This is a genomic window from Spirosoma profusum (assembly GCF_014699005.1).
Lineage (GTDB): Bacteria > Bacteroidota > Bacteroidia > Cytophagales > Spirosomataceae > Spirosoma > Spirosoma profusum.
In genome coordinates, this window is record NZ_JACWZY010000031.1 from 1 (window position 1) to 57,671 (window position 57,671).

At 47.9% G+C, this 57,671-nt stretch carries 42 protein-coding genes (1 of these 42 running past the window's edge); 25 read left to right on the forward strand and 17 right to left on the reverse strand.

Annotated features, from left to right (window positions below; genetic code table 11):
• Positions 1-128 precede the first annotated feature (128 nt).
• The 5 genes from IC229_RS27200 to IC229_RS27220 form a co-directional block, all read right to left on the reverse strand.
• On the reverse strand, positions 129-995 hold the full coding sequence (locus tag IC229_RS27200) for a nitrilase-related carbon-nitrogen hydrolase (protein WP_190890869.1): 867 nt from the start codon (positions 993-995) through the stop codon (positions 129-131).
• Between the two features lie 79 nt (positions 996-1,074).
• Positions 1,075-2,457: a dihydropyrimidinase gene (gene hydA, locus IC229_RS27205; RefSeq protein WP_190890871.1), complete on the reverse strand. Its 1,383-nt coding sequence runs from the start codon at positions 2,455-2,457 to the stop codon at positions 1,075-1,077.
• Between the two features lie 61 nt (positions 2,458-2,518).
• A complete protein-coding gene (locus IC229_RS27210; protein WP_190890872.1) occupies positions 2,519-4,009 on the reverse strand; it encodes an NCS1 family nucleobase:cation symporter-1 in 1,491 nt (496 codons plus the stop codon).
• Positions 4,010-4,122: 113 nt separating this feature from the next.
• Positions 4,123-5,469 (reverse strand): aminotransferase class III-fold pyridoxal phosphate-dependent enzyme, encoded by a 1,347-nt coding sequence (locus tag IC229_RS27215; RefSeq protein ID WP_190890874.1) that lies wholly within the window; start codon positions 5,467-5,469, stop codon positions 4,123-4,125.
• A gap of 141 nt (positions 5,470-5,610) precedes the next feature.
• Positions 5,611-7,068, reverse strand: a complete 1,458-nt coding sequence (locus IC229_RS27220) for a CoA-acylating methylmalonate-semialdehyde dehydrogenase (RefSeq protein ID WP_190890876.1) — start codon at positions 7,066-7,068, stop codon at positions 5,611-5,613.
• A 109-nt stretch (positions 7,069-7,177) separates the two neighbouring features.
• Here IC229_RS27220 and IC229_RS27225 point away from each other — a divergent pair, with 109 nt between their 5' ends.
• From IC229_RS27225 to IC229_RS36310, 5 genes are all read left to right on the forward strand, one after another.
• Complete coding sequence (locus IC229_RS27225; protein WP_190890878.1) at positions 7,178-7,648, forward strand: Lrp/AsnC family transcriptional regulator; 471 nt, start codon at positions 7,178-7,180, stop codon at positions 7,646-7,648.
• 179 nt (positions 7,649-7,827) lie between these two features.
• The gene (locus IC229_RS27230) at positions 7,828-8,220 is read left to right on the forward strand and encodes a DoxX-like family protein (protein ID WP_190890880.1); all 393 of its coding nucleotides are present in this window, start codon (positions 7,828-7,830) and stop codon (positions 8,218-8,220) included.
• The gene (locus tag IC229_RS27235; RefSeq protein ID WP_190890882.1) at positions 8,220-8,954 is read left to right on the forward strand and encodes a DUF2071 domain-containing protein; all 735 of its coding nucleotides are present in this window, start codon (positions 8,220-8,222) and stop codon (positions 8,952-8,954) included. The genes IC229_RS27230 and IC229_RS27235 overlap by 1 nt, the downstream gene beginning before the upstream one ends.
• The gene (locus IC229_RS27240; RefSeq protein WP_190890884.1) at positions 8,945-9,700 is read left to right on the forward strand and encodes a methyltransferase domain-containing protein; all 756 of its coding nucleotides are present in this window, start codon (positions 8,945-8,947) and stop codon (positions 9,698-9,700) included. Before IC229_RS27235 ends, IC229_RS27240 begins: the two co-directional genes overlap by 10 nt.
• A 674-nt stretch (positions 9,701-10,374) precedes the next feature.
• On the forward strand, positions 10,375-10,548 hold the full coding sequence (locus IC229_RS36310) for a helix-turn-helix transcriptional regulator (RefSeq protein WP_449451364.1): 174 nt from the start codon (positions 10,375-10,377) through the stop codon (positions 10,546-10,548).
• A 3-nt stretch (positions 10,549-10,551) separates the two neighbouring features.
• On the opposite strand, the gene IC229_RS27250 is transcribed toward IC229_RS36310, so the two are convergent.
• On the reverse strand, positions 10,552-11,415 hold the full coding sequence (locus IC229_RS27250) for a DUF4349 domain-containing protein (RefSeq protein WP_190890886.1): 864 nt from the start codon (positions 11,413-11,415) through the stop codon (positions 10,552-10,554).
• Positions 11,416-11,762: 347 nt separating this feature from the next.
• On the opposite strand from IC229_RS27250, the gene topA reads away from it, so the two are divergent.
• The 3 genes from topA (at position 11,763) to IC229_RS27265 (ending at position 17,712) form a co-directional block, all read left to right on the forward strand.
• On the forward strand, positions 11,763-14,417 hold the full coding sequence (gene topA / locus IC229_RS27255; protein WP_190890888.1) for a type I DNA topoisomerase: 2,655 nt from the start codon (positions 11,763-11,765) through the stop codon (positions 14,415-14,417).
• A gap of 196 nt (positions 14,418-14,613) precedes the next feature.
• Positions 14,614-16,920 (forward strand): glycoside hydrolase family 20 protein, encoded by a 2,307-nt coding sequence (locus tag IC229_RS27260; RefSeq protein ID WP_190890890.1) that lies wholly within the window; start codon positions 14,614-14,616, stop codon positions 16,918-16,920.
• Between the two features lie 87 nt (positions 16,921-17,007).
• The gene (locus tag IC229_RS27265) at positions 17,008-17,712 is read left to right on the forward strand and encodes an SIR2 family NAD-dependent protein deacylase (RefSeq protein WP_190890892.1); all 705 of its coding nucleotides are present in this window, start codon (positions 17,008-17,010) and stop codon (positions 17,710-17,712) included.
• Between the two features lie 45 nt (positions 17,713-17,757).
• On the opposite strand, the gene IC229_RS27270 is transcribed toward IC229_RS27265, so the two are convergent.
• The 3 genes from IC229_RS27270 to IC229_RS27280 form a co-directional block, all read right to left on the reverse strand.
• The gene (locus tag IC229_RS27270; RefSeq protein ID WP_190890894.1) at positions 17,758-18,489 is read right to left on the reverse strand and encodes a hypothetical protein; all 732 of its coding nucleotides are present in this window, start codon (positions 18,487-18,489) and stop codon (positions 17,758-17,760) included.
• Between the two features lie 47 nt (positions 18,490-18,536).
• Positions 18,537-19,025 (reverse strand): hypothetical protein, encoded by a 489-nt coding sequence (locus tag IC229_RS27275; RefSeq protein ID WP_190890896.1) that lies wholly within the window; start codon positions 19,023-19,025, stop codon positions 18,537-18,539.
• 125 nt (positions 19,026-19,150) lie between these two features.
• On the reverse strand, positions 19,151-20,158 hold the full coding sequence (locus IC229_RS27280; RefSeq protein WP_190890898.1) for an OmpA family protein: 1,008 nt from the start codon (positions 20,156-20,158) through the stop codon (positions 19,151-19,153).
• A 304-nt stretch (positions 20,159-20,462) separates the two neighbouring features.
• Here IC229_RS27280 and IC229_RS27285 point away from each other — a divergent pair, with 304 nt between their 5' ends.
• Positions 20,463-21,482, forward strand: a complete 1,020-nt coding sequence (locus tag IC229_RS27285; protein WP_190890900.1) for a threonine aldolase family protein — start codon at positions 20,463-20,465, stop codon at positions 21,480-21,482.
• 103 nt (positions 21,483-21,585) lie between these two features.
• Complete coding sequence (locus IC229_RS27290; RefSeq protein ID WP_190890902.1) at positions 21,586-23,184, forward strand: bifunctional GNAT family N-acetyltransferase/carbon-nitrogen hydrolase family protein; 1,599 nt, start codon at positions 21,586-21,588, stop codon at positions 23,182-23,184.
• 98 nt (positions 23,185-23,282) lie between these two features.
• On the opposite strand, the gene IC229_RS27295 is transcribed toward IC229_RS27290, so the two are convergent.
• Positions 23,283-24,173: a glycerophosphodiester phosphodiesterase family protein gene (locus tag IC229_RS27295; RefSeq protein WP_190890904.1), complete on the reverse strand. Its 891-nt coding sequence runs from the start codon at positions 24,171-24,173 to the stop codon at positions 23,283-23,285.
• Positions 24,174-24,304: 131 nt separating this feature from the next.
• On the opposite strand from IC229_RS27295, the gene IC229_RS27300 reads away from it, so the two are divergent.
• On the forward strand, positions 24,305-25,321 hold the full coding sequence (locus IC229_RS27300; protein ID WP_190890906.1) for an LLM class flavin-dependent oxidoreductase: 1,017 nt from the start codon (positions 24,305-24,307) through the stop codon (positions 25,319-25,321).
• 267 nt (positions 25,322-25,588) lie between these two features.
• Here IC229_RS27300 and IC229_RS27305 read toward each other — a convergent pair whose 3' ends face one another.
• Together IC229_RS27305 and leuS are read right to left on the reverse strand one after the other, a co-directional pair.
• Positions 25,589-27,898: a fused MFS/spermidine synthase gene (locus IC229_RS27305; RefSeq protein WP_190890908.1), complete on the reverse strand. Its 2,310-nt coding sequence runs from the start codon at positions 27,896-27,898 to the stop codon at positions 25,589-25,591.
• A gap of 155 nt (positions 27,899-28,053) precedes the next feature.
• Complete coding sequence (leuS, locus tag IC229_RS27310; protein WP_190890910.1) at positions 28,054-30,858, reverse strand: leucine--tRNA ligase; 2,805 nt, start codon at positions 30,856-30,858, stop codon at positions 28,054-28,056.
• Between the two features lie 130 nt (positions 30,859-30,988).
• On the opposite strand from leuS, the gene IC229_RS27315 reads away from it, so the two are divergent.
• From IC229_RS27315 to IC229_RS27365, 11 genes are all read left to right on the forward strand, one after another.
• A complete protein-coding gene (locus IC229_RS27315) occupies positions 30,989-32,827 on the forward strand; it encodes a hypothetical protein (RefSeq protein WP_223834220.1) in 1,839 nt (612 codons plus the stop codon).
• 189 nt (positions 32,828-33,016) lie between these two features.
• Positions 33,017-34,210, forward strand: coding sequence for a S8 family peptidase (locus IC229_RS27320; RefSeq protein ID WP_190890912.1), 1,194 nt, complete (start codon positions 33,017-33,019; stop codon positions 34,208-34,210).
• 155 nt (positions 34,211-34,365) lie between these two features.
• Complete coding sequence (locus IC229_RS27325; RefSeq protein WP_190890914.1) at positions 34,366-34,938, forward strand: Crp/Fnr family transcriptional regulator; 573 nt, start codon at positions 34,366-34,368, stop codon at positions 34,936-34,938.
• A gap of 75 nt (positions 34,939-35,013) precedes the next feature.
• Positions 35,014-35,463: a DoxX family protein gene (locus IC229_RS27330; protein ID WP_190890916.1), complete on the forward strand. Its 450-nt coding sequence runs from the start codon at positions 35,014-35,016 to the stop codon at positions 35,461-35,463.
• A gap of 152 nt (positions 35,464-35,615) precedes the next feature.
• Positions 35,616-36,608 (forward strand): sterol desaturase family protein, encoded by a 993-nt coding sequence (locus tag IC229_RS27335; protein WP_190890918.1) that lies wholly within the window; start codon positions 35,616-35,618, stop codon positions 36,606-36,608.
• A 155-nt stretch (positions 36,609-36,763) separates the two neighbouring features.
• A complete protein-coding gene (locus IC229_RS27340; RefSeq protein ID WP_190890920.1) occupies positions 36,764-37,831 on the forward strand; it encodes a sulfite exporter TauE/SafE family protein in 1,068 nt (355 codons plus the stop codon).
• Positions 37,832-37,947: 116 nt separating this feature from the next.
• Positions 37,948-39,171 carry a trans-sulfuration enzyme family protein gene (locus IC229_RS27345; protein WP_190890922.1) on the forward strand — a complete coding sequence of 408 codons (1,224 nt, stop codon included), beginning with the start codon at positions 37,948-37,950 and terminating at the stop codon, positions 39,169-39,171.
• Between the two features lie 205 nt (positions 39,172-39,376).
• The gene (locus IC229_RS27350) at positions 39,377-40,486 is read left to right on the forward strand and encodes a Gfo/Idh/MocA family protein (protein ID WP_190890923.1); all 1,110 of its coding nucleotides are present in this window, start codon (positions 39,377-39,379) and stop codon (positions 40,484-40,486) included.
• A gap of 5 nt (positions 40,487-40,491) precedes the next feature.
• Positions 40,492-41,226, forward strand: coding sequence for a phosphoadenylyl-sulfate reductase (locus IC229_RS27355; protein ID WP_190890925.1), 735 nt, complete (start codon positions 40,492-40,494; stop codon positions 41,224-41,226).
• A 79-nt stretch (positions 41,227-41,305) separates the two neighbouring features.
• Positions 41,306-42,208: a sulfate adenylyltransferase subunit CysD gene (gene cysD / locus IC229_RS27360; RefSeq protein ID WP_190890927.1), complete on the forward strand. Its 903-nt coding sequence runs from the start codon at positions 41,306-41,308 to the stop codon at positions 42,206-42,208.
• A 92-nt stretch (positions 42,209-42,300) separates the two neighbouring features.
• Entirely contained in the window at positions 42,301-43,569 is a 1,269-nt protein-coding gene (locus IC229_RS27365; protein ID WP_190890928.1) for a sulfate adenylyltransferase subunit 1, read from the forward strand.
• 93 nt (positions 43,570-43,662) lie between these two features.
• Here IC229_RS27365 and IC229_RS27370 read toward each other — a convergent pair whose 3' ends face one another.
• Positions 43,663-45,534, reverse strand: coding sequence for a M61 family metallopeptidase (locus IC229_RS27370; RefSeq protein WP_190890930.1), 1,872 nt, complete (start codon positions 45,532-45,534; stop codon positions 43,663-43,665).
• A gap of 189 nt (positions 45,535-45,723) precedes the next feature.
• Between IC229_RS27370 and IC229_RS27375 the strand changes: the two genes are divergently transcribed.
• From IC229_RS27375 to IC229_RS27385, 3 genes are all read left to right on the forward strand, one after another.
• Positions 45,724-48,798, forward strand: a complete 3,075-nt coding sequence (locus IC229_RS27375) for a tetratricopeptide repeat protein (RefSeq protein WP_190890931.1) — start codon at positions 45,724-45,726, stop codon at positions 48,796-48,798.
• Between the two features lie 88 nt (positions 48,799-48,886).
• Positions 48,887-50,560, forward strand: coding sequence for a TonB-dependent receptor (locus IC229_RS27380; protein ID WP_190890933.1), 1,674 nt, complete (start codon positions 48,887-48,889; stop codon positions 50,558-50,560).
• An 18-nt stretch (positions 50,561-50,578) separates the two neighbouring features.
• Positions 50,579-52,087 carry an HU domain-containing protein gene (locus IC229_RS27385; RefSeq protein WP_190890935.1) on the forward strand — a complete coding sequence of 503 codons (1,509 nt, stop codon included), beginning with the start codon at positions 50,579-50,581 and terminating at the stop codon, positions 52,085-52,087.
• Between the two features lie 62 nt (positions 52,088-52,149).
• Here the strand turns inward: IC229_RS27385 and IC229_RS27390 are convergent, their stop codons facing one another.
• The 4 genes from IC229_RS27390 to preA all read right to left on the reverse strand — a co-directional run.
• Complete coding sequence (locus IC229_RS27390; RefSeq protein WP_190890936.1) at positions 52,150-53,121, reverse strand: XdhC family protein; 972 nt, start codon at positions 53,119-53,121, stop codon at positions 52,150-52,152.
• Complete coding sequence (locus tag IC229_RS27395) at positions 53,084-55,387, reverse strand: molybdopterin cofactor-binding domain-containing protein (RefSeq protein WP_190890938.1); 2,304 nt, start codon at positions 55,385-55,387, stop codon at positions 53,084-53,086. The genes IC229_RS27390 and IC229_RS27395 overlap by 38 nt, the downstream gene beginning before the upstream one ends.
• Positions 55,384-56,835, reverse strand: a complete 1,452-nt coding sequence (locus tag IC229_RS27400; protein WP_223834221.1) for an FAD binding domain-containing protein — start codon at positions 56,833-56,835, stop codon at positions 55,384-55,386. The genes IC229_RS27395 and IC229_RS27400 overlap by 4 nt, the downstream gene beginning before the upstream one ends.
• Before the next feature lie 98 nt (positions 56,836-56,933).
• Positions 56,934-57,671 carry the 3' portion of an NAD-dependent dihydropyrimidine dehydrogenase subunit PreA gene (gene preA, locus IC229_RS27405; protein WP_190890940.1) on the reverse strand. 531 nt of this gene lie beyond the right edge of the window, so 738 of the gene's 1,269 nt are visible here — the last part of the coding sequence; the start codon falls outside the window, past its right edge; its stop codon occupies positions 56,934-56,936.

A 57,671-nucleotide genomic window follows, 5' to 3' on the forward strand; every position in this document is an offset into this window, starting at 1 on the left:
ATTCCCTACCAAGCCGACCGGGTCGCCGGAGCGGGAAGGACGCATATTAACGTATTATAACAAACTAGTTCGGACGTTTTAATATGCTTCCTTCCCGCTCCGGCGACCCGGTCAGCTTGACAAAATCGCTATAATTCTACCAATTTATCATACGTCTCTGGCCGCCGGTCGCGGAAAAACTGCCAGACGCTACGTACCTCGTCAATCATATCGAGGTCAAAATCGGCGATCAAAAGTTCGTCCTTATCTTCTGAAGCGCTGGCAAAAATCTGACCGCGCGGGTCGACAAAATACGACGTACCGTAGAAACGACCGAGATTCCAGGGGTTTTCTTCACCTACCCGGTTAATGCAACCCATGAAATAACCATTGGCAGCGGCATGTGCGGGTTGTTCCAGTTTCCAGAGGTACTGCGACAGCCCCGCCACCGTTGCCGACGGATTGTACACAATCTCGGCACCATTTAGGCCCAAACAACGCGCTCCATCAGGAAAATGGCGGTCGTAGCAGATGTAAACACCTACTTTCGCGTAGCGCGTCTGGAAAACGGGATAGCCTAGATTACCCGGTTTAAAGAAGAATTTCTCCCAGAATCCCGATGTATGCGGAATGTGATTCTTGCGGTATTTGCCCAGATACGTACCGTCGGCATCAATCACAGCAGCCGTGTTGTAAAGTACGCCCGCCTGCTCTTTTTCGTAAATCGGCACAATCATGACCATGCTGTATTTTTTCGCATACTCGGCCATTTGCTCGATGGTCGGTCCCGGAACTGTTTCCGCTGATTTATACCATTCGGCATTCTGCCCCGGACAGAAATATGGCGTATTGAAAATCTCCTGCAAACAAAGAATCTGCACGCCTTTCTGACCGGCTTCCTCAATAAGCGGCAAGTGCTTCTGCACCATCGCTTCTTTAATTTCATCAATTGTGCCCTCGCCTTCGGTTTTCGGCAGGCTCATCTGTATCAATCCTGATTTTATGATTCTTGGCATGTTTTTTTGGTTTGGGGGCAGAAGGGTAAGGGCATAGGGACAAGCTAACCCCAGGCCCTTACCCTTCTGCCCTAGGCTATTAAATCTTCCCGCTTACTTTGTTTCGTTTGATAAATTGACCGTATCCTCTATCGACCAGACATTTGTCGTCGTCTATGGCGACTGTGCCACGTAGTAGTACGGTCTTTACTTTGCCAGTCAACTCCCAACCTTCATAAGCCGAATAATCAACGTTCATGTGGTGCGTTTTGGCCGAAAGTGTATGCGTTTGGTTGGGGTCGAAGATGACAATATCGGCGTCGCTGCCTACGGCGATGGTTCCTTTTCGGGGGAACATACCAAAAATTTTGGCAGGGTTTGTACAAGCGACCTCTACGTATTTGTTCAGGGTAATTTTCCCTTTGTGAACTCCCTCGCCATATAACAGTTCCATCCGGTTTTCGATGGCAGGGTGCCCGTTCGGGATTTTGGAGAAATCATCTTTCCCCATTAATTTCTGCTCCCACTTAAACGGGCAATGGTCGGTCGCAACGATCTGCACAAGCCCCTGATTGATACCGGCCCACAAAGTTTGCTGGTCTTTTTTCTCGCGCAACGGCGGACTCATCACCCATTTAGCGCCTTCAAAATCATCACCATAGAGAGACGCATCCAGAGTCAGATATTGAATGCAGGTTTCAACAAATACTTTCTGATTGCGCCGGGTCGCACTCCGAACAGCATTCAGTGCTCCTTCGCAGGTCATGTGAACAATGTAGCCGGGGCAACCTGTGTAGTCGGCCATATCGGCAAAACGGCCACTGGCTTCGGCTTCTGTAACCTCAGGCTGAGAAAGATAATGGTAACGAGGGGACAGTTTTCCTTCAGAACGGTGTTTGGCAGTGAGATAGTCAATTACGTCGCCGTTTGTCGCGTGAACCGTTACCATTCCGCCCTGTTTTTTGACTTCCTGCATCAAGCCAATCATCTGCCGGTCGTCAATCATGAGGGCACCTTTATAAGCCATAAAGGTTTTAAACGACGTAATACCCTCGTTCTCAACCATCCCTTTGATTTCAGCCTTCGAGTCTTCGTTGAAATCTGTTACAGCCATATGGAAACTATAGTCGCCCACCGCCGTTCCCTTGGCGCGGGAATTCCATTCGGCAAGAGCTTCCTTCAACGAATGCCCTTGTTTTTGAAGAACAAAATCAATGACCGTGGTCGTACCTCCGAATAAGGCTGCCCGAGTACCCGTCTCGTGCGTATCGCTTGAGAACGTACCCATGAACGGCATTTCGAGGTGAACATGCGGGTCAATTCCTCCGGGAAACACCAGTTTTCCAGATGCATCAATTACTGTATCTGCATTCATTGTCAGGTTTTTGCCAATCATCGAAATGGTCTCCCCTTGAATGAAAATATCAGCTTCGTAATCATCAGTGGCCGTAACAATCCGACCGTTTTTTATCAGTACAGACATAATAATTATCAGCTTTTCTCATTAGGCACAAAGCTGCAAGAAAACGTTCATAACACTTGAATCAGGCTGTGGTAAGTTGTGGCTTTTGAATAACGTAGCGCCCTCGCATCAACCCCAGATACACTCCTCCACTCACCAGAAAACCAACAAACCAGGCGTAGTTATACAATTGTGTAATCCAGCCGGGTACACTTTCGGCAGACACTGCGCCTATTGTAACCAGAAAACCAGGGATATTAGGCAGAATTCCCGCTAGCAATGCCCAGACAGCAACCGAATTAAACCCATTTTTAAAACTATAAATACCCGTTTGGCTGTACAAATCAGTGACTGATAACTGCTTCTTTCTGAGGAAATAATAATCAGCAATCATGATACCACCCACCGGCCCCAATAGACTTGAATAGCCTACCAGCCAGGTAAATATGAAGCCTGTCGGATCGGCGATGAGTTTCCAGGGGAAAATGAGCATTCCAATAACACCCGTAATATACCCACCTTTCCGAAAATCGATTTTCGAAGGAGCCAGATTGGCAAAATCGTTGGCTGGACTCACAATGTTAGCCGCAATGTTGGTTGCTAGCGTCGAAATGGCGACGGCAATCATAGCAATACTAACCAGAAGTTTACTGTCGAATTTACCGGCCAGCACAATTGGGTCCCAAATCGTAGTGCCGTAGATAATCGTTGTGGCCGACGTAACAACCACGCCAATAAACGAAAACAAAGTCATGGCGGGCGGAAGACCAATTATTTGACCATTTACCTGCGCTTTCTGACTAGTCGCGTAGCGAGTGAAGTCAGGGATGTTCAGCGACAACGTAGCCCAAAAGCCCACCATACCTGTCAGCGCCGGAAAGAAAAACGCAAAAAATGCGGCTGAGTCGGCAAACTTGGCGGGTTGCTGCAAGATAGGCCCCAGTCCATTTCCAACCGAAATAGCCCAGAACAATAACGCCAAAGCAGCCGCTGGCAGAAAGAAGGCTTTGAAAACCAGCAACTTCCGAATGCTATCCACGCCGAGATACACTACGTACATATTCAGTAACCAGAACAGCAGGAAGCAAATGGCCGGCCCCGTTTCCAGCCCGAACGAAGCCGGGAAAATTCTCGGCAACGTTTCAAGCGACGGAATCCAGAGACGTAGCATCTGGTAAATCGAGAACCCGCCAATCCAGGTCTGAATGCCAAACCAGCCGCAGGCCACAATGGCACGTAGCAACGCCGGAATATTGGCCCCACTTGTTCCGAAACTGGAACGTACCATCACCGGAAACGGAATACCATACTTAGCGCCCGCGTGTCCGTTCAATACCATGGGAATCAAGACAATAGTATTACCCAGAAAGATGGTAAAAATAGCCTGCCACCAGTTCATCCCACCCTGAATGAGCGAACTGGCCATCATATACGTTGGAATACACAAGCTCATACTAATCCACAGAGCGGCATAGTTCCAGGTAGTCCAGGTACGTTTCGAGACGGGCACAGGGGCCAGGTCCTCACTGTAGAGCGAAGATGATTCGTCTACAGGGGTCGTTGGTTCTTCCATTTTGCTGTTACGGTATTCCATTTACGGTTAACAAGAGGTTAAACGAGGTTTTAGTGAGTATTGGACAATGTAAAATGAATAATGTTAAGTTACCAGTAACCCTAAATTATTCATTACTCTACATATGCATCGGCAATAGTTAACGCTTCGCTAATAATGGCCAGCCCTTCATCAATTTGCTCCTTTGTAACGATAAGGGGCGGGGCCACAAATACGTAGCTCCAGCGTACGAATGTGTACATGCCTAGCTCCTTAATTTTTGCCCCTACTTTGCTCATTACGGCCATTTCTTCGGGTTTGGCATTAAACGGAGCCATCGGCTCTTTGGTGTTCCGGTTTTTCACGATTTCGAAGCAACCCAGCAGACCCGTCGTTCGGAAATCACCAATGCAGGAGTGTTTCGTCTTCATCAGTTCGGCTTGTTCTGCTACGTATCGCCCCATTTCGGCTGCATTCTCAATGAGGTTATCGTCTTCGTAAATTTTTAGTGTTTCGAGGGCAGCCGCGCAGCCTACCGGGTGAGCGTTATACGTCATACCCGTTGCCAATACCGTATCATTGTAACGAGCAGCAATTTTGTCGGTAACCATCAGACAGCCGAACGGCAGATAACCGCTGGTAATACCTTTCGCCATCGTAACCATATCAGGCACAATACCATGATTTTCAAAACCGAACCATTTGCCAGTACGTCCGAAGCCGCTCATCACTTCGTCGATGATAAGAAGAATGCCGTACTTATCGCAGATTTCCCGAACAGCTTTCAGATAACCCACCGGATATTGCAGGCAACCCGACGTACCAGATTCACCCTCAAGCAGAAAAGCCGCAATGTTACCCGGCCCTTCATAGGAAATGATACGTTCCAGTTGTTCCACCGAGTCCGTCAGCATACTGGCTTCGTCGTGGTTCCAGCGATACCGATATGGGATGTCGATATGAACGAAATTTGGAGATTGCTGCGAATCATCAGGCAGTTTACGAGGATCACCGCCCACAGAAAGTGCACCATACGTAGCACCGTGGTACGACTGATAACGACTCAAAATTTTATGGCGTCCGGTATACGACCGCGCCATTTTCAGAGCAGCTTCTATAGACGTAGCACCGCAGAGCGTGAAGTAAGCTTTGTTTAAATCACCAGGGCAGATTTCAGCCATTTTCTTACCGAGTTCACCCCGAACTTTAGTTACACAGTAAGGCGTTACGTAGCTCACCTCCTGCATCTGCCGGACCACCGCTTCCGTAATACGTTGATTTCCATGACCGATGTTCACGTTCATCAGCCCCGATGAAAAATCGATATAGCGTTTTCCGTCGTAATCATAGAGATAAACACCCTGCGCATATTTTACGGCGATAGGCGAAATCCCTTTCTGTTTACTCCAGACAAATACGGTCGAGTCAAAATTGTCCTGAAGGACTTCCTGCGATTCGGAAAGTGTTTGTGTGTCAAGCATGTTTTTTTGATAGTTGTAGGGTTGTAGCGTTATAAGGTTGTACTGTTGTCGTAGCGTGCGTCAGTCCCAGCGGGGCAGTCCAGCGCAACTTTATTATTCTACAACATTACAACCGCAACGGCGGACCGTTTTAGAACTTACTCAACTCATCCAGTTAATTCCCGCTTCGGGGTTCCATTTGGTGGTACTCTTTTTCAGTTTTGTCCAGAATTCGATGGAGCTTTTGCCCGTAATATCGCCGACGCCGAACCGGCTTTCGTTCCAGCCCCCGAACGAAAACGGCTCGCGCGGAACAGGTACACCGACATTGACGCCTACCATGCCCGCACTGGCCCGGTCCATAACGTAGCGCGCCATGCCGCCGTTTTGGGTAAATACCGAAGCGGCATTGCCGTAGGGATTCGCATTCTCGATTGCCAGCGCTTCATCGACCGTTTTGGTCCGCATAATGCTGATGACCGGGCCGAAAATTTCCTCTTTGGCAATCGCCATGTCGGGCGTTACGTAGTCAATCACTGTCGGGCCAACATACGTACCGTTTTCCTTGCCTTCTACCTTCGGACTTCGTCCGTCAACCAGCACTTTTGCGCCCAACTTCTCGGCTTCGGTAATGTAGCGTTCGATACGTTCTTTCGAGTCGCGATTGATTACCGCACCCAGATTTTTGCCCGGTACTACGTTACGTGCTTCTTCGCAAAGTTTCTCGATAATATGGTCGACCGGCCCAACGGCTACCATCGCAGAAGCGGCCATACAACGCTGGCCCGCACAACCCGCCATCGACGCTGTGATGTTCTGCGCTGTCATCCCTGGAATAGCATCGGGTAACACAATCAGGTGATTTTTCGCACCGCCCAGCGCCAGACAACGCTTCAGATTGTTTGTTGCACGTTGATAAACCAACTTGGCAATCTTCGTGGAGCCAACAAACGACACGGCTTCGATGCCTGGATGATCGCAGATGGCTTCCACTACGTCCCGGTCGCCGTGTACTACGTTAAAAACGCCTTTAGGCAAACCGGCTTCCTGCAACAGTTCGGCTAACCGACCTACGCTCAGCGGTACCTTTTCGGAAGGCTTGATAATCATACAGTTGCCCAGCGCGACAGCATTCGGAATGGTCCAGTTGGGTACCATGCTCGGAAAGTTGAACGGCACAATACTTGCCACTACGCCCAGCGGTACGTGTTCGGTTCGGCATTCGACGCCCCGGCTAACTTCCAAAATTTCGCCGGTTACGATCTGCGGCAATGAGCAGGCAAACTCGGCTAACTCCGCTCCTTTTTCGATTTCGGCAACGGCTTCATCATAAGTTTTGCCGTTTTCCTCCTGAACCAGCAGCGCCAATTCTTTTAAATTTTTTTCCAGCAGTGCTTTATACCGAAAAAAGACTTGTACGCGCTCTTTAATCGTTGTGCGACTCCAGGTCGGAAACGCGGCTTTGGCCGCCTGAACGGCTGCGTCCAAATCCTGATTGTTAGATAGCGGAACCGTAGATAATAACGTACCATCTACAGGCGAAATAACATCCAGAGAACGTTCGGTAGCGGCCTCGACAAACTCTCCGTTTATATAATTCCGAATGGGGGCGTATTTCATGATTTACAATCAAATCTGCATATTTTGCAGAAAATTATTGGCAAACTAAAAATTTTTCATCAACCAGCCAAAAATTAACAATATTTTTACGCATCTGATGATTTCTCACATGGAGAAAAACCCTAGCACGCTCGACGACCTCGACTTTGCCATATTATCTTGTTTACAAAAAGACGGGCGAATGTCATTTACAGAAATTGCTGAGCGATTGAACGTATCAGTCGGAACGGCCCGAACGCGCCTGAACCGACTCATTGACGATGGCATAATTAGCATTATAGGCCGGGTCGACCCCGACAAAGTTGGCTTTGGTGCCTATGCGCATATTGCCGTGTACGTCCGCCCTGCTACGTTAAAGGAACAGGTAGCGGAGACCATTTCTCAGCTACCCGAAGTAAGTTTTCTGGCCAGTACGTCTGGTGAGTATGATTTAGAAGTAGATGTTATGTGCCAGAGCAACAGCCATTTAGTGCAGTTCGTCAACGATATCTCCGTGATCGAAGGTGTTTATCAGACGAAAACCACGCTGTATTTCAAAGTTTACAAATACGCCCAGCCCGATTTGGGATTGCTGAAGTAGACTTGTTCGCATAACAAAATATACATATTAATCGCTAACTATTAAGAACTTAGAAATATCGTATGGAATAGTGTATTATCTTTTACTATATTTAGAATTAAATTTACATCTACCGATATTAAGAGTTTATTTATTTACTTACGTATTAACAGTAATTGTGAAGAACGACACCAATAACAGTGGCAGATAAAAACAAAAATAGCTATCTAACTTATTTAGTTGCAACAGTTTGGCTTATAAATGGGCTTATTTGTAAGGTATTAAATCTTGTTCCAAGGCATGAGCATATTGTTTCAAGAATTTTAGGTAGTCAACACTCAAGTTTTTTAACATTTCTTATTGGGGTTTCAGAAATAATAATGGCTATTTGGATTTCAATAAGATACAAGTCAAAACTGAATGCTATTACCCAAATGGTAATTGTGTTTACAATGAATATTTTAGAATTTATTCTGGCTCAAGATCTCTTACTTTTTGGAAAATTTAATTTTATTTTTGCGTTAATATTTATCGGACTAATTTACTATAATGAGTTTATCTTAAACAAGAGGTTAAATTTACAAACAAGATAATGAGCTTCCTTAAAAATCACCCGTTTGCAGTTGAATCCTTTTTTGAAAGTTCATTAGTTTTAACATTTGCGTTACCTAAAGAACAACTTCAAAATTTGATTCCTAGTTGCTTACAATTAGACACATTTCAAGACAAATGGGCATTTATTGCAGTTGCAATGGTCCAAGTAAAAGAACTTAGACCAAAAGGATTTCCTAAGTTTATGGGCAATAACTTTTTTCTTATTGGTTATCGAATTTTTGTTCGATACGTTAATAGTTCAGAAAAAAAGCTCAGAGGTTTATACATAATTAAGTCTGAAACCGATAAGAAAAAAATGGAATTTTTAGGCAATATTTTCACACATTATAATTATACTTCAACCGACATAAAACAGATTACTGTAGATAATTTCAAAACAATTCAATCAAATAAATCTAAATTTAAGGTTATTATTGAATATACAAACAGTGAAATACCACTTCCTGAAGTTTCACCATTTACTAACTGGAAAGATGCTAGAAAATTTGCAGGCCCATTACCCTATACTTTTACTTATAATAATGACGACAAAAGTGTTTTAATTATTGAAGGCGTTCGTCAAAACTGGAAACCTGAAGCCATAAATATAAAAAATTATCATTTCGGTTTTTTAGAAAGTCTGAATCTTCAAAATATGGTTTTAGCAAACGCATTTGAGACAAAGAATGTTCCTTATTATTGGAGGAAAGGGATAATTGAAAAATGGAGCTAAAGCGTAAGCCATTTCAAGGCATTTTAAATATTATTCGTTTTAACTGGCACTTTTATTTAATTGCCTGTTTAAGTATTCTTTTTATATTTCTTTTCGGGAATTATTTTCCTAAATCTATTCAAATTTTTTCTTTTTGGGCTGCTTATATATCAATATTGACAATTACTACCTCACTAATTGTATCATTTTATATCTACGATATCTCTGACCTTTATGAGTTCAATTGGCTTGTAACTTCTGACAATAAGAAAATTTTGAATATAAATGCAGGATTTGACGAGACAAGCGTAATTATTAAACGTAGATACCCGAATAGTAAATTAACTATATGTGATTTTTATAACCCAGATAAACATACAGAAATATCTATCAAAAGAGCAAGGCAGATTTACCCACAAGATCAGAATACAATTCAAGTATCAACCCAAAAACTTCCATTTGCAGATAATTCGTTTGATATTTCATTATGTTTTTTAGCAACTCATGAAATTAGAAATGAAAGTGAAAGAATTGACTTTTTTAAGGAACTTAATCGTGTAACAAAAACAACTGGGCAAATATTTGTAACAGAGCATTTAAGGGATGTAAAGAATTTTTCTGCTTACACCATCGGCTTTTTTCATTTTTACTCAAAATCAAATTGGCTACGTATCTTTCTACAATCTAACTTGACAGTAAAGCAAGAAATAAAAACAACGCCTTTCATCACGACTTTCATAATCGAAAAATTTGATGATACATTTTAAAATAGTTGGAGCATTATTAATCTTTTTATCTTTAGTTCATATAGTTTTTCCCCGATATTTTAATTGGGGAGAAGAATTGAAATCATTAAGCTTAATTAATAGGCAGATGATGATTTTCCATACACTCTTCATTGCACTTATAATTTTCTTAATGGGATTACTCTGCTTAACTTCTCCAACTGAACTTTTAGAAACTAAACTTGGAAAGACAATTTCGCTAGGTTTTGGCATTTTCTGGTTAACAAGACTATTCATTCAGTTTTTTGGTTACTCTACTGATTTGTGGAAGGGGAAAACACTTGAGACAATTATACATATTCTATTTTCATTCCTTTGGACTTATCTATGTGTGGTATTTTTACAGGCAGCAGTACATTGATAATAGCGATACTAAAGAAGTAATAAATATATCTAACGAGGGGTTGCTATAATGTTAGCGGTTAAGGTTCCATAAACGAAATTGACCGTGCGGTAAGACTTAGAGAAAACTATCTTGCCAATAAACAAGCGAGAAAATCACATGGCTACTACAGAAATCAAAACCTATTCGCTTGCCGAAATGAAAGATAATTACATCGGTAAAGTAGGTTACTAAAGAGCGTGACGAATACGAATATGAACTTCGTATGGACGTTTTGAGGAAAATGATAAAAACCGCAAGGCAAGAACGCAATATGACCCAAGAAGAGCTTGGCAAACTCGTAGGGGTTCAGAAAGTGCAAATTTCTAAACTTGAGAATAGTACCAACAGTGCCACTATTGACACTATTCTGAGAGTTTTCAAGGCCTTAAAAGCTGAAATAAGCTTCAATGTGAAACTCGAAGATAATTTCGTAAAACTCACCTGATGTTCATTTCACTACGTTCCGCCGTTTCTTACGCCAGCGCAGAAACAGCCACACGACTCCCCAGCCAACCAGCGCCAGAGGTAGTAAATAAAACGCACCAATAAATACGTCGCCAATTAGTCGGAAACCGTCGGAGAGGTTATGCCAGATTTGGGCATAAAATGGCTCTTCTGGCCTCAGGGCAACTTCGGTTTGCTGGTAATACGTTAGATTGATGGTACTAAGCGAAACTTCGTCTTTGAGTTGGCGCAACTCGGCTTCCTCCACTTCGCGATCTTCGCGGATGGCCGCCAATTGCTCTTCTATTTTTAGTACGTCCTCCACGTTACGTGCCTGTTTCAGTAGTTTTAGATACGTTTCTTCAACCGCTTTTTTACTACGTATTCGGGCTTCCGTATCCACGTAGCGACGCGTTACGTCCTCAGCCGTAATGGATTTAGTATCTGTAAAAATAGATTCCTTCAACACCGACTCCAGCAGCGCATCGAAACGGGCGGCAGGAACCCGAATAATCAGCGCATTCTCAATAGTATTATACGACTTCGTCTCGTTCGAGCTGGTAATCTGCCCGCCAGCTTGCTGAACGGCCTGTTCAATGGTTTTTCCCGATGCTTTAAAATCGTTCACGCGGAAACGTAGTTGCGCATTTCGGATGATTTTCCGATTTGCTGTTGCCTGGGGTTGTGGTGACGTTTCAGGAGGAGACGGCGGGGCCTCTTCATCCGCTTCGGGTTCGCTCTGTTCGGGTGAGGGGGCTCTCATGGCTGCCATTTCGCGTGGTGCGGTAGACTGCATTGTTTTCCATTCTGGCTTGGATTGGCAGGCAATCGTGAATAGCAGCAGGGCAAACGTCAAAAATTTATTCATGTTTGTAAGATGCAGTTCGGTGGTGATTTCCACACAAGATACGGAGCACTTCAACTTCTCGAAAAATGAACATAAATGCTCATTTTTAACTATTTGCTTCGAAAATTGCGAACGATGAGGCCCGCTCAGTTGTTATCCTAATATAGCCGAAATGGCCCACCGGCCTGACAATCCCTCGCTTTCGTTTTGTACCACTTTCCTTGTCAATTTTGATAAGTCGATGCATTTGCGTCTATATTTGGGCGAACCGGACAGCGATTCAACGTTTTGTTGGGCACGAAGTCCTAAATGAAAAGGGGCTTTGAACTACCCAATAGCGAAGGTAATTTCAACCTGAATATCGAATTATGTCAAAAAACTTAGTCATAGTGGAGTCGCCGGCGAAGGCGAAAACCATCGAAGGCTATCTGGGTAAAGATTTTACGGTAAAGTCCAGCTTTGGACATGTCCGTGATCTGCCGAAAGATGGACTCGCGGTCGACGTAACCAATGGGTTTATGCCCTCCTATGAGATTTCGCCCGACAAAAAAAAGCTGGTCAGCGAATTGAAATCGCTGGCAAAGTCGGCAGATGAAGTCTGGCTGGCAACTGACGATGACCGCGAAGGAGAAGCTATTTCGTGGCATTTGAAAGAAGCCCTCGGCTTACGCGACAATACCAAACGTATCGTGTTCCGGGAGATTACGAAAAATGCCATCCAGAACGCTATCAAAACGCCCCGTACCATCGATGTCGATTTGGTGAATGCCCAACAGGCGCGTCGGGTTCTTGACCGGCTGGTTGGTTATGAACTGTCGCCGGTTTTATGGCGTAAGATCAAGGGCGGTAGCACGGGTTTGTCGGCGGGTCGTGTGCAATCGGTGGCGCTACGTCTCGTCGTTGAGCGTGAACGCGAAATTGATAAACACTCGGCCAAATCGTCGTTTAAAGTCACGGCGCAATTCATTGTCGACGGTAATAAAGTGCTGAATGCCGAACTGCCGAAGAATTTTGCTACGTCGGGTGAGGCTCGCAAATTTCTGGAAGCCTGCATCGGTGCTACGTTCACTATTAAGAATTTAGAGGTAAAACCGGCCAAGAAATCACCAGCTCCGCCGTTTACTACGTCGACGCTGCAACAGGAAGCCTCGCGCAAACTCAGCTACTCCGTTGATCGGACAATGCGATTGGCGCAGAATCTGTATGAAGCCGGTAAGATTTCGTACATGCGAACCGACTCAACGAACCTATCGCAGGAAGCAATTGATAAGGCGAAGGCAGAAATTGAGACTGAATTTGGCCAACGCTACGTTCAGACGCGTCAGTTCAAGACTAAAAACGAATCGGCGCAGGAAGCGCACGAAGCGATACGTCCGACGAACTTCAACGACCGCAACGCAGGTGCCGACCGCGATCAGAAACGTCTTTACGAACTCATCTGGAAACGAGCCATTGCCTCCCAAATGGCTGATGCTCAACTCGAACGTACCATTGTAACCATTGGTATTCGTTTCGCCAACGGTGCAAAACCAGCCGAGGAACTAAGTTTTGATGTGTTTGGAGATGATTTCGACGCATCGAAACAGGTAACATTTAATCCTCAGGCGCAAGCTGTAAACACTACGTTCCCGAACGAACTGGTTGCCCAGGGCGAAGTGATTAAATTTGATGGATTCCTTCGTGTTTACCTCGAATCGAAAGATGACGATGACGATGAGGAATCTAAAGGAATGCTTCCCCCGCTTACCATCGGCCAGATTTTGAATCTGGGGCAGATGAAAGCTACGGAGAAATTCACCCGCCCGCAACCGCGCTACGCTGAGGCATCGCTGGTGAAAAAGCTCGAAGAAATGGGCATCGGTCGACCTTCTACGTATGCGCCTACCATTTCGACGATTATCAATAGGGGGTACGTCATCAAACAGGATAAACCAGGTCAGGAACGGAAATACCTGGAATATACGCTTCAGCAAAATCATATTACCGAAACCAGCGGAAAAGAAACGTTCGGCTCCGAAAAAGCGAAACTGTTCCCAACCAACACGGGTATCGTGGTCAATGATTTTCTAGTCGAATATTTCCCCGACATCGTGGATTATAAATTCACGGCGACGGTCGAGAAAGATTTTGATGAGATTGCCGACGGACGCATGAACTGGCAGAAAATGCTGGAAGGATTCTACGGCGATTTCCATAAGAATATCGAGGAAATTCAGGGATCGTCGGTGAGTTCGTTCAAAACAGGAGCGCGCGAGTTGGGTATTGATCCAAGAACGGGCAAAAAAGTGTCGGCCCGACTGGGTAAATACGGTGCCTACGCTCAAATCGGCGAATCGACCGACGAAGATAAACCTCAATACGCCAACCTGCGGGAAGGCCAACTCATTGAAACCATTACGTTGCAGGAAGCGCTGGATCTGTTCACGCTGCCCCGCGAAGTAGGTTTCTTTGAAGACAAATCACTGACCATTGGCATCGGGAAATTTGGTCCTTACGTGAAGCACGACGACAAGTATGTATCGCTCACGAAGGAAGATGATCCTTATACAATTGACGAAGCGCGCGCCATCCAATTGATTCAGGCCAAACGCGCCGAATCGATCAGCGAAGCAATCGGTGAATTTGAAGGCAAGCCAGTTACTACGGGTAAGGGACGTTTTGGTCCTTATGTGAAGTTCGATGACAAATATGTTTCACTACCACGTAACGAATCACTGGCGGGTCTTTCGCTTGAGCGGGCCATTGAACTGATTCAGGCTAAACGTCAACAGGAAGCGAATAAATACATTAAAGAATTTCCTGAGCGACCAGAAATAAAGGTAATGAATGGTCAATACGGACCATATCTGTCGGTTGGTAAACGTAACGTTCGCATTCCGAAAGACGTCGATGCAGCAACCCTTACGCTGGAAGACTGCCTGAAACTGGCTGGCGAAGAACCAGCGGCCGCAAAAGCTCCAGCAAAAGCAAAAGCGGCAACCGCCAAGAAAACGACAGCTAAAAAGGCATCTGCAAAGAAATAGAAATTTCGAAAGGCTTTTTTGTCATTCTGAGGAGCGAAGAATCTTAAAGCGCTCTAACCTGAGAGTTAGGAAACATTAAGATTCTTCGCTCCTCAGAATGACAAAAAACTACTCAACCTTCCTAAATCGGAAGGTTTTTTGTTTGCCTGCCTTTAAAAATTCCTCGCTAATTTGCCGCCTTAATTCATTCGTAACTATGCATATACACCTGAAACTCCTTTTTTTAGCTTCTCTCCTCTCCTACTCAACGTTTGCTCAAACTGATAATCAATATAATCTGATTCCTTTTCCAGCTCGATTTTCCGGGCAAAATGGTCAGTTTAACCTTACTGCTACTACTAAAATCATTACGTCGCCCGCTGCCGATGCGTCCGTTAAAGCCGTTGCACTAACGTTCGCCAGTCAGGTGAAAACGGCCAACGGATTGACGCTGGGAATTGCGCCAACCAGTCCAGCATTGGCCAAAGGAGCGCACATTTTTCTAACGTTAAACAAAACGCTGAACCTAGGCGACGAAGGCTATAAACTCACGGTTACCCAGGGTCGTGTGCAGGCCGAAGCATCTACCGCTAAAGGGCTTTTCTACGCGGCTCAAACCATGCGGCAACTCTTGCCTACCACCCAAAGCACTACGCTTTCAATGCCCGCCTGCGCCATTACCGACAAACCGCGTTTTGGTTATCGTGGACTAATGCTCGATGTCTGTCGGCATTTTATGCCCGTGCCATTTGTCAAAAAGTTCATCGATCTGATGGCGATGCACAAGCAGAACACGTTTCACTGGCACCTGACCGATGACCAGGGGTGGCGTATCGAGATCAAGAAATACCCCAAACTGACGCAAGTTGGCAGTAAACGGGCCGAATCCATCATTGGGCAGTATTATCAGAACTATCCGCAGCAATTCGACGGAACACCGCACGGTGGTTTTTATACGCAGGATCAGATTAGGGACGTAGTACGCTACGCGCAGAGCCGGTTTGTAACAATTATTCCCGAAATCGAAATGCCTGGCCATGGACAGGCCGCGCTAGCGGCTTACCCCGAACTGGGCTGCGACCCGGCTAAAGGTTACAAGGTCTTTACAAAATGGGGCGTTTCGGATGATGTATACTGCCCTTCGGACAAAACGTTCAGCTTTCTGCAGGACGTATTGACCGAAGTCATGGCACTTTTCCCCAGTAAATACATCCACATCGGTGGCGACGAATGCCCGAAAACGGCCTGGAAAAACAGTACTTTCTGCCAGGATCTGATCAAGAAAAATAAGCTGAAAGACGAGAACGAACTCCAAAGTTATTTCATCCGACGTATCGAGAAATTTGTCAATAGTAAAGGCAAATCGATCATTGGCTGGGACGAGATTTTGGAAGGCGGCCTTGCTCCAAACGCTACGGTCATGAGCTGGCGCGGCACTGAAGGAGGTATTGAAGCGGCCAAACAAAAACATAACGTCATCATGACGCCGGGTGCTACGTGTTATCTCGACAAATATCAGGGTAATCCAGCAACCGAACCGCTGGCTATTGGTGGCTATTTACCTCTCGATCAGGTATATGCATACGAGCCGATGCCTTCTGAACTTTCGGCGGCTGAACAGAAACACATACTGGGCGTGCAGGGCAATATCTGGACCGAGTATATGAAAACGCCCGAAGACGTAGAATATATGGCGTTTCCCAGAGCCATTGCGCTGGCTGAAATTGGCTGGATGCAGGCGAGTTCGCATAACTTCGAGGATTTTGCCCAACGCCTGAAAAATCACCTACCCCGACTCAGCAACGTCAATTACGCGAAACGACTGTTGGACATTTCAGCCAGTACGCAGCCTAACGACCAGGGCCAACTTCAGGTCAAACTGAGCAAGCTGGATATTGACAGTCAGATTTTTTATACCACCAACGGCAAGGAACCCAACGAACGTAGCACGGAATACATCGGTCCTTTTACGCTAGCCAAAACAGCGACGGTACGTGCCATGACTCGGGCTGGAGGAAAGCCTACCGGCGGTCAGTTAACACAAACGTTCACATTGCATAAGGGTAAAAACAAGCCTTATACCTATGCCATCGCGCTTGGAAACAAAAGCGATGAAAACACAAAAAAACTAACCGACGGCGTACGTAGCGAAACACCCCGCGACCGACGTCAATGGGCCAATTTCTTCGGGGATATGGACGTAACACTCGACCTCGGCGACGTAACAAGTGTGACGAAAGTGTCGCTGAATTTCCTGAAAGTTATTTTAGAGAAAAATTTCCCGCCCACTTCGGTCGAAATTGCGTTATCGAAAGACGGGACAGATTTTAAAGATGCCATTGCGCAACCTGTCAAGTACGAGTTGAATGGGCCGTGGGATATTCTACCTGTGGTCGCTGACTTTAAAACGGCCCGCGCTCGTTACGTTCGGATTCGCGCCAAAAATGCAGGCGTGTGTCCGCCCGAACACCCCGAAGCTGGCCAAAAAACCTGGTTCGCGACGGATGAAATCGTTGTAGAATAGCAGAGGGGTAAGGGTATGGAGCATAGGGAAGAGGTTGCGTTTTGACCCTATGTCCCACGCCCGTTGCCCTTGCAAACAATTACACGCATGAACACTCGCAAAAAAATAGTTGTGCTATCCGGAGCTGGCATTAGTGCCGAAAGTGGTATTCCTACGTTTCGGGCGTCGGATGGCCTATGGGAAAATCATCGGATTGAGGACGTAGCAACGTTCGATGCCTGGCAACGGAATCCGACGCTAGTGCAGGATTTTTATAATCAGCGCCGTAAACAGGCGCTCAGCGTTCAGCCGAATGCGGGGCATCTGGCATTGGTTAAGCTGCAAGAAAAATACGACGTAACGGTCATTACACAGAACGTAGATAACCTGCACGAAAAAGCGGGCTCCTCGAAGGTGATTCATTTGCACGGCGAATTGTTTAAGTCGCGCTCAACAGCCGACGAATCACTCATTTATGAAATTGAGGGCTGGGAACTTAAACTGGGTGATCTCTGCGAAAAAGGAGCACAGTTACGGCCTCATATAGTCTGGTTTGGCGAAGCTGTACCCATGATGGACATAGCACTCGACATTACGTATGATGCGGATATTTTTATTGTTGTCGGTACGTCGCTCAATGTGTATCCTGCCGCCGGACTGGTATATGCAACACGTAATGGTATTCCGATCTACGTAGTGGACCCTAATATTCCGGATATGCACAAAAAAGCCAACGTTACGTTCATTACCGAACCCGCCACAATTGGTTTAACTCAACTGGCCGATCAATTATTGGCCGAAGTGAATACGTAGTGTTTACTTTTACAAAGCTAAAAATGGTTCCTGGAGTAAAAGGCACTAGCTCTTTTTCCCGTATTTCCGTTCGTTGAAGTTTTTGGCTTGTTCTACCCAGTTATCGCGCTCGATACGTCCGGGAAAAAACTCAATGATTTCATTGACTTTGTCGATGTCTTCTTTGGTAAAATTGCCGACCTGTCGAAACGTGTAGATACCGAGACTATGTAGTTTTCGTTCCAGAAAAGGGCCAATTCCTACAATATCTTTGAGATCATCGGCTTCGGAGGCCATAGCCCGACCAATCCGGTCGAAATTAATTTCACTGGCTCGGGATGCAATCCGGTTCAATACAGCAGCTTCCGAATCTGTCGCTTTTACAGCGGCATCGGCTGGCGGAGCAACCTTTGGCGGGGGCGGTGCAACGGTAGGTGACGGAGGTGCTACCGGAACTGTTACAGGTATATTGACTACGGGTGGCTCTTCGACCGGAATTGGTTCTGGTGTGTCGTCAAGCGTGAAAACAGGTAAAAGGGGATCAGCTGGTACGTAGGCTGGTGGGGTTTCTATTACCGACTCCGGACGACGATACGTTCCACTCGACGTGGCTTCAGCTTTTGCCCGACGGCAATTTTCCAGTTCAGTCTCTTTCTCGGCCACCGACGAACGTAATTTGCTGATTCGACTGGACAACACCAGCCGCCCCAACAGCCAGCCTACCAAAGTAGCCAGAGCCAGCAAAAGCAATATTTCAAGAATAGCAACCGGACGACTTAAGGGGTCTAATCCAAACATGGCGAGATTTTAGTTTAGGGTATGCTCCGGGTTAGAGTTGGTTCAATCTATTTTTTTATCAAACTTTTTGCCTGACCCACCCAGTCGTCGCGCTCGATACGTCCGGGAAAAAATTCAATGATATCGTTCACTTTATGAATGTCTTCTGTGGTAAAACTGGCAATCTGTCGGAAGGTATAGATACCGATGGCATGTAGTTTTTTCTCCAGAAACGGCCCAACACCCACAATGGCTTTGAGGTCGTCGGCTTCGGAGGCCGAAGCGAGGCCGATGCGGGAAAAATTGATTTCGTTTGCCCGGTTTCGAATACGATTCAGCACAATTGTTTCTTCATCATCGGCACTAACAACCGGAGCAGGAGCTCGGTAGCAGTCGTCCACTTCTCGCGTGGTGCTTGCCAAATCGCCTTCGAGCTGGCGAATAGTACTCTGTCGTGATACGTATCCAATAATAAAGCCCAACACACCAGCTACCAACAGCATAATCCACTGTTGTATTTGCGCATCAGGTAAGTTAAGCGGATTCAGTTCAAACATAATCTGGAGTGTTTATGAGTTGAAGGTTGGAGTTCAATATTTCAGCCGGGCGCCGGGCGATTCATTGCCTGTGTCAGCCAACCGCCCGGCGGCCCGGCTAAAACCTTGAACATGGAATAGATTTATTATAACACGACAACCGATACGCGTCGGTTGGCTTTTCGCCCCGACATAGTGCTATTATCGGCTTTAGGTTCCGTTTCGCCTTTTGCTCTGATTTCAATCTGCGAGGACGAAACACCCGCTTTACGTAGTCTGGCCTTCACGTCGTTTGCCCGATCGCGGGAGAGTCGCATGTTTACATCGTCGGGCCCAGAATCATCCGTGTGGCCGGTTAGCTGTAGTTTTTTGTCTTTGTGATCCGCCAGGTAGTGAATGGCTTCTTCAAAGAACTTAACCGTTTCCGCCGTTTTGATGTAATTAGCTTCAGCCAACGGGAAATACAGATCGATCGGTTCAAAAATTGACTTAAACTTTTGACTTTCAGCCAACTCTCTTTCCGTAGTAGCCCCAGTAAGCGTAAGTATAGCGGGTGGCGTGGTCGCTGCGGATGTTGTAGCTGGTTCAGGAGCCGTAGCCGCCGTCGTTTCATCCACTGGCGTTGTATTTGTTCCGCCTGAGAACGCAAAATCGAGACCGCCTACTAACGAATCACCTTTAGCCGTATAGGGCATGTTACGTTCTACTCCTTTTGTTGTAATCGATGCGGCCGGAATGCCTTGCTGCACCATGTATTGCTTCATACCTTCGGCGCGGGCCAGACCCAGATTCGCAAACGAAGTTGTGTTCGACTCGTCAGAAACGTAGTAGCCAATAACTTCAACGTTTCGGCCCGGATTCTTTTTCAGGTAAGCCGTCAATTCATCCAGCGAACCACCCAGCGAATTCATGTTGGCGTTGGCGCCAGATTTGGCAAACGTAAACTGACCGGGGAAATCAAGGCGAAACAGGTTTCCATCGGCAATCGTATAGCCATCGGCACCGGGGGGCGTTGTGGCTTCAGGATCAGATGTAGTCACCGAAGGCTGGGCATCCTCAACGCATAGCTGCTTAATTTTACAGACGTGCCACCAGGTTGAGCCGAGCATCCAGAGGATGAGCAGAATAATCCAGGGAGTTTTGTTAGCGAACATAACGGTAATTGGACAGTAGGCTGATGCGTGGTTTTGTGCGCTCGTTTAAGACGAAAAAAGCCGAAAAGGTTGCTCAAAAATAAGCGTAACAATTATAAATGCAAGATTACCAGTATTGTTGCAGCAAACAATCTATTTCAAGCTCCAAACACATGAAAAAAGTCCTTTTTGGGCCAAAACAAAGCGTCCCGGGTGTTAACTTGCCGACTCATTGAATGAATAATGGCTACTGGACAATGATTAATGAAAATGACAGCACTTCCACCATTATCCATTACCAATTAACCATTTTTCATTAGCCATTATGATTATCGACCTGCGCAGCGATACGGTTACTCAACCTACTCCAGGCATGCGCGAAGCCATGTTTTCGGCCCCGCTTGGCGACGATGTTTTTGGCGACGACCCAACCGTCAATGCGCTCGAACGTAAAGCGGCCACAATGTTCGGAATGGAAGCCGCTTTGTTTTGTGCATCGGGAACGATGACGAATCAACTCGCTATTCGTACGCACACGCGTCCCGGCGATGATGTCATCTGCGATCAGCTTTCGCATGTGTATCTCTACGAAGGTGGTGGAATTTCGGTCAATGCACTGGCCTCAGTGAGTTTGGCCAAAGGTGAACGTGGTAAACTCACACCCGATCTTATTCGCGAACACATTTACAGTCCTGCCGATCCCCACAAGCCTTTATCGCGGCTGGTCGTTCTCGAAAACACGATGAACAAAGGGGGTGGTTGCTACTATACTGTCCCCGAAATTGCCGCTATCCGACGTACCTGCACCGAAAATGGGCTTTTACTGCATCTCGACGGTGCCCGCCTGTTCAACGCACTGGTCGAAACGGGTGAACCGACCGAAGCGTATGGACAACTGTTCGACTCCATCAGTATTTGTCTGTCAAAAGGCTTGGGCTGCCCGGTAGGCTCTTTGCTGCTTGGGAAGGCTGATTTTATCAAACAGGCTCGTCGGTTTCGGAAGCTGATGGGTGGTGGTTGGCGGCAGGCGGGATTTCTGGCGGCAGCGGGTATCTACGCGCTCGATCACCAAGTCGACAGACTGAAACAGGACCATGCCCGCGCTCGCAGAATTGGGGCATTCCTCGAACGTTTACCCGAAGTGCAGGAAATTTTCCCAATTGATACCAACATCGTCATTTTCAGACTTCCCGAAACCATCTTGGCTACCGATTATGTTGATCAGTTAGCCACTAAAGGCATTCGCAGTGTTACGTTCGGCAAGCATCTGGTGCGTTTCGTAACCCATCACGATTTTACGGATGAACACCTGGCGGAAATGGAACTTCTTCTGAACCGGCATTGAGCAGATTTGGGGATTAACACGATTTTGTCGATAAGCGCTTCAAGGAAGCGAAAACAAAATCCTGAAAATCCATCAATCTGCTAAATCCCGGTTCTGACAACTTATGCATATACAAACCAGAACATTACAGAAGTCCGACTATCATGATTTGAAAGAAACCATGATTGAGGTCTATAGCGGTATTGGGGGCGATTATTGGCCGAAAAGCTCGATCACCAAACTGCTGAATATTTTCCCGGAAGGCCAGTTTTGCGTCGAAGTCGATGGCAAAGCGGTGGCTATTGCGCTCGCTATCCGGGTCAAATACGACAACTTCGGCGACAATCATACCTATTTCGAAATTACAGGTGGCTACACTTTCAAAACGCATAATGACGAAGGCGATTACCTCTATGGCATTGAGGTTTTCGTGCACCCTGATTACCGCGATTTGCGGCTGGGTCGACGTCTCTATGACGCCCGAAAAGAACTCTGTGAGCAACTGAATCTGAAAGGCATTCTGGCCGGTGGACGTATTCCAAATTACAATAAATACGCCAATGATCTGACCCCCCGCGAGTACATCGCAAAGGTGAAACAAAAGGAGATTTACGACCCGACGCTCACCTTTCAATTGTCGAATGATTTCCACGTCAGGAAGGTGCTACGTGGGTACTTGCCCGGCGATTCGGAGTCGAAAGAATACGCTACGTTGCTGGAGTGGATTAACATTTACTACGTTGATGAAAAAGACAAAAAGCCGCATACCGACTCAATCATACGCCTGGGTGTGATTCAATGGCAGATGCGGCTCTTCAAAAATCTGGAAGCATTCCTGGATCAGGTAGAGTTTTTTGCCAATGCCGTGAGTGATTACCGGGCCGATTTCATGGTATTGCCCGAGTTTTTCAATACGCCTTTAATGGCTGATTTCAACGACTTGCCGGAACCGGTGGCGATACGTAAGTTGGCTGACATTACCGAATCCGTCCGAGAAAAACTCTGCGAACTCGCCATTTCCTACAATGTCAATATTGTTGGGGGCAGTATGCCGCTCGTTGATAAAGATGGTAGGCTGTATAACGTAGCGTACCTCTGCCGGCGCGATGGTTCGTGGGAAGAGTATCGGAAGATTCACATTACACCCAACGAAGTGAGACACTACGGTATGGTAGGTGGCTACGAAATTCGGGCATTCGATACCGACTGCGGGAAAATCGGGATGCTTATCTGCTACGACGTTGAGTTTCCAGAATTGAGCCGAATTCTATCGCAACAGGGTATGCAGATCCTGTTCGTGCCGTTCCTGACCGATACGCAGAATGGCTACTCTCGGGTACGTCACTGCGCGCAGGCGCGGGCCATCGAGAACGAATGCTACGTTGCCATTTCAGGTTGTGTGGGCAATTTGCCGCGTGTTCATAATATGGACATCAATTACGCTCAGTCGGCGGTATTTACCCCTTCGGATTTTCAGTTTCCGACGAACGCCGTCAAAGCCGAAGCAACGCCAAATACCGAGATGGTCCTGATTGCTGACGTTGACTTGAGTCTGCTAAAAGAATTACATGAACACGGTTCAGTGCAGGTACTAAAAGACCGCCGAACGGACCTTTACGACGTAACACTAAAAAAAGCAGCTCGCAAAGCGATGAAACAACGTAAAGCCTCTGCTGACAACGACCCTGAAGAAGTCGCTCCGATTATTGTGGTATCGGATTAAAGAAGCTTTGTTGTTACGTAGTATTCCAGCTTTTTCAAGGGAGTTAGTCACGAATGCCATTACTAAAAAGTAATGGCATTCATATTTTATCTCGTCGCTCACTTATAAATCACACGCGCCATTTCCAGCGGCCGGTCGGTGCTCAAAATATCGGCTCCGTTATCGACGAACGTTTTATAGACTTGATAGCCTTTGGCATCCGCCTGTTTGTCCAGATTGCCCAGCGTGCCCAGAATAGTGGCAATTCCTTTTTCGTGCAGAAACTTATATAAATCCGCTTCGGGCTCTTTCACGCCAACGAACGCAACCATGCTGTTATCAGGCACGCCTAACTCGCGCAGGCGATCATATTCGGCCCGGTTACGTATCGTTACTGAGATCATCAGATTTGGGTCGAGCTGATGCACTTTGGCCGCGTCCTGCGCATTGTACGTAATAATCGCTACGTAGTTGCTCATCCCCGTTTTGTGGACCATATCGACCACTTTGGCAAACGATACGTTACGTTTGACATCCAGCGTAAACGTAACAGGATTTTTACCTGCCTGACTTTTGCCCCATTGAAGCGTTTGTTCCAGCGTTGGAATTTTGTAAGGCGTTACGTTGCCCATGTTATCCTCCAGCCGAAATTGGTCTAGTTCGGCGTAGGTTTTCTCGATCAGTTTGCCGGTACCAGTCGTAGTACGGTCGAGAGTGGCATCGTGCATCATGACCATCACACTGTCTTTGGTCAGGTCGATATCGCACTCAATCACGGCCGGATGTGTTGCGGCTCCCACCTGCTTCGCTACGTAAGCAAACGATTCCAGGCAGTTTTCGGGGTAAGTTTTCAGGTCGCCACCACCCCGGTGCACCGAGATTTTGGGTAATTGACCTGCTTTGTATGTAAAAAAATCGGCCGATTGGGAAGTAGAAAGATTCGTAGAGGCTTTTGGCGCACAGGCTGTAACGAAACCAAGTAGGCCCCAAAGTAGTGGTTTTGCGTTCATTCGCAGTGAAGAAGAAAGGAACCGTTCGAACATGTTGACTTGTTGATGACCTACAAATGTACGCGGAATCCCGGCCGGATTGACGGACACGGCCCGTAGAATCCTCGCACGCACTCAATCATCAACGTAGTATGGTTCCCTTCTCAATTCTTGATTTATCGCCTATCGTAGTCGGAAACACGGCTGCTCAGGCACTGCACAATACGCTCAGTCTGGCCCAACACGCTGAACAACTGGGCTATAATCGTTACTGGCTGGCTGAACATCACAACATGCCCGGTATTGCCAGCGCTGCTACGTCGGTCGTAATTGGCTACGTAGCGGGCGGCACGAAAACCATCCGGGTAGGTTCCGGCGGAATTATGTTGCCCAACCACTCGCCCTTAGTCATCGCCGAGCAGTTTGGTACGTTGGAGTCGCTTTACCCAGGACGTATTGATTTGGGACTTGGACGAGCTCCCGGCTCCGACCAACCGACGGCCTATGCACTACGTCGGAATGCGACCGGGCCTGATACGTTCCCGCAGGATGTGGTTGAATTACAGCGGTATTTCCAGCCCGACGACTCGAATCAGTTTGTGCAGGCAGTTCCGGGTAATGGCCTAAATATTCCTATCTGGATTTTAGGATCTAGTCTATTTGGTGCGCAACTGGCCGCTATGCTGGGGCTTCCCTACGCGTTTGCATCACACTTTGCTCCCAAAGATTTGATGTATGCGATACATGAGTATCGAACACAATTTAGGCCATCTGCCAATCTGGATAAACCGTATTTGATGGTAGCCACTAACGTCATAGTTGCTGATACCGACGCTGAAGCACAGAGGTTGTTTACATCCGTACAGCAGCAGTTTCTTTACATACGCCGGGGAAAAGCCCGACAAATGCAGCCTCCAGTCGATGATTTATACGCTGACTGGCCGGAAAACGAAATTATGGCTACGAACTCGATCTTCCGGTATGCCGCTGTTGGTTCTCCCGAAACGGTTCAACGTAAGTTAACCAGCTTTCTGCAACAGACTCAGGCTGATGAATTGATACTTTCTGTACCTATTTTCGATCATGAAGCCCGAAAACATTCACTCACATTAACTGCTCAAATCCGCGACGCCATAGCCGCTCAACAGGCAGAAGCTGTTACGTTATAATTAATGAAAAATGGATAATGGCCAATGAATAACTGGCTTACTAACCAATATTATTTATTGTCCATTAACGTGAATTATGGATAACTCACAATCTAACATTCTGAATTTTAGAGCATTGCTGGCGCACAGGGCTTCGACAGGCTCAGCCTGACAGTTCAGTTAAAGTCCTCGAATCGAGTTGGCTTGTCGGCTGGGCCTGTCGAAGCCCTGTGCGCCAGCAATACGTTCACTGAACCATAATTCTCATTACATTAGGCATTATTCATTTTAAAAATCAATACGATCCTTAACACGGATGCTGTATTCGTCCTTGGGGAAAAGATCGGTGTTGATTTCTCCCTGTACTCCTGTGGCTCGGGGCAGTAGGCGAATATGGGGGCGGTAGTGGTCGAGCAGCGACCAGATATCAATCCCCGAACGATTATAATGCCGACGACTGAAATCTGCCTTCGCGCGCTGTTCAATGGCTTTCCAATCCAGCTGAATTGGCTGGTTACTTCCGATCAGAACCAATTTATCGCAGTACGCTACGTAGGGAAACACCGCTCGAAACGTATTGAACACGCGCCCTGTTGGGCACCATGTAACGGCCAGGCCACCCGGCCGGAGCCGGTCACGTACCAGTTCAAAATACTCTCTGGAATAGACATTGCCCGAGTAGGCCGAAAGTGGACGTAACGCATCGGCTTCAATGACATCGTAACGAGCAGCCCCGTTACGTATGGCGTAGCGTCCATCGCGAAAAATCATTTTTAACCGGCGGTCACGTAGCACAGCGTTCACAGCAGTATCGCCCACACGACCAGCGTAATCAGCCAGAACTTTCTCCTGATTCGACGCAATTTCAAAACAATCAATCCGGCGAGTTTCCAGCCGTCCAGCTATACCATTCACAGTCCCGGCAGAACCAAGTCCGATAACGGCTACGTGTTTTGGGTCAGGATGCATCATAACTGGCAAGGCGCCCAATAGGGTATGAACGGCATCATAATGATACGGCAAGCCACTTTGTCCCAGTCCATTCACGAAAACAATACCCATCTTTTGATCGGGCGTCATTTTGATAACCGATACTGCCGACTCATTTTCATCAAACACAAAATCACTCGTTTTTTCCAACCCATTCAGGCGTTGCCAGAACTGGGCGTTATCCGGAATAATCCATATAAATAATCCCAGCGCAACAGCTAATCCACCCGCTACTGAAGCGGAGATATGCCGACGTAGCAGTAACAATACTACGTAGCCAAAACTCAGCGCAACGATGTATTTCAATAAAAGCGAGGTGCCCAGATAAGCAAATCCAACCCAGGTAACCGCCCAGGCTCCTACCGCTGACCCGACAATATTGATAAATTGTAGCCAACCCACTCGCCGACCTATTTGGGCGTAATTATCCTGAATGAGCGACTGCGATAATGAGAAACTCAGCCCCATTAGAAAGGTCGGAATTCCCAGCAGAAATATTGGCACCGCACCATAGGTAAACAAACTGAATCGGGGACTCAAAACGGGTTCGCCACTGGCAAAATAATCCCAGAGAAACTGTAATCCAGGTACCCGCCCGATGGCGTTGACAAACACGCCAACCGACAGAGCTGTATATCCATAGAGTACCAGTTGCGCCAGCAGAAACGCCCGTTCACGACGAACCACTGACTGATAGACTGATCGGCTGGTGAGCCATGTACCGGCTACGGTTCCGACAGCCATAGAGCCGAGGTAAATGGCCAGCAAAATGGCAAACGTCAGTGAAACCGACTTAATCAGCGTTTCCAGCACCCGAAACCAGATCAGCTCCAGCGACAGGGCCGCAAATCCCGAAACTGCATACTGCACCGACCATGTGGTGAGGGGCAGAGTGTGTGGGGCATGTGGTGAGGGGCTAAGGGCATCGGGCGCGTGGCTAGAAGCTAAAGTTTCACTCCCTCCCCCATCGCCCAACGCCTTTTCTCTCGTTGCTCCGCGCCCTATGTCCCATGCACAGACAGCGCAAAGACCGTTCAGGGCTGCACCAATAAAAATCGCGTTGTCGAAACCAAGTCGACGTACTAAAAGAAATCCTGTTACAAAAGCGCCAACGGCCGCGCCGAGTGTGTTGATGAAATATAACAGACTGATATACCGTGCCTGCTGGGCCATATCGCCAAATCGAAACGTCCGGGAGAGTACAGGCAACGAGACACCCATCAGGAACGTTGGCAGCAGCACAATCCCGAACACGATGACATAGACAAGCAGCGGCTTATCTGTAGGTAACTGATTCGACTGGTAGAGGAAGTCATAAAGTATGGCTTTGCTGAACAAGGCGAAGACCATGATGCCTAATTCAGCTAAAACAAAATAGCGCAGATTCTGCGTTGACGTTGAGCGGTCGGCAAGCCTGCCACCAGCCAGATACCCGATGCCTAAACCCGTCATAAACGCCGACACGATCAGGCTGATGCTTACCGTGTCGGAGCCCGTATAAAAAACCAGGAGTCGCTGCCAGATTACCTGATACAGCAGCGCGGCAAATCCAGATAGAAAGAACAGCAACAGCACAACCAGCGGTTGTCGGGACGTAGAAATGGGCATAGGCAAGATACGAAGCGAAGCACGAAAATAAGAAAGCCGACAATACGTCGGCTTTCTTATTTTCAAATTATGAATTGATTGTCAAGGTCGTAGCCTGGACGTCCACGGCCGGGTATAATAGATTTATTTTCGCCCGGACGTGGACGTCCAGGCTACTATATCACTACGTTCACGATTCGTTTGGGTACTACTACCACTTTTTTGGGTGTTTTTCCGTCGAGCCATTTCTGCACGATTTCGTCGGCCAATACTTCCCGTTCGATTTCGGTAGCCGCCCGGTCGATGGCGAAACTGATGGTGGTACGTACTTTTCCGTTAATCTGAATCGGATACTCAAAGGCGTCCTCAACCAGGTATGCCGGATTGAAAGTCGGGAACTGCGCTTTCGAAATAGAACCCGGTTCGTTACCCAAAGCCGCCCACAATTCTTCGGTGACATGGGGCGCATAAGGAGACAGAATCAAAACCAAATCCTGCAAAACAGACCGTTTGTGGCAATTTAAGGTCGACAATTCATTCACACAGACCATGAACGCACTTACCGACGTATTGAATGAGTAAGCTTCGATGTCGCTTTGTGCTTTCTGTATGGTCTTGTGCAGAATTTTTAACTCGGCGGGAGTTGGTTGCTCATCCGTCACAATCCACGAACTAGAACCGTCTAGGTTGTCCTTGTAGAATAACCGCCAGAATTTGCGAATGAAGCGATACACGCCGTCGATGCCGTTGGTATTCCAGGGTTTCGCCTGCTCAAGCGGCCCCAGAAACATCTCGTACATACGTAGTACGTCGGCCCCGTATCGGCCAGATACATCATCTGGATTTACAACGTTGAAATATCGTTTTGACATCTTTTCAACGACACTACCACAGATGTATTTGCCATTTTCTAATATGAATTCGGCATTTCGATAGTCTGGTAACCAGTTTTTGAATGCTTCGGTATCTAATACATCGTTTTCTACGATGTTTACATCAACATGCAACTCGGTTGTTTCATATTGATCTTTCAACCCAAATGAAACAAAAACCGGCGTCTTACCTGCACCTTCAGAAGATTTTAGTCTGTAAATAATCATTGACCTCCCCTGAATCATCCCCTGGTTGATGAGCTTTTTGAACGGCTCTTCCTGCGGTACGTAGCCCCGGTCTTTCAGGAATTTATTCCAGAAACGACTGTATAAAAGGTGGCCCGTTGCGTGCTCGGTGCCGCCGATGTACAGATCTACGTTTTGCCAGTAATTAATGGCTTCTTTGCTAGCGAATGCCGAATCGTTTTGCGGGTCCATGTACCTATACCAGTAAAACGACGAACCAGCCCAACCGGGCATGGTGCTCAGTTCGTAGTCGTAGATACCTTTGTATTTCCAGCCCTCAGCACGGCCCAGCGGTGGTTCGCCCGTTTCGGTTGGAAGGTATTTGTCGATGGCGGGCAATTCCAATGGCAGATCGCTTTCTTCAATCAAATACGGTAAACCTTCTCTGAAATACACCGGCACGGGTTCACCCCAATACCGCTGGCGACTGAACACAGCATCGCGCATCCGGTAATTTACTTTCCCACGGCCTAACTCACCATCTTCCAGCCAGCTAATCAACGCGGGAACGGCTTGTTGATACGTCATACCGTCGATGATACCCGAATTGATATAACGGCCTTCCTTCGTATTATCGGCCTGTTTGTCAGTATCTTTTTGAGCATCCAGAATCGGGATGATGGGCAAGCCGAATTGCATTGCAAACGTCCAGTCGCGTTGATCGCCCGATGGTACAGCCATTACGGCACCCGTACCATAACCGGCCAATACGTAATCAGCCAGATAAATAGGCACTTTCTCGCCGTTGACCGGATTGATGCAGTAACTGCCCGCAAACACACCCGAAACCGTTTTTGTATCGGACATACGGTCGCGTTCGGAACGTAGCTTGGCCGCGCTCACGTAGGCGTCTACGGCTTCGCGTTGATCAGGCGTAGTCAATTGCGGAACCAGCTCATGTTCAGGGGCCAACACCATGAACGTAACGCCATAAATTGTATCGACGCGCGTCGTAAATACTTCGATGATAGCTGAAGAATTTTCAACGGCAAACTTCACCGAAGCCCCAATGCTTTTACCAATCCAGTTACGTTGCTGCTCTTTCAGCGATTCGGTCCAGTCGATGGTGTCCAAGCCAGTCAGCAAACGGTCGGCGTAGGCGGTGATACGCATCATCCATTGACGCATCAATTTTTGCTCTACTGGATAACCACCCCGTTCTGATACGCCGTCTTTTACTTCGTCGTTGGCCAACACAGTACCCAAAGCAGGACACCAGTTCACGACCGCATCGGCCAGATACGTCAGGCGATATTTTAACGTGATTTCGTACGATTCCTTCGCCGACATAGCATTCCATTCGGCAGCTGTGAACGACGTAACGTCGTCATCACAGACGGCGTTTACGTCGGTGGTGCCATTGGTGGCAAATTTATGTTGCAGGGTTTCAATGGGTTCGGCCCGGTCGGTATCGCGGTTGTACCACGACCGGAACAATTCCATGAAAATCCACTGGGTCCATTTGTAAAAAGCTGGGTCTGAGGTACGTACTTCGCGAGTCCAGTCGTAGCTAAATCCGATGTTTTTCAACTGCTCCATGTAGCGTTGCCGATTCTGTTCAGTCGTAATGGCCGGGTGCTGCCCCGTCTGGATAGCGTACTGTTCAGCCGGAAGCCCGAACGAATCGAAACCCATCGGGTGCAGTACGTTAAATCCTTTCAGGCGTTTATACCGCGACACAATGTCCGAAGCAATATAACCCAGCGGGTGCCCCACGTGAAGCCCTGCCCCCGACGGATATGGAAACATATCCAGGACGTAGTATTTCGGCTTGGCAGTTTGTTCGTCGGGCTTAAACGTATCGTGATTATCCCAGAAGTCCTGCCAGTATTTTTCAACTTTCGAGTGGTTGTAGTCGGCCATGTTGGTAACGCGGCTGGAAGGCCGCTAAATTCAATGCGGCTTTTCAGCCGCGTTACTAATTTTTGCAAAAATAGCCGTTTAGAGAGACTTTTGCCCATCGCCACCAAAGAGATACTGCCAATTCCTCGAAATGAGTCAGGAGCAAACCTTTCTTCGTCCACACCAAACCGGCTCGTCTGTATCTACGTGGTGGCAGTCCGTCTGGTTTTGGGCTTTTACGTTAGGCGTCCTGACCACTCTACTGACTGCATGGCCGGTGGGTAATTTCCAGGTTCCGCTCTCCGATGGCTACGACACTGACCAGTACGAATACGTAGGTTATTTTTTCGGGAAGAACCTCAGTCTGTGGCCGTTTCCTCAACTGAATCTGGTCAATACACAAACGTTTTACCCGTATGGCACTAATCAGGTTTTTCTGGACTGGGGCTTCGAGCGGGATTATTGGTATGGGTTCTGTTACCGGTTGTTCGACGGCCCCGGTCCCTATCTGCAGTTCTATTACGTATATAGTCTGGTCGTTACGTCGGTGGGTACGTTCCTGCTGCTACGTTCCCGATTTGGCTTGGTGAAGTCGGCGGTGGCCGGGTTGATTGTCTCGATATTCAACTTTTACGCCCTCTGGAAATTCCCCATTCACATGAACGTCTGCGTAGCGCACTGGACGGTTTTGTGCATGGTTGCTACGTATCGACTGCTGCTGGACGTAGTACAGAAAAACCCAATTTCGCTAACGTACTGGCTGCTTTGTGGCTGGCTGCACATTCAGATTCTTGGACAGGAACTCGCTTACGTAGCGGGTTATGCGCTGATGTTCACAGCACTTACCTGGCCTGTGTTGGCGGTAGTTTTGTATCGCCGTTTTCCGGTTGTCAGCGAGTGGCCAACGCAATTGCTTCGCTACATTCGGAATGAATTTCGGCAACATAAAACCAGCGTTGCTACGTTGCTCTTCCTGATTGGTTTAAGCCTCTGGTTGTACTTCCCACTCACGCTGCAAATCGCGTTGACAGCCTGGCAATTCAACTTCGACAACGTAACAACTATACCTTCCTGGTCGCATCCGCTACGTCTGTTACTACCTCATCTACCCGGCCTCGACAGTTACGCCATGCCTTACCAGCGTTGGTTGCGCGATACGTTCGAAAGCTACGCCCAGGGAAGTCCAGGACTTTATCTAACACTGTTAGGTATTTTCGGATGGTGGCAAATTCGCCGGAATATCGCCCTTTGGCTACCAATCGTGTTGATGTTGGTACTGTGTTTGTTGTATCATCCCGTACTGGTGCCATCGCTTAAATTGTTTCCCTGGTTTAGCTTCAATCGGCATGGGGGGCGGGCGTCATTGGTGTACCCGATTCTCCTTTGTTTGCTGGCCTTGCCGGTTCAATGGCCTCGCCAACGTATCGGTAAAATCGTTGCTACGTTTCTGCTGGTGTTGATGTGTCTGGAGTGGTACACGAGCTATTCACTACGTCTGGATGTACCGGTTAACGTAGTATCGGCAGGGGTGATACGTTATTGTGCGGTGATACGTCAACAACCGGGCGAAGCGGTGCTCGACTGGCCGTTCTGCACCGTTGGAGCCGATGGCACGGGTAACAAAGAAGGTCTTTGTCCGAATTATGACCAATTGAATGCCGTCTTTACATTCCGCCGGTTTTACGATAAAAGCGGAGTCGGTCAGTATTTCGGGCGGCTTCATCCCGACCAGATTCAACCCTTTCTGCGCGATGGCTGGCCCCAACTGCTTACCCCCGGCCGAAACTTCACCGATCAGGACTGGCACTTCATGGATCGCTTTCTTCGGAACAATCATTTCGCGGGAATTAATCTTTACCTTGATTTACTGCCTCCGCAACAGATAGCTGGTTTTTACCAGCGATTTGGCAGACCAATTGCCGAGGCAAAATTCCCAGCCGCCGGGCATGTTGTGTTCATTCCGCTACGTCCTAAAAAAGAGGTGTTCTAACACAAGTCTGCAACGTTTTTTTCGTTTTTAACGTATTGTAAATATAGGTCCTGATGGTCTGATTATAGGGCCGTTTCGCTACGTTTTCGATTGACAATTCCTTTATTTTCCCCATCCAAAATCCAGTCTCCCGCATGAAGTAACGGTGTACGATTTCATTACTTTTTCCATCTATTTCGTATTAAACACATGCGCCGTTTTACACCGCTTGCTACGTTTACCAACGTTGCTTTGGTTGGGCTTGCCATGCTTGGCTGTCAGTCAGATCAGGAACTAACGCCCGCTAGCTTATCGACCGATTGTCTGGTCAAAGCCTCGTCCAACAATGGCGTTGCTATTGCGGGTTCGTATATCGTTACGTATCAGCCGAGCCAAACACTACCCACCGCTCCGGGTGCGCGATTGGCGGCCGTCGAAACCGCAGCCGAACAATTGCTGGCGAATCATCAAATGGTTAATTCATCGGTAGACGTACTGGCTTCCGGCGAACAGACAACTTTTCTGGCGCACCTGACCGAAAGCGAGTCCCAAAAGTTAAAATTAGACCCGACCGTTACGTTGGTAGAACCCGACCGGATCATGTCGATGTGTAGCTGCGTCGACGTAGCAACGACCTCTACGTTGACCTGGAACGTAAAGCAAACGGGCTATGGTCGGGGCGATTTACAAACGGGCAAAACCGTCTGGGTTATCGACACAGGCATCGACCTGGACCACCCCGATCTAAATGTGGACACTAAACGTAGCAAATCATTCATCAACGGAAACTCGTCGGCCGATGATGAAAATGGGCACGGTACACACGTAGCAGGAATTATTGGCGCAAAAAATAATGGCGTCGGTATAACGGGGATTGCGTCGGGTGCTACGTTGGTGGCACTACGGGTATTAGACGATGATGGTGATGGACGCTTATCCGGTATTATTCAGGCCGTTAACTGGGTAAACCAAAATGGTAAAGCGGGCGACGTAGTGAACATGAGTTTGGGGGGCGAAGGTACATCGGCCACACTCGAACGGGCGATTACGCAGGCCGCCAATTTGGGAATTTTGTTCGCTATTGCGGCTGGCAATGAAAGCGCAAACGCCAACAGTTATTCGCCCGCCCGATTGAATCATTCCAACGTATTTACGGTGTCGGCCATGAATAATCTGAATCAATTTGCGTCGTTCTCCAATTTCGGCACCAGCGTCGATGTGTGCGCGTATGGCGTTCGCATTACGTCGACGTATAAAGATGGGCGCTACGCTACGTTGAGTGGTACGTCGATGGCGGCTCCACACGTAGCGGGTCTGTTGTACATACGAGGTAATGATTTTCCGACCCACGGCACCGTTACGGGCGATAAGGACGGGACGCCTGACCCAATGGCGGGCGAGTAAGATACGGTATACAGCTTTTTGTCATTCTGAGGCACGAAGAATCTTGAGGTCTCCTAATTCTAATGTGAAGAAACGTTAAGATTCTTCGTGCCTCAGAATGACAAAAAAACGGTTATCAGCTTGAAACCTGCTAACCGTTTTTGCGTTTTTAACGCATGACGCCCCTCGAACAACTCCGCCAGAAACTAGATACGTTGACGCAGCAATCTGACGCAGACTGGCAACTATTCACACCAATTGTTGAATCTGTTACGTATTCCAAAAATGATTTTCTGATTCAGGAAGGCCAGGTCGAGCGATACATTTATTACGTAGTGGACGGTATGGTTCGGCTGTTCCTAAATGCCAATGGCAAAGACGTATCACTCGACTTCATTTTCAGCAACGACTTTGTATCGGCCTATTCTTCGTTTCTGACGGGACAACCTACGGAATTTAACGTACAGGCACTCACTGACGTAACGGCGCTACGTTTCAGTCGTACAAATCTGCTGAACCTCTACCAACACTCGCACACCGCCGAACGTATCGGACGCTTGATTGCGGAGCAGGCATTTCTACGGAAAACCCGTCGCGAAGTACAGTTTCTGACGAGTAACGCCAAGCAGCGCTACGTTCAGTTGCTCGAACAGAATCCCACGTTGGTGCAGACTATTTCCGTCCGACATCTGGCTTCCTATCTCGGCATCGAGCCCGAAAGCCTGAGCCGCATCCGGCGGGAAGTTTGATTTACTAACAAATGTTAGTGGATAGCCTTTTAACCCATTGGAACTTTGCCTTACAAATCAATAACAAATACGACTATGGCATTCTTCCTTGGTTTAGTATCGTTTGGCGCCCTGTTCTACGGAATCGGCTGGCTCACTCAATCTCCTTACTTATTAAATCTTCACAATGATGCGCTGTTGGCTGCAACGACGATGTTCGTTTTGATTGGCCTTTCGCATTTGCGGAAACCGGAAGGACTTATGTATATGATTCCGGGCTTTCTACCGAATCCGCGCCTGCTGATTCTGCTATCGGGCGTGGCCGAAATTATCCTGGCGATTGGTCTGCTTTTTCCGGCAACCCGCTTTCTGGCGGCCTGGGGGCTTATTGTGCTATTGATTGCCATCTTTCCGGCCAATATCAACGTAGCAGTCAACAACCTGCCTCCTCCGGGAGGTTTACCGGCCAAACCGTGGTACGTCTGGTCGCGACTATTGTTTCAACCTGTCTATATCATCTGGATCTGGTACGCGGCTTTGCTCTGAACATTACTGGATTTAAAGAACTGTTTAACGGGCTAATTTTGCATTGTCGGTATATAAATGTCCATTTTCCTCAGATTCCTTCGATATTTTGAACTATGAAAATCTAGTCTGGCTTTACAGTATAGTAACTATGCTCACGTTTAGCTTCAATTATGCTTGATTCCTTGTTTGGTGCCCCAGAAATAGATATTCATACTATTACTAATCTTGAAAAAGGCATACCTAATATTATCCTTTGGGCTGTTCCGGTTATGCTCTTCTTTACGGTTATCGAGATGATCGTAACGTATTATCAGGAGAAAGACTACTATGAAAAGAAGGAAACGATTGGTTCTATTCTCGTGGGTATTGGCAGTCTTATTGTAAGTGCTGCGCTTAAAGCAAGCCTGCTTTATTTATTCATTTGGCTATACAACCTACTCCCATGGCGAATGGCCCTCTCCTGGTGGACGCTCCTACCCTGCTACGTTATTTATGATTTCTTTAGCTACCTGGCCCATCGCGTATCGCACGAACAACGATTTTGGTGGGCGACCCACGTAGTGCATCATACAGGTGAGCACTACAACCTGACGGTTTCTTACCGGCTAAGCTGGGTTCAGCATTTCAAACTTATCTTCTTTATTCCGGTAGCGCTGATCGGCTTTCACCCCATCATTTTTTTTGTGACGAACCAAATTGCTGTCCTGTTTCAATTCTGGGTACATACAGAATACATTCGCCGGATGCCTGCCTGGATTGAATACATTTTTGCGACTCCATCGAATCACCGCGTTCATCATGGCTCTCAGGAAAAATACATCGATAAAAATTTTGGAGCAACATTCATTTTCTGGGATCGGCTTTTCGGTACGTTTCAGCCTGAAGAAGAACAGGTTATTTATGGCATCACAACGAATATTGAAAATAAAGCCAATCCTTTATTGATTAATTTTCAGGAGTTTATCGATATCGTGAACGATGTACGATCCGCAAAAGGGCTGCGCCGTAAACTGTATTTTATTTTTGGGAGCCCAATCGCAATTGCCGAAGAAAAAAAGCGACTGGAAAACCAGGTTCAATTGACGGATCGGAAACGGATGGATTATCAACCAGATTCAACTGCCTCTGTTCCAATAAATATTGGTTTACAAACTGAAAAGTAAATGATTTAGCAGGTGCAACCGTGATACTAAATCATTTATTTGTTTTACCCCTATCGCATACGTATCTTTGTAGCTTGACATATTGAAAAACGGCACAATGAAGTGCCGTTTTTCATAAAGAAAATAATCTATTAATTCTATAGGTTTTATACCTTATGCAGGAACAGGTAGCCCCTCCTACCGATTCAGTTCGGGCAACACCGGCCACTATTTTATCAGATCTTGATCTTACTGGTCTGACAATTAGTATTCAGGGCGATAAGGCAGGCCAACAGGCAGACACTCTTCGAGCCGCTTTTCCGGGTGTGCAAATACAGACTGAACATGTACGCCCCATTCTTCGCCGTCGGACACGTACAGAAATAGCCATTTATGTATTTGCTGGTCTCGCCCTGATGATTGTCGGGCACCTGTTATTCAGTTATTTCACGCTTGACCGGCTTACAATCATTGCTAATACCATTGAGATTACTCCCGAAATTTTTTACTTCATTATGGCCGGTTTTGTGGCGCAGATGATCGATGGGGCGCTGGGAATGGCGTATGGCGTTACAGCCACTACGTTCCTGACGAGCGTGGGTATCAGTCCGGTTTTCGCTACGGCCAGCGTACACAGTTCCGAAATTTTCACGTCAGGCGTATCGGGTTACATGCACCTGAAGTTCGGAAACGTAAATAGTCGGCTCTTTAAAGTTGTCCTGATTCCAGGCGTTATCGGCGCGGCTCTGGGTGCTTTTCTGATTACAAAACTGGCCGATTTAGAAGTTATATCTGATTACCTGAATCCGGCCATTTCAGTATACACGGCTATTCTGGGCGTCCTGATTTTAAGGAAGGCACTGGTGAAACGGGTTAAGAAAAAACCCGTTCGTCAGATTGGTTTGCTGGCCTGGTTTGGCGGCTTTGTCGATGCAATTGGTGGCGGAGGCTGGGGCCCTATTGTTAACTCTACACTGATTGCTTCGGGTCGGCACCCACGCTACACTATTGGCTCGGTAAACCTGGCCGAATTCTTCGTTTCTTTTGCTTCATCGGTAGTTTTCGCGCTGTACGCTGGTCTCGATAATTACGGACTGGTCATTCTGGGGTTAATTCTTGGCGGTATGATTGCAGCGCCCATTGCGGCCCGACTGGCTCAAAAGCTTCCCGTCAAAACTATGATGATTCTCGTCGGAATTGTGATTATCATCGTAAGTTTGCGCAAGATTATCAAGTTCATTTAAAGTTGATAGTGATTGGTCACGGTCCGCCGTTGCGGTCAATCAATAGTTGTCCGTTAATGACTATTGACTGACTGCAACGGCGGACCGTGACCAATCACTATCGGCTAACGACTTTTATGAAAAAACAGACCAAAGCCATTCGTATTCAGACGAAAAAATCGCTGAATCGCGAACATTCCGTTCCCCTCTATTTAACATCGAGTTTTGCCTTCGAGAGTGCTGAACAAGGGAAAGCCCTGTTCGAAGAAACCGAAGAGGGCAATATTTATTCGCGTTTCTCAAATCCGAACGTAACGGAGTTTGTCGAGAAAGTGTGTATGCTGGAAAATGCCGAAGAGGGCATTGCAACAGGAACGGGAATGGCTGCGGTATTTGTCAGCCTGGCTGGTTTGTTGAAGTCGGGCGATCACATTGTGGCCTGCCGGGCATTGTTTGGCTCGGCACACCAGATTATAACCCAGATTCTGAGCAAATGGGGCATCACACACACCTACGTCGATGCATCCGCCACTGAAGCCGAGTGGGAAGCGGCTATACAGCCAAACACCGGAACCGCACCGACGGACCGGCCGGTCGCCAAAATGGTGTTCCTCGAAACGCCTTCGAACCCCGGTCTTGAACTGGTCGATCTGGAAATGCTTGGCCGTTTGAAGGCTAAATACGGCTTCATTCTGAACGTCGATAACTGTTTTGCTACGCCAATTTTACAAACTCCTATCGATTACGGCGCTGATTTATCGGTGCATTCGGCCACAAAATACATGGACGGACAAGGTCGCGTATTGGGTGGCATCGTTGTAGGTAGGGCCGATTTGATTCAGCCGATTCGGTTCTTTGCCCGGCATACGGGTCCGTCATTATCGCCATTCAATGCGTGGGTTTTGTCGAAAAGTCTGGAAACGCTGGAATTGCGTATGGAGCGTCACTGTAGCAATGCGCTGCAATTAGCCGAAGCACTGGAAGGACATGCTGACGTAGCAAAAGTCTTGTACCCATTTCTGCCTTCGCACCCACAATATGAGCTGGCGAAAAAGCAAATGAGCGCGGGCGGGGCCATCGTTACCATTGAACTGGAAGGCGGTTTCGAGCGCGTCAGTGCGTTTTATAACGCCCTAAAAATTCCGACGTTATCGTCCAACCTGGGCGATTCACGCACCATCGTTACGAATCCGAACACAACGACACACGCCAGATTAAAACCCGACGAAAAGGCGGCATTGGGTATTACGCCCGGTTTAGTACGTATTTCGGTTGGTCTGGAAGCGATTGAAGATTTGATCGAAGATTTCACGCAGGCAGTAGAAAAGTCGGCCGAAGTAGTTAAGGAGAAGGTAGCCTAACAACTATCTCGTTTTGCAGAACAGGTAGCAAACGTAGCAGTCAGCTAACGGTTGACTGCTACGTTTACCAATTTATCAGAAAAGTCGCTTCTATGGACGAAACTATCTGTCCAGCAGTAGCGAAATAAACTGATTTACAGCGAGATGTTTTGTTAAGAAAATCCATACAGATCAAATCAGTCTACTTTTCTTAACCTCACCCACTATGGTACGTTGCACGTTTATCTTTCTGTTTTTTTGCTGCGCGTTCACCCAACTGACAAACGCGCAAAGCTCCCAAAAACCGCTACGTGTCGGCATCGTTGGCCTGGTTCACGACCATGTAAACGGCATTCTGAACAAAGCATTCAAACAGGGAAATCAAACCGATATCGAAATTGTAGGCATCGTCGAGTCGAACCGCGACGTAGTAGAACGGCTTTCCAAACGTTTTGGCTTCCCAACGAGTCTGGTTTATCCGACCTTAGCCGAAATGCTGGATAAAGCCAAACCAGAAGCAGTAACGGATTTTGGCCCAATTGCGGATCACAGAAAAACGGTCGAAGGCTGTGCACCACGTAACATCCATGTCATGGTTGAAAAGCCGCTGGCCACTACTTTTGCTGATGCCAAACAGATGGAAATGTTGGCAAAAAAGCATAAGATTCAATTGCTTACGAATTACGAAACGACCTGGTACGGCAGTAACCATAAAGCCTATGCCCTTGCCAATACAGAAAAATCCATCGGTGATTTACGGAAGATTGTCGTGCACGACGGGCATGAAGGCCCAAAGGAAATTAACGTAAGCAGTCAGTTTCTGAGCTGGCTGACCGATCCTGCTACCAATGGTGCGGGAGCGTTGTTCGACTTTGGCTGCTACGGTGCTAATCTGTCTACCTGGCTTATGCACAACCAGCGGCCCACTTCGGTATTTGCTGTTACGCAGCAGATTAAACCCGACATTTATCCCAAAGTTGACGACGAAGCCACCATTATTCTAACCTATCCTAAAACGCAAACCATCATTCAGGGCTCCTGGAACTGGCCTTTCGGTCGGAAAGATATGGAGGTGTATGGGCAAACGGGTTACGTTAAAACGATAGATGGCTCTCAAATGCGCGTTCGTCTGAAGGGCGAGAAAACCGAACGTACCGACCAGGCCGTTCCAACCGATGCTCCCGCTACAGACCCGTTTGCCTACTACGCAAAACTGCTACGTGGAGAAACTAAACCCGATGAATTAACGTCATTAGAAAATAACGTAATCGTCGTAGAAATTCTGGATGCTGCCCGCCAGTCGGCTAAAACTGGTAAGGCAGTATTGCTAAAATAGAAAGTATGATTGCCGAACCTACCACCAATACGCTCGAAAGTTTATCAGAGCAGTTACAAGGCCTGAGCAACGTAGAAGCACTACGTAAACTGGCTGAATTGTTTCCGGGCGAGGTCGTTTTTTCGACCAGTCTGGGTTATGAAGATCAGGTCATTACCGACCTGATTCTGGCGAACGACATCCCAATCAGAATTTTCACACTCGATACGGGGCGGATGTTTTCAGAAACGTATTCGGTCTGGAAAAAAACCAACGACCGTTACGGTATTACTATCGAAACATATTTCCCGAAAGCCGATGCTGTTGAAAAACTGCTCACTACCAAAGGCCCGTACAGCATGTACGATTCCGTAGAAAATCGGAAAGAGTGCTGTTTCATCCGCAAGGTGGAACCCTTAAACCGGGCGTTGTCGGGCAATAAAATCTGGATAACGGGCATCCGCGCCGAACAATCGGCCAACCGGCAGGATATGACCCGGCTCGAATGGGACGAATCGCACAAGCTCTTTAAATTCCATCCATTATTGGACTGGACATTTGATGAAGTAAAACAATACGTTAAAGACAACCACGTACCATATAACCCACTTCATGATCGGGGATTTGTGAGTATCGGCTGTCAGCCCTGCACCCGCGCCATTCAGGAAGGCGAAGATTTCCGGGCCGGTCGCTGGTGGTGGGAAGACAACTCGAAAAAAGAATGCGGACTGCATACGCACGAGGAAGCGTTTAAGGCATAATGAGCGAAAGCGCAAAAGAGTGAAAGAGCGAAAAGGCTGGATCACTCTTTCGCGCTTTCGCGCTTTCACTCTTTAAAAAATGAAACTTGATTATTTAGATCAGCTCGAATCCGAAGCCATCCACATCATGCGGGAGGTAGCTGGCCAGTTTGAGCGGCCTGCCCTGCTGTTTTCGGGTGGAAAAGATTCTATTACGTTAGTACACCTGGCGCTGAAAGCGTTTCGGCCCGGTAAATTTCCGTTTCCGCTGGTGCACATCGATACAGGTCATAACTTTCAGGAAGCGCTCGATTTCCGGGATGACCTAGCTGAACGTATCGGTGAAAAACTCATCGTTCGCTACGTTGAAGATACCATTCGGGAAAAGAAATTAAAAGAACCAACCGGACGTAACGCCACTCGAAACGGTCTGCAAACCTTTACGTTGCTCGACGCCATTGAAGAGTTCGAGTTCGATGCCTGCATCGGGGGCGCACGTCGGGACGAGGAAAAAGCCCGCGCCAAAGAACGCGTTTTTTCGGTACGTGATGAGTTTGGCTCCTGGGACCCAAAACGCCAGCGCCCTGAACTCTGGAACCTTTATAACGGCCGGATTCACAAAGGAGAAAACGTGCGCGTATTCCCCATCTCGAACTGGACCGAACTCGATGTATGGAATTATATCCGACGCGAAAAGATTGCGTTACCCAGCATTTACTTCGCTCACGAACGCGAGTTACTGATCCGTGATGGAAAACTAATGGCTACGGCTGGCGGGGTCATTAAACCCGAACCAGACGATCAGCTCGTGACGCGCCGAGTTCGCTTCCGGACCGTTGGCGACATTTCCTGCACGGCCGCTTCCGAATCACAAGCTGATACGTTAGACGCCGTCATCGACGAAATTCAGGCAACGCGCATCTCTGAACGGGGCGAAACTCGCATGGATGATCAGTTGAGCGAAGCCGCCATGGAAGACCGTAAGAAAGGCGGGTATTTTTAATGAGTGAAAGAGCGAATGACCGGGCCGCCGGAGCGGTAAAAAGCGTTTTGCGCCAGCCACTCATTCGCTCTTTCACTCTTTCACTCATTAAAATGGACTTATTACGCTTTATAACCGCCGGTTCGGTTGACGACGGCAAAAGTACGCTCATCGGGCGGCTTCTTTACGATTCCAAATCCATTCTGGCCGACCAGCTCGAAGCTATCGAACGAGCCAGCAAAAGCCGCGACGACGGCGAAATTGATCTTGCTCTACTTACCGACGGGCTACGTTCCGAACGCGAACAGGGTATCACCATCGACGTAGCGTATCGCTATTTTCAGACGCCTAAGCGCAAGTTTATTATTGTCGATGCACCCGGCCACATTCAGTACACCCGAAACATGGTTACGGGGGCGTCGAACTGCCAGTTAGCTGTTGTTTTGGTCGACGCCCGTCATGGTGTAGCCGAACAGACACGGCGTCACTCGCTAATTGCGTCGCTCCTTGGGATTCCACACATTGTGGTGGCCGTCAACAAAATGGATCTGGTCGATTACTCACAGGACGTATTTTCGAACATCTGCATTCACTACGCCGAGTTGGCTAAAAAGCTGAATGCGCATCAGGTCACGTACATCCCGATGAGCGCCCTCAACGGCGACAACGTAGTGGATAGATCAACGACTATGCCCTGGTATGAGGGTCCAACGCTGTTGGAACACCTGGAAACTGTAGGCATTGACGACGATGCGGAGGGCAAAACCGAAGAACGTCATCCAGCACGTTTCCCGGTTCAGTACGTTATCCGTCCGCAAACCGCCGAGTTGCACGATTATCGGGGTTACGCAGGTAAAATCACTAGTGGTTTATTCCGTAAAGGTGACGCCATTACGGTGCTTCCTTCGGGCGAAACATCCACCATCAACGCTATTGAAATCGCGGAGGAACATCTGGATGAAGCCATTTCGCCGATGTCGGTGGTGTTGCATCTGGCTACAGACGTCGACATCAGTCGGGGTGATCTTATTGTCCGTTCCAACAGCCAGCCCGTCAGCACACAAACCGTTGACGCGATGCTTTGCTGGATGGATACGAAGGAATTCAAGGTGGGAAACAAGTACGTATTGCAGGTAGGTACGGCCCGCACCCGTTGTTCAGTAAGAGAAATAACGTATCAACTGAACGTCAATACGTACGAAGAAACGGAAGACGTAGAAAGTCTGAAACTGAACGATTTGGCGAAAGTAGTGCTACGTACCGCCCAACCCATCAGCTTCGACCCGTATCAAAAAAATCGGGCCACAGGCGGAGCCATCCTGATTGACGAAACCTCGAACGTAACGGTTGGTGCGCTGATGCTCGTAGGCGAAGCAGGATAGCTATTATCTATTTTCAAATAAAAAGCCCTGTCACATTTCAATACGTGGCAGGGCTTTTTGCGGTAGGCTCTGACAGCCAGAGCCTACCGTCAGTTACTTGATATACAACCATTTGTTATACAACGCCTTTTGCGCATCGGTGCGATTCGGTAGTGGTTCCAGTCTATAACTGGCTAGCGGATTCTGTGTCAACGTAACGGTGATTTCCCGGACAAACCCGGCCCGGTTTACCAACACGCTCAACTTATCCCCTACCCGGCGACCACTGATCAAACGCAGCAAGTCATCGCCCACGCGAATGCTGTCGACCGCCAAAATTTCATCGCCTACGTTTAGCCCATCAGTATAGGCTGCTGAACCGCGACGTACGCCGGTTATTGTAGCTTTTCCATTCGCTACAGTAGTTGCCGTTCCCAGAAAACCGTCCTGTGTTTTAGCCGCTACGTTCACCAGTTGGATTCCAACCGGCTCAAAATAAGCATTGTAATTGATCGGATCTGCCGTATTGACGGCGATATTGAAGAAATCGTCGAGCTTTTTCCCCGCCATCTGTTCGGCCGCTTTCCGAAATTCATCGTCGGTGAAACCTCGTTTCTGTTTTTTATAGTATTCGTTGTATAAAAACCGCATCAGGTCGTCCATGCTACGTTCCCCGTTGCTACCTGCCAGAATCGCCAGATTTAATAACGAACCCAATACGCTACCCTTACTGTAGTATGAAATAGTTGTGTTGGTGGAGTTTTCATTCGGTCGATAGCCTTTTATCCAGGCATCCCAACTCGATTCGGCAACTGATTGCACCCGCACACCGGGTTGATTTTCAATTCCTGTAATATCGTTGGCGACTATATTCAGATACGCTTCCGGCGTATGAAAACCGGCTCTACGTAGTATGTAATCTTCATAAAAAGACGTACAACCCTCTGACAGCCAGAGCATGTGCGTGTAATTCTCATTCTCGTAATCGAATGGACCAAGTGCGATGGGGCGAATCCGCTTTACATTCCAGAGGTGAAAATACTCATGCGCCACCAGCGTCAGGAAACCTTTGTAATTAGCTTCCGTCGCATAGGCGTTACGTGTGGTTTCGAGTGTAGTAGAGTTCAGGTGTTCCAGACCGCCCCCACCGGGTGGAATATGATGCACGATGAATGTATAATCGGTGCAGGGATGCTCGCCTATCACCGTTGCGGCTGTTTCGCAAACACGCTTATAATCAGCGGCTAAACGTTGCTGGTTATAAGCTACCTCGCCAAACATAGCTACTGTATGAGGAATGTTGGAAGCCGTAAACGTAAAGGTATCATGGTTACCAATCTCAATCGGCGAATCGACCAGAATATCAAAATCAGGAGCTTCGTACGTAAAATCGGTGGTTATGCCTACCTTTTCCGTAACCTGCTTTAGCCCAGTTGCCACTTTTTTCCAGTCTTTATACGGCTTAATGATCAGACGTAGCGGCTGATTCTTGAGAGCATCATGGTACATAAACGTACCGGCTGGCATTACGTAGCCGTGGTCGGCATCAATGAAGCACGTACGAACCGTTAAATCATTGGCATACAGTCGGTAACGTATCGTTACGTTATCGTCGCTTGTGTAGACGCGCCAGGCGTTTTTGCGAATTTTTTCGCTGGGAACCCTTTTATCGCTTGCCGATGCCGTAAAGGCTTCTACGTTTTTGGCGTATTCCCGAATGAGGTACGAACCCGGTGTCCAGACGGGCATTTTAATATCCAGATACCCGTTTTTCTTCGCATTGGTTGCTGTAGCCGCATTTTTCACCTGCATTTCCACCTCAAAATAGTGCGTCTGCGGCTCCGGCATTGACAAGATATACGTAACGCTGGGGGCTACTGCCGGAGGTGTTTCATCAGCGGGACGTAATGGGTCAGCAACTAAACTTTGCGACGTCAGAAATGTCCATAGAGTAAGTAAATACAGAAGCAGAACGTTTTTTTTCATACGGAAATCAGGAGTCCCTTCGTTTTTTGTCCAGATTTGACGAGGAAATTTGCCAATTTGTCGGCGAAACTACGACCTAAATTTGTTCAAAGCTCAACGTCTCATGTTCAAAGTTTCAAGTTCAAGGTCTAACATGCTTAGTGTCAGCCAACTTTAGATCTGAAACGTTGCATTCCAAAACCTGTAATTATGCCCCAATCAAAACCACAGCCGGATCGGCCCCAACAATCGCGAGTACATCCTAATCGATTGTTGTTTGTGCTGCTCTCCGGGCTGTTCCTGTCGCTTTCAGCAACTGCTCAACGCACACAAAGCAACGCCGAACCCGATTATCATTACCGGAACGGCCTCGAATTGTTTGAACGTAACAATTATGCCGCAGCACGGTACGAATTTCGGCAATACCTCGAACCCCGCCGGGGCGATGGAACGCAGACGCTCCTCAATACCAGCGACCAGAATGCCGTAGAAGCCGAATATTACATCGCCCTCACTAGTCTTTACATCGATGAACCCGGCGCCGAACTGCTGGTGGATCGCTTCGTAAAGAACCATACGGAGCATCCGAAAGCCGGGCAGTTGTATGGTGATTTAGGTACGTATTACTACAATCGGCAGGATTACACCAAAGCGATCGATTTTCTGGAAAAGGCTGTGGCGCAGGGCGGTAGCAGCAGTCAGCAACTCGCTTATAAATACCAACTGGCTATTGCCTATTACAATACGCAGGATTTACAGAAGGCATTGCCACTCCTCAACGCGGTGAAACTGGATACCAGTTCGCCCGATGCACCGGCCGCTTCGTACTACGCTGGCGTGATTAATTTCCGGAATCGTAACTACAACGAAGCGGTCGCCGATTTTCGACGTATCGAGAACAATCCGACGTATCAGAGTCAGGTGCCCAACTGGATTGCGCAGTCATTTTACAAGCAACGTCGGTTTGATGATTTACTGGCGTACACCGAGCCACTTCTGCGACGTAGCAACGGCAATGGTTTGAGCGAGGTAGCTCTGTTTACGGCCGAAGTATTTTATCAGCAAAATCAGTTTGCCAAAGCCATTCCGTATTATAAACAGTATGTCAACGTCAGTGGTACCAAAACACCCGGCGCGGTACGTTTCCGCTACGGGCAATCACTTTTCCGGACGGGTGCTTATCCAGATGCCATTACGCAGCTGAAGCCACTCGCCGGTGGCAAAGACACAACGGCTCAGTACGCAGCCTATACGCTCGGCGTCAGCTATTTGCAGACGCAGAATCCAACGTTCGCGCTCAACGCCTTCGATCAGGCCGGTCGGCTATCGTTCAATAAAGAAATTCAGGAAGAAGCAAAATTCACACACGCCAAGTTGCAGTTGGATCAAAATAACGGGGCTGACGCGGTGAAAGAATTGACCGCTTTTCTGAAGCAGTATCCCGATAGTAAGTTCGAAAATGAAGCTAACGAGCTGGTGGGCGAAGCGTATTATGCTTCGAACAATTATCCTGCGGCCATCGCTTACATTGAAGGACTCAAGAAACGAACTTCTAAAATCAACGCAACGTATCAACGGCTGACCTACAATCAGGGCGTCAATGATTTCAACGCTGAACGCTATCCGCAGGCGGTTGCCAATCTCGATAAATCGCTGAAATTTCCGGTCGATAACGAGCTTCAGGCGGCTGCTCAGTTCTGGAAAGCGGAGTCGTATTCAGCAGGGAAACAGTATGATACGTCCATTCCACTCTATGCCAGCGTCTCGAAAAGCGGGTCCAGTTTTGCAACCCGAAGTCTGTACGGACTGGGTTATGCGTATTACAACAAAAAGGAATACGCCCGCGCTCAGCCCTACTTCCGCGATTTCGTAACGCGAGGAGGCAACAGTCAGGAAGAGGACGTAGCAGAGCAGGTAAAAGATGCGACTATCCGGCTGGCCGATACGTATTTCGTGACCAAGCAGTACGAAAACGCTATGAAATATTACGATCAGGCCATTGCCCGAAATGCAGCTGATAAAGATTACGCAGCTTATCAGAAAGCGGTCATTCTGAGCTACGTTGGTCGCGATGCCGAAGCCAAAGCACAATTTGATCAGGTGCAACGGCAATATCCAAGCTCACGTTTCGTCGAAGAATCGCTATTTCAGACCGCCAATGTCGATTTTGAGAAAGGTAATTATCAGACGGCCATTCGGAATTTCACGAAGCTCATTCAGGAACGCCCCAACAGTCGGCTAATACCAGCGGCCCTCCTCAAACGGGCTGTTGCGTATGGAAACGTTCAGCAATACGACCCGGCCGTTGCTGATTACAAGCGGATTCTGGATAATTACGGCGATTCGGAACAGGCGCAGAGTGCATTGTTAGGCATCCAGAATACGTTGAACGACGCCGGTCGCCCGGAAGAGTTCTCGCAGGTTTTGGGGCAGTATAAGAAAAGCAATCCGGGTAGTACAGACATTGAGCGGGTCCAGTTTGATAACGCCAAAAACATTTACGCCAACGAGAAATACGCGCAGGCTATTCAGTCTTTTCAGGCGTTTATGCAGGAATACCCCAACAGCCCAAACACCAACGAAGCCCGGTACTATGTTGCCGAATCGTACCGCCAGACTGACGATCCAGGCAATGCGCTACGTTACTACAACCTGATTATTGCCGATCGACGCTCCGATTATCTGGTACGTGCTGCCACGCGGGCGGCTGAACTGGAGATCGCCCAAAAGAATTACCCTCGCGCTATCCGCAATTACCAGATCATGCAGGCTCAATCTAATGGCAAGGCTGAACAGGTAACGGCGCAACTGGGACTGATGGATACGTACTACGTTTACCCAAAACCCGATTCAGCAGCGGTAATAGCCCGCGAAGTTTTGACGGCTGGCAATGTAGTGCCAGGGGCTCAAAATCGGGCGCAGTTGATGCTGGGTAAGGTTGCTTTTGGCAAAGGCGATTACAAAACAGCCCAGACTGAGTTCGATAGAACGATTGCGCTGGCTAAAGACGTCAATGGCGCTGAAGCGTTGTATTATCTAGGCGACATTCAATACCGGCAGAAAAAGTACAAGGAGTCGATTGCTACGTTGCTGAAATTCAACCAGCAATTCAGCGATTTTGAGTACTGGAAAGGCAAAGCCTTCATGCTGGTATCCGACAATAACGTAGCGCAGGAAGAATTTGCGCAGGCAAAAGCCGTCCTGAATTCCATCATCGAAAACACATCCGACCAAACCATCATCGCCGAAGCCAAACAAAAGCTGGCGGCACTAGAAAATAAGTGATGAGTGATGAGTTGGCTTACGCACTCAATGATTGCTGGCGTAAGCCAACTTATCACCTATTGTTCATCACTCATCGCTACCAACACTTATGATCGTACGTCCCTTATTCATCCTTGGCTTTTGTTCGATTGCGACCGCGGTTTTGGCGCAGGAACCGAAACCAACCCGACCCGTTAAAGAAGGTGAGGTTGACAACCAGGAAATTACGGTTGAAAAAAGCCGTAAAATCGAGCTACAACCCGCCACCCGGATTTTCAACAAAATTCCGTCGGTGAAACCGTCGGCTGAACAGCGGAAGCTGACCTACGAATTTGAAGACCGTAAGCTGACCGTCGGCGACCCACGTATCACGCCGGGCGTACTGGCTCCGGCGGCCACTCAAGCTGAAGAAACTTCGTCGTTCAACAACTACGTAAAGCTCGGCGCAGGTAATTACAGCTCGTTTCTGGGCGAAGGTTTTGTGGGGCTAAACGCCATGTCGAACCTGTCGCTGGAGGCTTCTGCCCGACATCTGTCGTCGGCTATTGGTCCGGTCGATGGAAAAAACTCTGCGCAGAGCGATACGCGGTTTCGGGTTACTGGAAAATACCTGGCCGACGCCTTCAAACTTCAGGCCGATTTTGGTTATGACCGCAATGCCTATAATTTTTACGGATACAGTCGCGAGTATGCCGCCCTAGGCTTTTTCGATCCAAAGCAGCACCTGAATACCATTAATTTCAAACTTGGCATTGAAAATGCGAACAGCGAAAATGCCATCGATTATTCACTACGTACGGGTATCACAAACCTGAGCGACCGCTTCAATGCGTCCGAATTTGACTGGGGAACCAACCTGAACGCATCCATAGGTATTTCTGGCAGCGTTTTTGCACTTCTTGCGGCAGATGCATACGTAACACAACGTTCCGATGGTTCCATTGTCGACAACCGGAATTTGTTCCGGGTAAAGCCTACTTTCAAGTACACGTCGTCGATGTTTACGCTGACAGCGGGTATCAACGCAGTGAACCAGACCGATCAGCGTCAGAATATCAACGACACGCGGGCGTTTCCAGTGATTGATATTGATCTGGTTCCTGTCGGAAACGTACACATTTTCGCAGGCGTCGACGGCGACATTAACCGGAATACGCTACGTTCGTTACTGGGCGAAAATAAGTGGCTTGGGCAGCAGGTTGTCCTGGCCAATACGGTGAAGATGATCGACATTTATGGCGGTTCGAAAGGGGCATTGGGTGGCGGATTTTCGTACGAAGGCAAGGCATCGTATGCGCGGTATCGAAACTTTTCGACCTTCAACAACGCAATCCCCGATACTTCCAAGTTCGCGGTTTTGTATGATGGCGGCATTGCGAACGTATTGACTATTTCGGGCCAACTGGCGTATGCGCAGAAGGATAAGTTTCGGTCGACGTTGAAAGCCGACTTTTTCAATTATTCGCTCGAACGACTCGAAGAAGCCTGGGGACGTCCGCGCGTAGCTGCTACCTGGACCAACTCGTTTATTCTGGACAAGAAATTATTTATTACGGCTGACCTCTATTTTTATGAGGGAATTAAAAACAGAAATTTTGTTACGGCCAAAACCTATACGTTAAATCCAATTTATGACGCAAACGTAAAAATTGACTATTTCCTCGGTAAGCAGATTTCAGCTTTCGTTTCTCTGAACAATCTCTTTGGGCAGAATTATCAGCGATATTTGTATTATCAAAATCAAGGACTTAACTTTCTTGGCGGAATTAGTTATTCGTTCTAATCGGTCTATGATCTGTTTATGACTACTGTTAATGAATACCTAAAGAAATTACTTTATCAGTACGACTGCGTGGTGGTACCGGAGTTAGGGGCATTCCTGACGCACTATCAACCTGCTACGTTTACTGAAGCCAGTGGCCTATACCTGCCTCCTCGCAAGCGCATCGCGTTCAACGAGGCACTTCGGCTGGACGACGGCATTCTGGTAAATTTTATCATGCTTCATGAGTCCGTTGCCCGCGACGTAGCACAACGTCATGTTGCTACGTTCGTGAATGAAATGCATCAGCAAATCGATACGGGTGGCCGGTTCGAGATAGACAACATCGGAACGTTCACCAACAACGATGAGAAGCGACTGCAGTTTCATCCGAGCGTACGGCATAACTTTTTCGGCGAAGCCTATGGCATGGCCCCATTCTCAACGCAAAGAGCTACTAAAAAGCCTCTGGCCGAACCAGCTATCGATGCCGTACCGATCACAGCGCTGGGTCCGGTGTTGGTTCGCGACGAGGACGTAATACATACACCCCTGCAACCATCTATTCCGTACTGGCGAATTGCAGCTGCGGTATTGCTTATCGGCTCAGTGGGCGTGGTCAGTTATTTCTCCGTCATCAAGCCCGGACAGCCTTTCCAGAGTAGCTTAGACCCTTCCAAGCTGTTCCACAGTACGACAGCCTATTTCGATAAGCTAACGTCTAAAAATGAAACAGTTGAGCCAGAAGCGGCTAAGAAGATAACACCTTTATCAATTCCGGCTGAAGAAACAAAATCGGCTTTGGCAACCCCGCCACCTGCACCGGTAGTTGAAACGAAAGTAGCTCCTGTTATCATTAAACCAGTTGAGGTAGCAACAAAACCGGTTACGGTGGCATCGGCTCCAGCAGTCATCAAATCAGCACCGACTAATGCCAAGTCGGCTCCCGAAGTAGCAGTAAAATCAACTCCTGTTGCAGTTAAAACAGCGCCATCCGTTACCAAGGCAGCTCCGGTAGTCGTTAAATCGGCTCCAGTTGCTGCGAAACCAGTTGCCGTACCAAATTCAGCGCCAGTTGTTGTCAAGGCAGCTCCGGCAATAAAAACAACGCCAACTGTTGTAAAATCGGCTCCGGTAGTAGCCAAGTCTATGCCTGAAGCTGTTAAGCCAGTGGTGGCGCCAGTTAGCAAAAACGCTGTACCGATTCCGACGGCAGTTAACACGAAGCCGGCGGTTGCGGCTGCTCCCGTCAATAAACCGGCGGTTGTGAAAACAGCTCCGGTTGTGGCGGCAAAACCACGCCGTATTTATCCAAATTTTTTGGCCATCGCTGGCGTCTTCGTCAGTAAGCAGAACGCTTATCGACTGAAGTATCAGCTACGTCAGGCCGGTTATACCGACGCTTTCGTCATCAACCCGAGACGCGGACAGAAGCAATTGTATAAAGTATCGGCAATAGGCTCGAATGTACGCGAGGATGTACTTACTAAAATGCCTGAAATCAATGATTTAACAGGCGCCGAATCTTGGGTATTTGAAAATTTCTAATACATAGTGATCACCTATTCCCCGAAAGGCAGCTCCAATGAGTTGCCTTTTTTCTTTTCCCATCATCGTTCGTTTTTCACCCGAATAATTTCGGCGGCAATACTAACGGCAATCTCTTCGGGTGTCTGGCTATTGATAGCCATACCCACGGGTGCGTGAACCCACTGTAATTGTTCTTCGGCGATGCCTTCGTCTCTGTATTGTGTAAACATTTTTCCAATTTTAGCTTTGCTTCCCAGCAGACCAATATATCTGACTTGTTTGTTTAGTAAAGCACGTAACGCAACGTCGTCGGTTCGGAAACCGAACGTCATAATGACAACGTAATGATTCGAGCCGGACGGAATCAACTGGGCCAGTTCATCGTACTGTTTCACTACGATTTTTTCCTGAGCGGCCTCATTCAGCCCCATTGTGTGCAGATCAGGGCGGTCGTCGAAAACACGGACGTAGAAATCCATCTGGTTCATTAACCGCGAAAGCGCCAGCGCACAATGGCCGCCCCCCACAATAAAAAGTTGATTTTTGTAGCCCAAACGTTCCCAATAAAGCCACTCATCTTCCGATTCTCTCATGAACCGATACGTATCTTCGGGTAGTATATCGGCGGAGAACTGAATTCCGGAGGGCGATAATTCCAGCAAACCATTGTTACGTTGGACAAGACACTCGATGATGGCCTGAACAGAATCAGCTTCGGTTGGATGAACGTAGTAGAGCCAAACCGTCTGGTCGCCAGAGCAAATCATACCGCTCTGATTATGAGCTGCTTCTTTGTCATGGTATTGGGTACGTATCGAGGATTCATGTCTCGCTCCCTGCCGAAGTTTTTCTTTCGCCAGTTCCACCAGCTTGTATTCCATCATCCCCCCTCCTATCGACCCAGCCATTTGCCCAAGGCTATTCACCGCCATCAGAAAACCCTGCCGCCCGGGGCTGCTCCCGTTACTTTCCAGTACGTACAGCAGCATAACCGACAAGTGCTTTTGCAGGCTGTCATGAATTAACTGCCACGTAGCTAGCTGTTTGATCATTAGTAGAGAACGAAGTTCGGCCGTCGTATAAAGCCAGCAGTACTTTTTCGGGTGTCATTGGCGCATCGAAGGGAATACGAGCTGTTGGGTTAAATGCGAGGATGGCGTTACGTAGGGCAAAATACGCACCGATACCATACATCAGTGGTGGCTCTCCAACCGCTTTCGACCGAAAAATCGCCAGATTATCCTGCTCCGTTTTGAGCGCTTCGATGGCAATTTCATCAGGCACCGAATAAATATCAGGTACTTTATAAGTCGATAAGGCATTGGAACGTAGTCGGCCAGTCTTGTCGAAAATCACCTCTTCCATTGTCATCCAGCCAAGCCCTTGCACAATACCACCCTCGATCTGTCCCCGGTCGATGGCCGTGTTCATGCTGACGCCAAAATCATGCACAACTTTTATGTTATTGATTTCATAGATACCACGCAGACAATCGACTGTGGTTTCAACAATAGCAGTACCATACACATGATACGCAAACGGATGACCTTTTGCAGCTATAGGGTCGAAATGAATGCCGGGCGTAGCGTAATGCGCGTGTTCAGACAAGCTAACCCGTTTCGAAAAGGCAGCCATCAGCAATCGTTCCCAGTCCCAATCGGTTTTTTGATCGTTGACATAAACCCACTCGTCTTTTAACGTAATGGCTTCTACGTCCGTCTGCAACTCACCGGCGGCTACGGTTTTAAGACGTTTTACCAATTCGTCACAGGCGAGTTGTACGGCTCTACCGTTCAAATCGGCCGTTGCACTAGCAGCCGACGGCGACGTACTGGCAATGCGATACGTACTGGTCGTCAACAGTTTAACTCGTTCGCTACGTATCGACAGCACCTGAGCCGCTACCTGAAGCATTTTCGTGTTGACACCCTGCCCCATTTCTACCGCGCCCGTACTGACGTTCACGCTTCCGTCCGTATACAGATGCACGAGCGCCCGCGCCTGATTCATGCGCGTGTTCGTGAACGAAATACCAAAACAAACGGGCATCAAGGCCAACCCTTTTTTGCTCAGTCGATTCTCATTATTGAACGTAGCAATACGTTCCCGAATGGCATTCAACTCATATAACTCAGTGGTTTTATGCCAGCAGGCCGGAGCTTCACTCTCCGCTTTCTGCCCAAATGGAAATTCATCACCCGTTTGGATGAGATTTTTTTCCTGAATTACAGAGGCATCGATTCTTAGCGATTCGGCAGCTTTGGCAATGGCGGCTTCGATAACGAACATTCCCTGTGGCCCACCAAACCCCCGAAACGCGGTATTCGGCGGCAGGTGTGTGCGGCAACTATACGCCGTAGCCGATACGTTCGGAACGTAGTAACTATTGGTACAGTGAAACAACGTTCGTTCCAATACGGCCGGTGAAAGATCGGCAGCAGCACCCGCGTTCTGGTAGAACGTAGCTTCGTAAGCAATGATTTTCAGATCGTTGTCGAGTCCGATTTTGAAATCTGAGGAATATGGGTGTCGTTTGCCGGTCATGGCCATATCCTCCATCCGATGCAGTGAATACTTGACGGGCTTCTTAAGTACGTGAGCCGCCACCGCCACCAAAGCCGCCCACATATTAGCCTGATCTTCTTTACCACCAAAGCCGCCCCCCAATCGAATCACATCGACCTCAATCTGATGCATGGGTAGCCCCGACGACCGGCTAACGGCTCGCTGCACTGCCGTTGGTCCCTGCGTTGACGAATAGAGTTTAATGCCGTTGTTTTCCTGCGGGATGGCGTAGGCACCCTGTGTTTCAATGTAAAGATGTTCCTGCCCGTTAGTATCTGCGCAACCTTCGAAAATATGCATACACTGCGCCCAGGCCGTCGACGTATCACCAAGGCGAAAATGTTTGGGCGGGATAATCAATTCACCTAATGCTTGCGCTTCGCGTGGGTCGGTGATGACACGTAACGGCTCAATGTCGACGGTTATTTTTTTTACGGCAGCCCTCGCATCATCATCGGTTTCAGCCACCACGAAGGCAATCGGCATACCGACATAGTGAACGTGATGGTCGGCAAACAAAGGTTCGTCGGGGATGATGCCGCCAATCTGATTTTCGCCCGTTACGTCCTTATGGGTCAGAACGCGGACCACGCCGGGCATGGCTTCGGCATCTGCTACGTTCAGGTTTCGGATAACACCGTGCGCCATTGGCGAGCCAAATGCCACACCAAACAACGTCCCCTGTATCAGCGGAATATCGTCCAGATAGACCGACTCGCCCCGTACGTGTGTTCTGGAATCGATGTTTTTCATAGGGCCGATGGCGTAAGCAGTTGTTCAACGTTTAAACCCGGAAACAGTTTCAGAAAATGCGCTTTGATGAGTTGACTCAATAGCAAACGTTTATACGTTTCCGTACCGCGCGCGTCGCTGATGGGAGAAATCTCGGTCTGCGTTACGTTAATAGCGTCGATAACTAGCGACTCGGTCAGTTCTTTGCCAATCAGAAATTCTTCGGTTTTCTCCAATCGCTTCGGAATTGGCGCAACTCCACCAGCCGACAGGCAAATGTCTGTAATAATGTCTTCTTCTACAGTAATCCGAATTGCCGAATTTACACTGGCAATATCCAGATGCGTCCGTTTACTCACCTTCTCGAAATTGAACCGGGTAGCTGAATTAGGCAATGTAAAGCGAATCTGCTCCAGCACTTCGTCTGCTTGTTTATCGAGCGTTTTGTATCCTTTGTAAAATCGATGTAGTGGCACTTCCCGCGTTTGGCTACCATCGTTCAGAGCTAACGTAGCATCCAGTGCCAGAAAGAAAATAGTGAAATCGCCGATGGGCGACGCGTTCACAAAGTTCCCTCCGATAGTTGCCATGTTACGTATGGGTGTAGACGACACCAGCTTTGCATACGTCTTAAAATCAGGAAAATATGTCTGAATAACTACCGATTCTATTAAATCAGTCACGGTTGATGCAGCCTGTATTAAACACTCACGTCCCTCCTGGCGAATGCCTTTCAAATAGGGCTTATCGGATAGAAACTGAATGGAAGCATCTTTAATTTCGTCGTGTTTCTGCACGTATACATCAGTTCCTCCCCCAACGTACTGAACCGACAACGTACCGTTTTGATGTTCGCCATTCAAACGTAGCGAAAGGGTATGTAAACGCTCTGGTATGTGAGTAAAGTAATCGGGCAAGATGGATTGTTCCACCGCAAACTGCGCGGCTTCTTCACCGTTACATCCTTCCAACTGATTAGCCACACGCTCAGCAGCTCGCTCGATGGATTTGTAGCCTGTGCACCGGCAGATGTTTCCGTCGATGGCCGCAATGGCATTCTGTCGGGTTGGCGCTTTATCGCTGAGACAAAATCCGGCCAGTGACATCACAAAACCGGGTGTACAAAAACCGCACTGCGTCGCCGATTCATCGGTCATTGCCTGCTGCACCGGAGTCAGTACGTCCAGATTGATTCCTTCAATAGTAACAATGTGCTTGCCCGGCGCATTGCCCAGCGGCATCAGGCACGACGTAGCAGTTCGATAACGTACTGCTCCCTCACACAACTCGCCCACCAGCACAGTACAGGCTCCGCAATCGCCCTCACGGCAGCCAATTTTAGTGCCGGTCAGATGTTGATTGTAGCGTACAAAATCAAGCAACGTCGTGCCGGGTGGCAGCGATGTATTGATTTGTTTATTATTGAGAATGAAGGAGATCAAGGTACTGTTTGTAGTTTTCTGTTCCATTTTTTTGTCATGCTGATGAAGCCGGGCCCGCAACGGCGGGCCCGGCTTCATCAGCATGACAAAAAAAGCTTCTATTTCAAAACTGTAATCAGAAACAATCAATGGTCATTTAGCGGCATCCCGCGTCGCTGGAACTCTTTCCAGTTTAGGTATTCGTCGCCTTTACGTTGCTCAACCATCGTGATGCAACTATCGACAGGGCATATTAACTTACACAGATTGCAGCCAACACACTCATTTTCAATGATTGAATACGTATTATACGGCTTACCATATGTCAGGTTGATGGCCTGGTGAGACGTATCTTCGCAGGCGATGTAACACAATCCGCAGTGGATGCATTTGTTCTGGTCGATGTTGGCAACAATGTGGTAGTTGATATCCAGATCTTCCCAGTGTGTGATGGTCGGCACCGATTTACCGATGAAGTCATAAACCGTTTTAAACCCTTTCTCATCCATCCAGTTGTTAAGCCCATCGCAAAGATCTTCAATGATGCGGAATCCATGCGTCATCACGGCCGTACACACCTGCACCGACGTAGCACCCAGCAACATAAATTCAGCAGCATCTTTCCACGTACTAACTCCACCAATACCCGAAATCGGCACTCTCGATGTAACAGTGTCCTGAGCGATGGTCGTCAGCATTTTCAGGGCAATGGGCTTTACGGCTGGGCCGCAATAACCGCCATAAACCGACTTACCCGCTACGTAGGGATTGGGCACAAACGTATCTAAATCGACACCCGTTACCGACTGAATGGTATTAATTAGTGAAAGCGCATTGGTGCCACCTTCCACCGATGCCCGCCCCGTTGGTACAACCGAATGAAC

Coding starts and splice junctions, on each gene's coding strand:
- IC229_RS27300 (WP_190890906.1), top strand. CDS start 24,305: ATGGTTCCCTTCTCAATTCTTGATTTATCGCCTATCGTAGTCGGAAAC.
- IC229_RS27380 (WP_190890933.1), top strand. CDS start 48,887: ATGATCGTACGTCCCTTATTCATCCTTGGCTTTTGTTCGATTGCGACC.
- IC229_RS27315 (WP_223834220.1), top strand. CDS start 30,989: ATGAGTCAGGAGCAAACCTTTCTTCGTCCACACCAAACCGGCTCGTCT.
- IC229_RS27260 (WP_190890890.1), top strand. CDS start 14,614: ATGCATATACACCTGAAACTCCTTTTTTTAGCTTCTCTCCTCTCCTAC.
- IC229_RS27325 (WP_190890914.1), top strand. CDS start 34,366: ATGACGCCCCTCGAACAACTCCGCCAGAAACTAGATACGTTGACGCAG.
- IC229_RS27270 (WP_190890894.1), bottom strand. CDS start 18,489: ATGTTTGGATTAGACCCCTTAAGTCGTCCGGTTGCTATTCTTGAAATA.
- IC229_RS27305 (WP_190890908.1), bottom strand. CDS start 27,898: ATGCCCATTTCTACGTCCCGACAACCGCTGGTTGTGCTGTTGCTGTTC.
- IC229_RS27385 (WP_190890935.1), top strand. CDS start 50,579: ATGACTACTGTTAATGAATACCTAAAGAAATTACTTTATCAGTACGAC.
- leuS (WP_190890910.1), bottom strand. CDS start 30,858: ATGGCCGACTACAACCACTCGAAAGTTGAAAAATACTGGCAGGACTTC.
- IC229_RS27250 (WP_190890886.1), bottom strand. CDS start 11,415: ATGAATAAATTTTTGACGTTTGCCCTGCTGCTATTCACGATTGCCTGC.
- IC229_RS27235 (WP_190890882.1), top strand. CDS start 8,220: ATGAGCTTCCTTAAAAATCACCCGTTTGCAGTTGAATCCTTTTTTGAA.
- IC229_RS27295 (WP_190890904.1), bottom strand. CDS start 24,173: ATGAACGCAAAACCACTACTTTGGGGCCTACTTGGTTTCGTTACAGCC.
- IC229_RS27200 (WP_190890869.1), bottom strand. CDS start 995: ATGCCAAGAATCATAAAATCAGGATTGATACAGATGAGCCTGCCGAAA.
- IC229_RS27355 (WP_190890925.1), top strand. CDS start 40,492: ATGATTGCCGAACCTACCACCAATACGCTCGAAAGTTTATCAGAGCAG.
- IC229_RS27285 (WP_190890900.1), top strand. CDS start 20,463: ATGATTATCGACCTGCGCAGCGATACGGTTACTCAACCTACTCCAGGC.
- IC229_RS27225 (WP_190890878.1), top strand. CDS start 7,178: ATGGAGAAAAACCCTAGCACGCTCGACGACCTCGACTTTGCCATATTA.
- IC229_RS27290 (WP_190890902.1), top strand. CDS start 21,586: ATGCATATACAAACCAGAACATTACAGAAGTCCGACTATCATGATTTG.
- IC229_RS27390 (WP_190890936.1), bottom strand. CDS start 53,121: ATGATCAAACAGCTAGCTACGTGGCAGTTAATTCATGACAGCCTGCAA.
- IC229_RS27340 (WP_190890920.1), top strand. CDS start 36,764: ATGCAGGAACAGGTAGCCCCTCCTACCGATTCAGTTCGGGCAACACCG.
- IC229_RS36310 (WP_449451364.1), top strand. CDS start 10,375: ATGACCCAAGAAGAGCTTGGCAAACTCGTAGGGGTTCAGAAAGTGCAA.
- IC229_RS27375 (WP_190890931.1), top strand. CDS start 45,724: ATGCCCCAATCAAAACCACAGCCGGATCGGCCCCAACAATCGCGAGTA.
- IC229_RS27320 (WP_190890912.1), top strand. CDS start 33,017: ATGCGCCGTTTTACACCGCTTGCTACGTTTACCAACGTTGCTTTGGTT.
- IC229_RS27220 (WP_190890876.1), bottom strand. CDS start 7,068: ATGAAATACGCCCCCATTCGGAATTATATAAACGGAGAGTTTGTCGAG.
- IC229_RS27210 (WP_190890872.1), bottom strand. CDS start 4,009: ATGGAAGAACCAACGACCCCTGTAGACGAATCATCTTCGCTCTACAGT.
- IC229_RS27400 (WP_223834221.1), bottom strand. CDS start 56,835: ATGGAACAGAAAACTACAAACAGTACCTTGATCTCCTTCATTCTCAAT.
- topA (WP_190890888.1), top strand. CDS start 11,763: ATGTCAAAAAACTTAGTCATAGTGGAGTCGCCGGCGAAGGCGAAAACC.
- IC229_RS27395 (WP_190890938.1), bottom strand. CDS start 55,387: ATGAAAAACATCGATTCCAGAACACACGTACGGGGCGAGTCGGTCTAT.
- IC229_RS27240 (WP_190890884.1), top strand. CDS start 8,945: ATGGAGCTAAAGCGTAAGCCATTTCAAGGCATTTTAAATATTATTCGT.
- IC229_RS27335 (WP_190890918.1), top strand. CDS start 35,616: ATGCTTGATTCCTTGTTTGGTGCCCCAGAAATAGATATTCATACTATT.
- IC229_RS27275 (WP_190890896.1), bottom strand. CDS start 19,025: ATGTTTGAACTGAATCCGCTTAACTTACCTGATGCGCAAATACAACAG.
- IC229_RS27350 (WP_190890923.1), top strand. CDS start 39,377: ATGGTACGTTGCACGTTTATCTTTCTGTTTTTTTGCTGCGCGTTCACC.
- IC229_RS27265 (WP_190890892.1), top strand. CDS start 17,008: ATGAACACTCGCAAAAAAATAGTTGTGCTATCCGGAGCTGGCATTAGT.
- IC229_RS27370 (WP_190890930.1), bottom strand. CDS start 45,534: ATGAAAAAAAACGTTCTGCTTCTGTATTTACTTACTCTATGGACATTT.
- IC229_RS27345 (WP_190890922.1), top strand. CDS start 37,948: ATGAAAAAACAGACCAAAGCCATTCGTATTCAGACGAAAAAATCGCTG.
- IC229_RS27280 (WP_190890898.1), bottom strand. CDS start 20,158: ATGTTCGCTAACAAAACTCCCTGGATTATTCTGCTCATCCTCTGGATG.
- IC229_RS27365 (WP_190890928.1), top strand. CDS start 42,301: ATGGACTTATTACGCTTTATAACCGCCGGTTCGGTTGACGACGGCAAA.
- cysD (WP_190890927.1), top strand. CDS start 41,306: ATGAAACTTGATTATTTAGATCAGCTCGAATCCGAAGCCATCCACATC.
- IC229_RS27215 (WP_190890874.1), bottom strand. CDS start 5,469: ATGCTTGACACACAAACACTTTCCGAATCGCAGGAAGTCCTTCAGGAC.
- hydA (WP_190890871.1), bottom strand. CDS start 2,457: ATGTCTGTACTGATAAAAAACGGTCGGATTGTTACGGCCACTGATGAT.
- IC229_RS27330 (WP_190890916.1), top strand. CDS start 35,014: ATGGCATTCTTCCTTGGTTTAGTATCGTTTGGCGCCCTGTTCTACGGA.